47 protein-coding genes, 1 tRNA gene and 1 pseudogene (2 of these 49 cut by a window edge) are annotated in these 57671 nt (G+C 53.3%); 21 read left to right on the plus strand and 28 right to left on the minus strand.

Annotated elements, in window-relative coordinates; genetic code table 11:
* The 4 genes from SOM40_RS02190 to SOM40_RS02205 form a co-directional block, all read left to right on the plus strand.
* Positions 1–308, plus strand: the end of a protein-coding gene (locus SOM40_RS02190) for a lactonase family protein (protein WP_261644613.1). 829 nt of this gene lie to the left of the window's left edge; only the last 308 of its 1137 coding nucleotides appear in the window; the start codon falls outside the window, past its left edge; it ends in the stop codon at positions 306–308.
* 19 nt (positions 309–327) lie between these two features.
* On the plus strand, positions 328–2238 hold the full coding sequence (locus SOM40_RS02195) for a BglG family transcription antiterminator (RefSeq protein WP_166181427.1): 1911 nt from the start codon (positions 328–330) through the stop codon (positions 2236–2238).
* Between the two features lie 77 nt (positions 2239–2315).
* Positions 2316–2558, plus strand: coding sequence for a type II toxin-antitoxin system RelB/DinJ family antitoxin (locus SOM40_RS02200; protein ID WP_103178029.1), 243 nt, complete (start codon positions 2316–2318; stop codon positions 2556–2558).
* Complete coding sequence (locus SOM40_RS02205) at positions 2548–2832, plus strand: type II toxin-antitoxin system RelE family toxin (RefSeq protein WP_225759730.1); 285 nt, start codon at positions 2548–2550, stop codon at positions 2830–2832. The genes SOM40_RS02200 and SOM40_RS02205 overlap by 11 nt, the downstream gene beginning before the upstream one ends.
* A 3-nt stretch (positions 2833–2835) precedes the next feature.
* On the opposite strand, the gene nrdG is transcribed toward SOM40_RS02205, so the two are convergent.
* From nrdG to treR, 5 genes are all read right to left on the minus strand, one after another.
* Positions 2836–3300, minus strand: coding sequence for an anaerobic ribonucleoside-triphosphate reductase-activating protein (gene nrdG / locus SOM40_RS02210; RefSeq protein WP_320529851.1), 465 nt, complete (start codon positions 3298–3300; stop codon positions 2836–2838).
* Between the two features lie 127 nt (positions 3301–3427).
* The gene (nrdD, locus tag SOM40_RS02215; RefSeq protein ID WP_312996705.1) at positions 3428–5566 is read right to left on the minus strand and encodes an anaerobic ribonucleoside-triphosphate reductase; all 2139 of its coding nucleotides are present in this window, start codon (positions 5564–5566) and stop codon (positions 3428–3430) included.
* A 381-nt stretch (positions 5567–5947) separates the two neighbouring features.
* Positions 5948–7603, minus strand: a complete 1656-nt coding sequence (treC, locus tag SOM40_RS02220) for an alpha,alpha-phosphotrehalase (protein WP_320529852.1) — start codon at positions 7601–7603, stop codon at positions 5948–5950.
* Positions 7604–7651: 48 nt separating this feature from the next.
* Positions 7652–9070, minus strand: a complete 1419-nt coding sequence (gene treB, locus SOM40_RS02225) for a PTS trehalose transporter subunit IIBC (RefSeq protein ID WP_181247288.1) — start codon at positions 9068–9070, stop codon at positions 7652–7654.
* 125 nt (positions 9071–9195) lie between these two features.
* Entirely contained in the window at positions 9196–10143 is a 948-nt protein-coding gene (gene treR, locus SOM40_RS02230; protein WP_166181431.1) for a trehalose operon repressor TreR, read from the minus strand.
* Between the two features lie 391 nt (positions 10144–10534).
* Between treR and mgtA the strand changes: the two genes are divergently transcribed.
* Positions 10535–13237, plus strand: coding sequence for a magnesium-translocating P-type ATPase (gene mgtA / locus SOM40_RS02235; RefSeq protein WP_320529853.1), 2703 nt, complete (start codon positions 10535–10537; stop codon positions 13235–13237).
* A 229-nt stretch (positions 13238–13466) separates the two neighbouring features.
* Complete coding sequence (locus tag SOM40_RS02240; protein ID WP_320529854.1) at positions 13467–15851, plus strand: beta-N-acetylhexosaminidase; 2385 nt, start codon at positions 13467–13469, stop codon at positions 15849–15851.
* A 125-nt stretch (positions 15852–15976) separates the two neighbouring features.
* Here the strand turns inward: SOM40_RS02240 and gbpA are convergent, their stop codons facing one another.
* From gbpA to SOM40_RS02265, 5 genes are all read right to left on the minus strand, one after another.
* On the minus strand, positions 15977–17437 hold the full coding sequence (gene gbpA, locus SOM40_RS02245; protein WP_312077727.1) for an N-acetylglucosamine-binding protein GbpA: 1461 nt from the start codon (positions 17435–17437) through the stop codon (positions 15977–15979).
* 184 nt (positions 17438–17621) lie between these two features.
* Entirely contained in the window at positions 17622–18008 is a 387-nt protein-coding gene (gene ridA, locus SOM40_RS02250; RefSeq protein ID WP_106994110.1) for a 2-iminobutanoate/2-iminopropanoate deaminase, read from the minus strand.
* A 72-nt stretch (positions 18009–18080) separates the two neighbouring features.
* Complete coding sequence (gene pyrI, locus SOM40_RS02255; RefSeq protein WP_106994111.1) at positions 18081–18542, minus strand: aspartate carbamoyltransferase regulatory subunit; 462 nt, start codon at positions 18540–18542, stop codon at positions 18081–18083.
* Between the two features lie 12 nt (positions 18543–18554).
* Positions 18555–19487, minus strand: coding sequence for an aspartate carbamoyltransferase (pyrB, locus tag SOM40_RS02260; RefSeq protein WP_106994112.1), 933 nt, complete (start codon positions 19485–19487; stop codon positions 18555–18557).
* Between the two features lie 34 nt (positions 19488–19521).
* Complete coding sequence (locus SOM40_RS02265; RefSeq protein WP_181247286.1) at positions 19522–19626, minus strand: pyrBI operon leader peptide; 105 nt, start codon at positions 19624–19626, stop codon at positions 19522–19524.
* A gap of 203 nt (positions 19627–19829) precedes the next feature.
* On the opposite strand from SOM40_RS02265, the gene SOM40_RS02270 reads away from it, so the two are divergent.
* The 5 genes from SOM40_RS02270 (at position 19830) to SOM40_RS02290 (ending at position 26647) form a co-directional block, all read left to right on the plus strand.
* Entirely contained in the window at positions 19830–20282 is a 453-nt protein-coding gene (locus tag SOM40_RS02270; protein WP_106994114.1) for a YhcH/YjgK/YiaL family protein, read from the plus strand.
* 239 nt (positions 20283–20521) lie between these two features.
* Positions 20522–21430, plus strand: a complete 909-nt coding sequence (locus SOM40_RS02275) for a dihydrodipicolinate synthase family protein (protein WP_320529855.1) — start codon at positions 20522–20524, stop codon at positions 21428–21430.
* Between the two features lie 14 nt (positions 21431–21444).
* Positions 21445–23412, plus strand: a complete 1968-nt coding sequence (gene yagF, locus SOM40_RS02280) for a xylonate dehydratase YagF (RefSeq protein WP_320529856.1) — start codon at positions 21445–21447, stop codon at positions 23410–23412.
* Between the two features lie 226 nt (positions 23413–23638).
* Complete coding sequence (locus tag SOM40_RS02285) at positions 23639–25021, plus strand: MFS transporter (protein WP_313825134.1); 1383 nt, start codon at positions 23639–23641, stop codon at positions 25019–25021.
* Positions 25022–25033: 12 nt separating this feature from the next.
* A complete protein-coding gene (locus SOM40_RS02290) occupies positions 25034–26647 on the plus strand; it encodes a glycoside hydrolase family 43 protein (protein WP_320529857.1) in 1614 nt (537 codons plus the stop codon).
* A 4-nt stretch (positions 26648–26651) separates the two neighbouring features.
* Here SOM40_RS02290 and SOM40_RS02295 read toward each other — a convergent pair whose 3' ends face one another.
* A complete protein-coding gene (locus SOM40_RS02295) occupies positions 26652–27410 on the minus strand; it encodes an IclR family transcriptional regulator (RefSeq protein WP_320529858.1) in 759 nt (252 codons plus the stop codon).
* A 267-nt stretch (positions 27411–27677) separates the two neighbouring features.
* Here SOM40_RS02295 and SOM40_RS02300 point away from each other — a divergent pair, with 267 nt between their 5' ends.
* A complete protein-coding gene (locus SOM40_RS02300) occupies positions 27678–28040 on the plus strand; it encodes a hypothetical protein (RefSeq protein WP_320529859.1) in 363 nt (120 codons plus the stop codon).
* A 65-nt stretch (positions 28041–28105) separates the two neighbouring features.
* Here the strand turns inward: SOM40_RS02300 and argF are convergent, their stop codons facing one another.
* Both argF and argL read right to left on the minus strand, forming a co-directional pair.
* Positions 28106–29110: an ornithine carbamoyltransferase gene (argF, locus tag SOM40_RS02305; protein WP_320529860.1), complete on the minus strand. Its 1005-nt coding sequence runs from the start codon at positions 29108–29110 to the stop codon at positions 28106–28108.
* Positions 29080–29385, minus strand: coding sequence for a putative translational regulatory protein ArgL (argL, locus tag SOM40_RS02310; RefSeq protein ID WP_371811782.1), 306 nt, complete (start codon positions 29383–29385; stop codon positions 29080–29082). Before argL ends, argF begins: the two co-directional genes overlap by 31 nt.
* Here argL and rraB point away from each other — a divergent pair.
* The 4 genes from rraB (at position 29275) to SOM40_RS02330 (ending at position 31456) form a co-directional block, all read left to right on the plus strand.
* Positions 29275–29697 carry a ribonuclease E inhibitor RraB gene (gene rraB, locus SOM40_RS02315; RefSeq protein ID WP_166181443.1) on the plus strand — a complete coding sequence of 141 codons (423 nt, stop codon included), beginning with the start codon at positions 29275–29277 and terminating at the stop codon, positions 29695–29697. The two genes, argL and rraB, sit on opposite strands and share 111 nt — an antisense overlap.
* A 45-nt stretch (positions 29698–29742) precedes the next feature.
* A complete protein-coding gene (gene miaE, locus SOM40_RS02320) occupies positions 29743–30501 on the plus strand; it encodes a tRNA isopentenyl-2-thiomethyl-A-37 hydroxylase MiaE (RefSeq protein WP_320529861.1) in 759 nt (252 codons plus the stop codon).
* A 34-nt stretch (positions 30502–30535) separates the two neighbouring features.
* Positions 30536–31267 (plus strand): topoisomerase II, encoded by a 732-nt coding sequence (locus tag SOM40_RS02325; protein WP_320529862.1) that lies wholly within the window; start codon positions 30536–30538, stop codon positions 31265–31267.
* 104 nt (positions 31268–31371) lie between these two features.
* Positions 31372–31456: transfer RNA gene (locus SOM40_RS02330), tRNA-Leu, on the plus strand.
* 560 nt (positions 31457–32016) lie between these two features.
* Here the strand turns inward: SOM40_RS02330 and SOM40_RS02335 are convergent.
* The 14 genes and pseudogenes from SOM40_RS02335 to SOM40_RS02400 form a co-directional block, all read right to left on the minus strand.
* The gene (locus SOM40_RS02335; protein ID WP_320529863.1) at positions 32017–33486 is read right to left on the minus strand and encodes a protein kinase domain-containing protein; all 1470 of its coding nucleotides are present in this window, start codon (positions 33484–33486) and stop codon (positions 32017–32019) included.
* On the minus strand, positions 33483–34040 hold the full coding sequence (locus SOM40_RS02340; RefSeq protein WP_320529864.1) for a hypothetical protein: 558 nt from the start codon (positions 34038–34040) through the stop codon (positions 33483–33485). The genes SOM40_RS02335 and SOM40_RS02340 overlap by 4 nt, the downstream gene beginning before the upstream one ends.
* Positions 34033–35718: a helicase HerA domain-containing protein gene (locus SOM40_RS02345; protein WP_320529865.1), complete on the minus strand. Its 1686-nt coding sequence runs from the start codon at positions 35716–35718 to the stop codon at positions 34033–34035. The genes SOM40_RS02340 and SOM40_RS02345 overlap by 8 nt, the downstream gene beginning before the upstream one ends.
* A complete protein-coding gene (locus SOM40_RS02350; RefSeq protein WP_320529866.1) occupies positions 35708–36865 on the minus strand; it encodes a hypothetical protein in 1158 nt (385 codons plus the stop codon). Before SOM40_RS02350 ends, SOM40_RS02345 begins: the two co-directional genes overlap by 11 nt.
* A 2-nt stretch (positions 36866–36867) precedes the next feature.
* Positions 36868–37716, minus strand: coding sequence for a hypothetical protein (locus tag SOM40_RS02355; protein ID WP_320529867.1), 849 nt, complete (start codon positions 37714–37716; stop codon positions 36868–36870).
* A 10-nt stretch (positions 37717–37726) separates the two neighbouring features.
* Complete coding sequence (locus SOM40_RS02360) at positions 37727–42013, minus strand: hypothetical protein (RefSeq protein ID WP_320529868.1); 4287 nt, start codon at positions 42011–42013, stop codon at positions 37727–37729.
* A complete protein-coding gene (locus SOM40_RS02365; RefSeq protein WP_320529869.1) occupies positions 42010–43296 on the minus strand; it encodes a hypothetical protein in 1287 nt (428 codons plus the stop codon). The genes SOM40_RS02360 and SOM40_RS02365 overlap by 4 nt, the downstream gene beginning before the upstream one ends.
* A 17-nt stretch (positions 43297–43313) precedes the next feature.
* Positions 43314–44852, minus strand: a complete 1539-nt coding sequence (locus tag SOM40_RS02370) for a restriction endonuclease subunit S domain-containing protein (protein WP_320530008.1) — start codon at positions 44850–44852, stop codon at positions 43314–43316.
* Positions 44852–46993, minus strand: a complete 2142-nt coding sequence (locus SOM40_RS02375) for an HsdM family class I SAM-dependent methyltransferase (RefSeq protein WP_320529870.1) — start codon at positions 46991–46993, stop codon at positions 44852–44854. The genes SOM40_RS02370 and SOM40_RS02375 overlap by 1 nt, the downstream gene beginning before the upstream one ends.
* Positions 46994–47043: 50 nt before the next feature.
* Positions 47044–47430 carry a hypothetical protein gene (locus tag SOM40_RS02380; RefSeq protein WP_140472539.1) on the minus strand — a complete coding sequence of 129 codons (387 nt, stop codon included), beginning with the start codon at positions 47428–47430 and terminating at the stop codon, positions 47044–47046.
* Positions 47427–48770 (minus strand): McrC family protein, encoded by a 1344-nt coding sequence (locus tag SOM40_RS02385; protein ID WP_320529871.1) that lies wholly within the window; start codon positions 48768–48770, stop codon positions 47427–47429. Before SOM40_RS02385 ends, SOM40_RS02380 begins: the two co-directional genes overlap by 4 nt.
* Positions 48763–50838 carry an McrB family protein gene (locus SOM40_RS02390; RefSeq protein WP_320529872.1) on the minus strand — a complete coding sequence of 692 codons (2076 nt, stop codon included), beginning with the start codon at positions 50836–50838 and terminating at the stop codon, positions 48763–48765. Before SOM40_RS02390 ends, SOM40_RS02385 begins: the two co-directional genes overlap by 8 nt.
* Positions 50839–51259: 421 nt before the next feature.
* Positions 51260–51484, minus strand: a complete 225-nt coding sequence (locus SOM40_RS02395) for a helix-turn-helix transcriptional regulator (protein ID WP_414672273.1) — start codon at positions 51482–51484, stop codon at positions 51260–51262.
* A gap of 92 nt (positions 51485–51576) precedes the next feature.
* Positions 51577–51849, minus strand: a pseudogene (locus SOM40_RS02400) (YagK/YfjJ domain-containing protein); the annotation flags it as partial.
* 193 nt (positions 51850–52042) lie between these two features.
* Here SOM40_RS02400 and SOM40_RS02405 point away from each other — a divergent pair.
* Positions 52043–53071, plus strand: a complete 1029-nt coding sequence (locus SOM40_RS02405) for a hypothetical protein (protein ID WP_320529873.1) — start codon at positions 52043–52045, stop codon at positions 53069–53071.
* A 295-nt stretch (positions 53072–53366) separates the two neighbouring features.
* Positions 53367–55034, plus strand: coding sequence for a DnaJ-like cysteine-rich domain-containing protein (locus SOM40_RS02410; RefSeq protein ID WP_320529874.1), 1668 nt, complete (start codon positions 53367–53369; stop codon positions 55032–55034).
* A 111-nt stretch (positions 55035–55145) separates the two neighbouring features.
* On the opposite strand, the gene symE is transcribed toward SOM40_RS02410, so the two are convergent.
* Positions 55146–55478 (minus strand): endoribonuclease SymE, encoded by a 333-nt coding sequence (gene symE / locus SOM40_RS02415; protein ID WP_320529875.1) that lies wholly within the window; start codon positions 55476–55478, stop codon positions 55146–55148.
* Positions 55479–55697: 219 nt separating this feature from the next.
* Here symE and SOM40_RS02420 point away from each other — a divergent pair, with 219 nt between their 5' ends.
* From SOM40_RS02420 to SOM40_RS02430, 3 genes are all read left to right on the plus strand, one after another.
* Positions 55698–56030 (plus strand): DUF1493 family protein, encoded by a 333-nt coding sequence (locus SOM40_RS02420; RefSeq protein ID WP_106996104.1) that lies wholly within the window; start codon positions 55698–55700, stop codon positions 56028–56030.
* 150 nt (positions 56031–56180) lie between these two features.
* Positions 56181–56519: a helix-turn-helix domain-containing protein gene (locus SOM40_RS02425; RefSeq protein WP_320529876.1), complete on the plus strand. Its 339-nt coding sequence runs from the start codon at positions 56181–56183 to the stop codon at positions 56517–56519.
* Positions 56509–57671: the 5' portion of a type II toxin-antitoxin system HipA family toxin gene (locus SOM40_RS02430; protein WP_320530010.1), read on the plus strand. The gene runs 115 nt beyond the window's last position; 1163 of the gene's 1278 nt are visible here — the first part of the coding sequence; it begins with the start codon at positions 56509–56511; its stop codon lies off the right edge, out of view. Before SOM40_RS02425 ends, SOM40_RS02430 begins: the two co-directional genes overlap by 11 nt.

Below are 57671 nucleotides of genomic sequence, written 5' to 3' on the forward strand. Positions count from 1 at the left end.
CCAGTTTTGCCGCCGGGCTGGCACTCAGTGCCGATGGCAAACAGCTGTATGTCGCTAACCGTTTGCATAACAGCATCGGGCACTTTACCGTAACGGCGGATGGCACGCTGACCCATCAGGATGATGTCTGGACGCGGGGCGATTACCCGCGCACCCTGACGCTGGATAAACAGGGGCGCTGGCTGTACGTCATGAACCAGCGCAGCGACAACATCACCCGTTTCCGCGTGGCGCAGGACGGCAAGCTGAGCTTCGAACCAGACTATACCCCGGTCGGCAGTCCATCCCAGATGGTCATTTCACCCTAAGCTGTAAGAGGACAACCACGTGCGATTTCCCAACCAACGTTTAGCGCAACTTTTCGATCTGTTGCAAAACGAAACGCTGCCTCAGGATGAACTGGCGCAACGGTTGTCGGTCTCCACGCGTACCGTCCGGGCTGACATTACCGCACTCAATGCGCTGCTGGCGGGAAACGGGGCGCAGTTTATTCTCAGCCGCGGGAACGGCTATCAGCTGAAAATTGACGATCCGGCCCGCTATCAGCAGTTGCAGGATTCCCATCCGCGGATGCTGCGTATTCCGCGTACCGGCCCGGAGCGGGTGCACTACCTGGTGGTGCGCTTTCTCACCTCGGCCTTCTCCCTCAAGCTGGAAGATCTGGCCGACGAGTGGTTTGTCAGCCGGGCCACGCTGCAAAGCGATATGGCGGAGGTGCGCGAGTGGTTTCACCGCTACCGACTGACGCTGGAGACCCGCCCGCGCCACGGCATGAAGCTGTTTGGCAGTGAGATGGCGATCCGCGCCTGCCTGACCGATCTGCTGTGGCAGCTGGCGCAGCAGGACAACCTCAATCCGCTGGTGACGGAAGTGGCGCTCAACGCCGGCGTGCCGGAACAGCTTGCCGCCGTCCTGCATGAGACCTTCACCCGCCACCATATTCGCCTCACCGACGAGGGCGAACTGTTTTTGCGCCTCTACGGCGCGGTGACGGTGCGACGCATCAGCGAAGGTTATCCGCTCCCGGAATTTAACGCCGAAGAGGTGGCCGAGAACGTGCGCGATGCCGCCCGGGATATCGCCAGCGCCATCGCCCGGCTGGCGGATAAGACCCTTTCGCCCGCGGAAGAGACCTGGCTGGGGGTGCATATCGCCGCGCGCCAGGTGCAGGAGATCTCCCCCAGCGCCATCAACGCCGATGACGAAGAGGCGCTGGTCAACTACATCCTGCGCTATATCAACACCCACTTTAACTACAACCTGCTCGACGACACTCAGCTGCATGCGGATCTGCTGACCCACATAAAAACCATGATCACCCGCGTGCGCTACCAGATCATGATCCCCAATCCGCTGCTGGATAATATCAAGCAGCACTACCCGATGGCGTGGGACATGACCCTCGCCGCGGTTTCCAGTTGGGGGAAATACACCCCGTACGTGATCAGCGAAAACGAGATCGGTTTCCTGGTGCTGCACATCGGCGTCGGGCTGGAGCGCCACTACAACATTGGCTATCAGCGCCAGCCGCGGGTGCTGCTGGTCTGCGACGCGGGCAACGCGATGGTACGGATGATCGAGGCGGTATTGCAGCGCAAGTATCCGCAAATCGAGGTGACGCGCACCCTGACGCTGCGGGAGTACGAGCAGTGCGAGAGCATCAGCGAAGATTTCGTTATCTCCACTGCGCGAATCGCGGAAAAAGCCAAGCCGGTGGTACAGATCGCCCCGTTCCCGACCGACTACCAGTTAGAGCAGATCGGCAAGCTGGTGCTGGTGGACAGGACGCGCCCGTGGATGCTGGAGAAGTTCTTCGACGCCAGCCATTTCCGGGTTATCGATCGCCCCATCGACCAGCAGACGCTGTTCCGCGAGCTGTGCGGTCAGCTGCAGGAGGAGGGGTTTGTTGACGCGGAGTTTCTCGATTCGGTGGTGGAGCGTGAGGCCATCGTCAGCACCCTGCTCGGCGACGGCATCGCCCTGCCGCACTCCCTCGGATTGCTGGCGCAAAAAACCGTGGTCTACACCGTGCTGGCCCCGCAGGGCATCCAGTGGGGCGACGATACCGCGCACGTCATCTTCCTGCTCGCCATCAGTAAAAGCGAGTACGAAGAGGCGATGGCGATCTACGATATCTTCGTCACCTTCCTGCGTGAAAGGGCGATGACCCGACTGTGCGGATGCCACGATTTTGACGAGTTTAAAACCGTGGCGATGGAGTGTTTGAGTCGTTTTTGAGAGGCGTTATCCAGAATTCGATGTAATGCGATTGTAATGCTAAACTGCATTACAAATTCGATCTTATCGGAGGCATAATGGCCACGCTGAATGTCCGTCTGGATGACAAACTTAAAAACGAGGCTTATGCCGTGCTGGAAAAACTGAATATCACCCCCACAGAAGCTGTCCGGCTTCTGTTCCAATACGTCGCAGAAAATGGCCGCATGCCGGTCAAAACCGTGACGGTGAGCGACAGCGAAGATGAGCTGATCAGAACGGTCAGGGAACGGCTGGCAAATCCGCAAAAAGGGATCAAGGTTAGTCTGGATGACTTATGAGCTTGAATTCGATCCGCGTGCGCTAAAGGAGTGGCACAAACTGGGTGAGACTGTTAAAACCCAGTTTAAAAAGAGGCTAAAGGTCGTACTGTCCAACCCGCGGATAGAATCTGCCAGGCTCCATAACATGCCGGACTGCTACAAAATCAAGCTCAAAGCGTCCGGTTATCGGCTGGTGTATCAGGTCAGGGATGAAGTCATCACCGTTTTTGTGGTCGCAGTGGGAAAACGCGAAAAATCAGCCGTCTACCGTGACGCAAATCAACGGCTGTAAAACTCAACGCAAATGATGCACCACCTGATTACTGCTGCCGCGCCAGATAAGCATCGGATCTTTCAGATCCTGCATAAACTTGCCGTCGATCAGCACGTTGATCAGGTCTACAACCTGCATCTGGTCATCGTTTAATTCATCCAGCTTATAGCCGGTCCATACCCAGATATCTTTGCCCTTACACTCGGTGCGAATGCGCTGCACCAGCCGCAAAATATCCGGCACGTTCTGCGGGTGCAGGGGATCGCCGCCGGAGAGGGAGATCCCCTGGCGTTTGATGCGCGTGTCGTTGAGATCGTCGATGATCCGCTGTTCCATTTCAGCGGTGAACGGCATGCCGGAGTTCAGCCGCCAGGTGCTTTTGTTGTAGCAGCCGGGGCATTCGTGGATGCAGCCGGAGACAAACAGGGTGCAGCGGGTGCCAGGACCGTTGACGATGTCGACGGGGTAGTACTGGTGATATCGCATAGAAGATGTCCAGAAAGTCGTGCGCGCTGAGACCCTCACCCCGGCCCTCTCCCTGAAAGGGAGAGGGGGAAAAGACCGCACCGTGCAGTCCCCTCTCCCCTGTGGGGAGAGGGTTAGGGTGAGGGGATTAACCGATCTGCCCATTCCCCAGATGCTTCACGCGGCGCTTCACCTCTTCCTGCTTCCCGGCGTTGAACGGACGCGCATCCGGGCTGCCGAGATAACCGCACACCCGGCGGGTCACGGAGACGCGGGCGGCGTCGTGATTACCGCATTTCGGGCAGGTGAAGCCTTTGCTGGTGCATTCGAACTCGCCGGTAAAGCCGCACTCGTAGCACTCATCGATGGGCGTGTTGGTACCGTAATAAGGCACGTGCTGATAGCTGTAATCCCATACGTCTTCCAGCGCCTTCAGGTTGTGCTGAATGTTCGGGTACTCGCCGTAACAGATAAAGCCGCCGCTTGCCACCGGTGGGTAGGCCGCTTCAAAGTCGATCTTGTCGTACGGGTTCACCTTCTTCTCCACGTCGAGGTGGAAGCTGTTGGTGTAATACCCTTTGTCGGTCACCCCCTCCACCACGCCAAACTCGGCGGTATCCAGACGGCAGAAGCGGTCGCACAGGTTCTCGCTTGGAGTGCTGTAGAGGCTGAAACCGTAGCCGGTTTCGTCTTTCCACTGGTCCACCGCATCGCGCAGACGCTGGACAATAGCGATGCCTTTCGCCCGCAGGGTTTCGCTGTCGTAGATATGCTGATCGCCTGCCAGGGCGTTAATGGTTTCGTGGATGCCGATATAGCCCAGCGAAATAGAGGCGCGGCCGTTTTTGAAGATCTCCGACACATCGTCATCAGCCTTCAGGCGGACGCCGCAGGCCCCTTCCATATAAAGGATGGGCGCGACACGGGCTTTGACCCCTTCCAGGCGGGCGATACGGGTCATCAGCGCTTTACGCGCCAGCAGCAGGCGCTCGTCCAGCAGCGTCCAGAACGCGGCTTCGTCGCCTTTGGCTTCCAGGGCGATACGCGGCAGGTTCAGACTGATCACGCCCAGGTTGTTACGTCCGTCGTGGATCTGCTCGCCGTTTTCATCTTCGTACACGCCGAGGAAGCTGCGGCAGCCCATCGGGGTTTTGAACGACCCGGTGACTTTCACCACCTGGTCATAGTTCAGAATGTCCGGGTACATGCGCTTGCTCGCGCACTCCAGCGCCAGCTGTTTGATGTCGTAGTTCGGATCGCCGAACTTGTGGTTCAGGCCGTCGCGGATAGCGAACACCAGTTTCGGGAACACCGCGGTTTTGCGGTTTTTGCCGAGGCCAGAGATGCGGTTACGCAGAATGGACTGCTGGATAAGACGGGATTCCCAGCTGGTGCCCAGACCAAAGCCAAAGGTGACGAACGGCGTCTGGCCGTTGGCGGTGTGCAGGGTGTTCACCTCATACTCCAGCGACTGGAAGGCGTCGTAACACTCTTTCTCGGTGCGGGAGCGGGCATAGCCGTCGGCATCCGGGATCTGCCACTCTTCTGCCGTCTGACGGTGCTTGTTAAAGCTGGCAGTCACAAACGGGGCCAGCACTTCGTCGATGCGGTTGATGGTGGTGCCGCCGTAGATATGGCTGGCGACCTGGGCGATGATCTGCGCGGTCACCGCGGTGGCGGTGGAGATTGATTTTGGCGGCTCAATCTCGGCGTTGCCCATCTTAAAGCCGTGGGTCAGCATGCCCTTCAGGTCGATCAGCATGCAGTTGAACATCGGGAAGAACGGCGAGTAGTCGAGATCGTGGTAGTGAATATCCCCGCGCTCGTGGGCCTGCACCACGTCGCGCGGCAGCAGGTGCTGACGGGCATAGTGCTTGGCGACGATACCGGCCAGCAGGTCGCGCTGGGTAGGGATCACCTTGCTGTCTTTGTTGGCGTTTTCGTTGAGCAGCGCAGAGTTGGTCTGTTCCACCAGGCCACGGATCTCCTGGTTCAGGCGACCACGTTTTTCACGCTCGATATCCCGGTCGTGACGGTATTCAATGTAGGCGCGGGCCAGTTGCTTATAAGGGCCAGACATCAGCTGGTTTTCTACCGCGGTCTGGATCTCGTTGATATCCACCTTGCTGCGGTTTTGCATCTGATTACTGACAACGTCTGCGACGGTGGCGCAGTAATCTGCGTCATCGACTCCCGCTGCTTTAGCTGCACGCAGAATCGCTTCCTGGATGCGCTCTGATTTGAAAGGCACGTTGCAGCCATCTCGTTTCATCACATGCGGTGTCATGATCACTCCATTCATCTATTTATAACTACAGGTTATCCACAGAGGCAGGGAAAGGGGTCGGGGCCGTAACTGCCGACGCGCGCGCGATTTCTCCTGATATTGACCCTTTTTATCCACACTTTTGCGCAGCGTGGTTTGCATCGTCTTGTGGCAATAATAGACGATGAATACAACATCTTGGGTCGGCGAGCATTTTAAGTTCTATATGTAGTGCTTTGCATCAAACAAGTTTGCGATTTATTTGATTCAGGACAAGGTAAAAAACGAAGTGTACAGATGGCGGGCGATCCGGGGTTTGTAAATTCTGCAAGCGCAAATCTGGTTGATTTTCCACCAAAAAAGGGGTGCGCCGGGCAACCGTGCGGTCCCCGGCGGAGAACGTCAGGCCTGCAGCCACCATACCGCCTCAAACGGACGCAGGGTCATGGCGTCAGGCTGCGGCGACACTTCGGTGTAGTTGCTCATCACCACCTGCCAGTCGCCCTCAACCGCCTGCGGCTGCCACGACTGACACTCACGGCTCAGGCTGGCGACCACCATCAGCGTCTGGCCCTGCCACTGGCGGCGATAGCACCACAGGGACGGGTGATCCGGGAGCAAATCATGGTAATCCCCCCAGGTCAGCACCGGCAGGGTTTTACGCAGCTGGATCAGCGTCTGATAGGCGTAAAACACCGAATCCGGATCGGCCAGCGCCGCCTCGACGTTGATCGCTTCGGCGTTATTCCCGAGGGCGATCCACGGCTCGCCGGTGGTAAACCCGGCATTGGCGGAGGCGTCCCACTGCATCGGCGTCCGGCTGTTGTCACGGGATTTACTGGCGAGGATCGCCAATAGCTCGTCCGCATCCCGTCCCTGGGTGCGCAGCCCGGCGAACATGTTGTGGCTCTCCACGTCGCGGTAGTCGGTGATGCGGGTGAAGTGCGGGTTGGTCATGCCAATCTCTTCCCCCTGATAGATGTAAGGCGTGCCCTGCATGCCGTGCAGCACCATCCCCAGCATCTTCGCCGCCGGGACGCGGTACTCGCCTTCGTCGCCAAAGCGCGAGACGATGCGCGGCTGGTCGTGGTTACACCAGAACAGCGCGTTCCAGGCTTTATTGTGCATCCCCTGCTGCCAGTGGCTGAACAGCGCTTTCAGCGCCACGAAATCGGGTTTCGCCAGCGTCCACTTCTCGCCGTTGGGATAATCCACCTTCAGGTGGTGGAAGTTAAAGGTCATCGACAGTTCGCGCCCGTCGAGGGCGGCGTACTGCTGGCAGTGCTCCAGGCGGGTGGAGGACATCTCGCCCACCGTCATCAGGTTGCGCGGGGTAAAGACGTCCCGGCTCATCTCCTGCAGATAGTCGTGAATGCGCGGCCCGTCGGTATAGAAGCGACGGCCATCGCCAATGGTATCGTCCGGGAAATCCTGGTCTTTCGACACCAGGTTAATCACGTCGAGACGCAGGCCGTCCACGCCGCGATCGGCCCAGAATTCGCACACTTTTTTCAGTTCGGCACGTACCTCGGGGTTTTCCCAGTTGAGATCTGCCTGCTCGGGGGCAAATAGGTGGAGATAGTACTGCTCGCTTTCGGCATGCCAGCGCCAGGCGTTGCCGCCAAACTTGGATCGCCAGTTATTGGGCAGTTGCTCCGGGGTGCCGTCGCGCCAGATATAGAACTCCCGGTACGGGCTCTCTTTATTGAGCGACTCGCGGAACCACGCGTGCTGCGTTGAGGTGTGGTTAAACACCATATCCAGCACGATGCGGATCCCACGTTGATGGGCTTCGGCCACCAGCTGGTCGAAATCATCCAGGGTGCCGTAGGCCGGATCGATGCTGACGTAGTTCGCCACGTCGTAGCCGTTATCCACCTGCGGGGAGATATAAAACGGCGTCAGCCAGATGGCGTCGATGCCGAGGGTGCTGAGGTAGTCGAGACGTTGGGTCACGCCGCGCAAATCTCCGGTGCCGCGCCCGGTGGTGTCCTGGAAACTCTTAGGGTAGATCTGATAGATGACGCCGTTCTGCCACCAGTGAGGAAGGGTATTCATGATGCGTTCCTGCAAATGCGAAGGAGCGCAACGGCGCCCCGAAAGAGATTAAACAATCTGCAAAGTGCCCTGACGGAACTTGCGCTGATAGATAATGGTGGTCAGCGCCATCGGGACGATAATCGCAATGGCCATCGCCAGGGAGAAGACCTGCCAGTAGCTGGTCTGGATAGAGAGGATGCCCGGCAGACCACCGACGCCGATGCCGTTGGCCATCACGCCGTTCAGGCCGCACAGCAGGCCCGCCAGCCCGGAGCCGATCATCGCGCAGAGCATCGGGAAGCGGTATTTCAGGTTGATGCCGTACATCGCCGGTTCGGTGACCCCGAGATAGGCGGAGATCGCTGCCGGAACCGAGATTTCACGTTCGTTATGCTTACGGCTGACGATGATGATGCCCGTCACCGCCGAGGCCTGCGCAATGTTCGACAGGGCAATCAGCGGCCACACCGGGGTGCCGCCGAGGCTCTGGATCATCTGCATATCGATTGCCAGGGTGGTCTGATGCACGCCGGTGATCACCAGCGGGGCATACAGGAAGCCAAACAGCGCGGCGCCAATCGGAGCGAAGCTGCCGGTCATCAGGTGACGCACCGCGTACGCCACGCCGTCGCCAATCATGCGGCCAAACGGACCGATAAAGGCGTGGGCGAGGAACACCGCGATGATCAGGGAGCAGACCGGCACCACCACCAGATAGAGATAATCCGGCACCATGCGCTTGAGGCGGGTCTCAATCATCCCCAGCGCCAGACCGGCCAGCAGGGCCGGGATCACCTGCGCCTGATAGCCCACTTTGGCGATGGTAAACAGGCCGAAGTTCCACACCTCAGGCACCTGCTGCCCAAGTAAGTAAGCGTTCATTAACTGCGGAGAGACCAGGGTCACGCCCAGCACGATACCCAGAATCGGCGTACCGCCCATTTTGCGCACCGCCGACCAGCAGATCCCCACCGGCAGATAGAAGAAGATCGCCTCGCCAATCAGCCACAGGAAGTCATAGATGCTTTGCAGGGCCGGGTACAGCTGGGCGAGGGTTTTGCCGTCGCTCATCGGTATATCGCCGATCAGGTTACGGAAACCGAGGATTAAGCCCCCGCTGATCAGCGCCGGCAGCAGCGGGAAGAAGATCTCCGCAAAGTGTGAAATGAGCTGTTCATGCCACTTCATGTTCTGGCGCGCGGCCTTCTTGGCCTGCTCTTTATCCGCCGACGAGTGGCCGGTGGTGGCCAGCAGCGCCTTGTAGTAGTCGCCGACTTCGGTGCCGATCACCACCTGGAACTGCCCGGCGTTGGTGAAGCAGCCTTTCACCATCGACAGCTCTTCGATGGCTTTCGGGTTGGCCCTGGCCGGATCGTTTAACACAAAACGCAGGCGGGTAATGCAGTGGCTGACGGTGGCGATATTGTCACGTCCGCCAACCAGCACGATCAGCTGGTCGATATCCGTTTGTTTTACTTTGCTCATCATGAAACCTCATGACAGATGGTAGGGGTTATGGACTGGAGGCAAGCCTACTCTTTCAGCGTAACGCGGAAAATGGGAACGTTCCCGAAATCGGGCGAGGATCACAATAAAGCGTCTTTTGACGCTCAGGAGAGGGTGACGGGAATGACGATCTGGCGGGGTTCGCTGCGGCCGTTTATCTGCTCAATCAGCTGCATAGCGGCCTGACGGCCGGAGTCGGCGTAGCCCGGATCGACGGTGATGATCTCCGGGTGGAGGAACTTCATCAGCGGCGTGTTGCCCACGCTCGCCAGCTGCAGGCTGTCGAGGCGCTGCTCTTGTAAGTACTTACTTGCGCCCAGAGCCAGAGTATCCGTGGCACAGACCAGCGCAGTGGTCTGCGGGGTCAGCACGTCGGCCACCTTTTCATAGCCCTGCTTCATCCCCAGCCCGGGTAACGCAGCCACCGCAGGCAGCGCGTTTTGCTTGCAGAATTCGAGGTAGGCATTGTGGCGGCGCTGGCCGGTGGTGACGTCGCTGTGCGGCACGCCAAGATAGCTGATATGGCGATGACCGCCGTCGTACAGGCGCTGCATCAGAACGCGAATCGCCCCTTCATCGTCGTAGCACACCGAGGCAAAGCCGCGGGCATCGCGGGCCAGCATCACCAGCGACGATTGCCACGATCCGAGCATCTGCTCGCCGAGGCCGGTAAAGCCAAACAGTACCACCCCGTCGATGTTGCGGCGTTTCAGCATCCCGAGATGCTCTTCCACCATCTGCGGCGAGAACTTGCTCTCCATCATGATCGGATCGTAGCCCTGCTCGTAGAAGACCGGCAGCATGGTCTGCACGGCCAGGTTTTCCGACAGCGAATCCAGACGGGTAACGATGATTGCCACCACTTTGTCGCTCTGCCCGCGCATGGCGCGCGCCGAGCGAGAAGGGGAGAAGCCGTGCTGATTCATCACCGCCTCGACGCGTTCGCGGGTGCGCTCGCTGACACCACTTTCGTTGTTCAGCACCCGTGAGACGGTGGATTTACCCACGCCGCTCAGACGCGCGATGTCTTTGATGGTGAGGCGGTTCTGCATGCTTGTTTCCCTGTGACGCATCAATGAAATAATCATTAAGCCTAAAGCGAAGGGGTGGATCCGCAATGGGCAAAGTCTGGTTTACGTTTGGTTTAATACCTGGGCGGTATCATACCGCCCGAATTGTCACGAGCGGTACGGCTAAAACACTATACTGCGCGCCGACTTACGCTTTTTTTACTTACCGGAGGCGATATGGATCCCGATCCCACCCCTCTCCCCCCAGGGAGACCCCTTTCTTTCCGGTAAGCCTGATCTCACTGCCTTACCGGATGCGTAAGGCAGCGACGTTTTTCTGCGTCCCTGCATAACTGATACCGCCTTTCAGGTATGGCTTTGTCACGCCTGAAGGCAAGACTGCCTCCGTTTTTACGGGGGCGGGAGACGCATTATGTTCAAAAACTTCACCCAACAGCTGTTTACCCGGCTGAGCCGCCACCTGCCGCGCCGTCTGGTGCAGCGCGACCCGATGGCAACAGGCAAAACCGATACCGTCATCCCCGGTGCGCTTGCCGCCCACTGTCTGCGGGTGGCCGCGATGGACGAGCCCGCGCTGTGGCGGAGCTTTACCAGCCACCCGGAAGGGCTGACGGCCGCAGAGGTCGACGCCGCCCGCGCCATGCACGGCGAGAATCAGATCCCGGCGCAAAAACCGGCCCGCTGGTGGGTGCATCTCTGGATCTGCTATCGCAACCCTTTCAACCTGCTGCTGACGGTGCTGGGCCTTATCTCCTATGCCACCGAAGACCTGTTTGCCGCCGGGGTGATCGGCCTGATGGTGGGCATCTCCACGCTGCTGAACTTTATCCAGGAGGCCCGTTCCACCCGGGCGGCGGATGCCCTGAAGGCGATGGTCAGCAACACCGCCACCGTCTTACGCACCCTTAACGATAAAGGCGAAAGCGGCTGGCGGGAGGTGCCGATTGACCAGCTGGTGCCGGGGGATCTGGTGAAGCTGGCGGCCGGGGACATGATCCCGGCGGATTTACGCATTCTCCAGGCCCGGGACCTGTTTGTGGCCCAGGCCTCGCTGACCGGTGAATCCCTGCCGGTAGAGAAAGTCGCCCACAGCCGCGATCCGCAGCAGAACAACCCGCTCGAGTGCGACACCCTGTGCTTTATGGGCACCACGGTGGTCAGCGGTACGGCGCAGGCGATGGTGATCGCCACCGGGGGCAACACCTGGTTTGGGCAGCTGGCCGGACGCGTCAGCGAGCAGGAGAGCGAGCCCAACGCCTTCCAGCAGGGGATTGGTCGGGTCAGCATGCTGCTGATCCGCTTTATGCTGGTGATGACGCCCATCGTGCTGCTGATTAACGGCTACACCAAAGGCGACTGGTGGGAAGCGGCGCTGTTCGCGCTCTCGGTGGCGGTGGGGCTCACCCCGGAGATGCTGCCGATGATTGTCACCTCGACCCTGGCACGTGGAGCGGTAAAACTCTCGAAGCAAAAGGTGATCGTCAAGCACCTCGACGCTATCCAGAACTTTGGCGCGATGGATATCCTCTGCACCGACAAAACCGGCACCCTGACCCAGGACAAGATCGCGCTGGAGCACCATACCGACGTCTCCGGCAAGGTCTGCGAGCGGGTACTCAATACCGCCTGGCTGAACAGCCACTACCAGACCGGGCTGAAGAACCTGCTCGACGTCGCGGTGCTGGAAGGGGTGGATGAAGCCGCCGCCCGCACCCTCTCAACCCGCTGGCAGAAGGTGGATGAGATCCCCTTTGATTTTGAGCGCCGCCGCATGTCGGTGGTGGTGAGCGAAGCGCAGGGCGTGCATCAGCTGATCTGCAAAGGGGCGCTGGAGGAGATCCTCAGCGTCTGCACGCAGGTGTGGCATAACGGTGAAATTGTCCCGCTGGACGACAGCATGCTGCGGCGCATCCGGCGCGTCACCGACAACCTCAACCGCCAGGGGCTGCGGGTGGTGGCGGTAGCCAGCAAGTTCCTGCCGGCCCGCGTTGGGGATTACCAGCGCATCGACGAATCGGATCTGATCCTCGAGGGCTATATCGCCTTCCTCGATCCGCCGAAAGAGACCACCGCCCCGGCGCTCAAAGCGCTGAAAGCCAGCGGCATTGTGGTGAAAATCCTTACCGGCGACAGCGAGCTGGTGGCGGCGAAAGTGTGCCGTGAAGTGGGGCTGGACCCGGGCGAGGTGGTAACGGGCAGCGAGATCGAAACGCTCTCCGACGACGACCTGGCGTCTCTGGCTAAGCGCACCACGCTGTTTGCGCGCCTGACCCCGATGCATAAAGAGCGTATCGTCACCCTGCTGAAGCGCGAGGGGCATGTGGTGGGCTTTATGGGGGATGGCATCAACGATGCGCCGGCGCTGCGTGCGGCGGACATCGGCATCTCCGTCGACGGCGCGGTGGATATCGCCCGGGAAGCGGCGGATATCATTCTGCTGGAGAAGAGCCTGATGGTGCTGGAGGAGGGGGTGATCGAAGGCCGCCGCACCTTCGCCAATATGCTCAAGTACATCAAAATGACCGCCAGTTCCAACTTCGGTAACGTCTTCAGCGTGCTGGTGGCGAGCGCGTTTCTGCCGTTCCTGCCGATGCTGCCGCTGCATCTGCTGATCCAGAACCTGATGTATGACGTCTCCCAGGTGGCGATCCCGTTTGATAACGTCGACGAGGAGCAGATCCAGAAGCCGCAGCGCTGGGAACCGGCAGAACTCGGCCGTTTCATGCTCTTTTTCGGCCCGATCAGCTCGATCTTCGACATTCTGACCTTCTGCCTGATGTGGTTTGTGTTCCACGCCAACACCCCGGATCAGCAGACCCTGTTCCAGTCCGGCTGGTTCGTGGTCGGGCTGCTGTCGCAGACCCTGATTGTGCATATGATCCGCACCCGGCGCATTCCGTTCCTGCAGAGCCGCGCCGCCTGGCCGCTGATCGTAATGACGGGGCTGGTGATGGTGCTCGGCATCGCGCTGCCGTTCTCGCCGCTGGCGGGGTATCTGCAATTGCAGGCGCTGCCGCTGAGCTACTTCCCGTGGCTGGTGGCGATCCTTGCCGGGTACATGGTTTTGACCCAGATGGTGAAAGGGTTCTATAGCCGTCGCTACGGGTGGCAGTGAAACCTTACCCCTCACCCCGGCCCTCTCCCCAAAGGGGCGAGGGAGAAAAGACGGCTCCGTGCAATCCCCTCTCCCCTATGGGGAGAGGGTTAGGGTGAGGGGAGAGGGAGCCGTTTCCTCCCAAATTCAACAACCTGTGATCTTCATCACCCGCCGCGCTTGACGCTAATTTGCGCACATGTTAACAGAATGTTTTGCCTTTTTTCGGCCCGTCAAATAAGGAACATTCATGTTACGGTACAGCCTCCTGACCGCCGGGCTTATGCTCGGTTTTTCTGCGTTTGCCGCCCCGGCAGGCGATCTCCCCCTGATGCCCTGGCCTGCGAAGGTCGAACGTCCTGCCACTCAGGGCGCGCTGGTCATCAACGATAACTTCTCCGTCAGCGTCACCGGGGACGATCTCGGCGACGCGGTAACCCGTCTGCGTCAGCGGGTGGCGCTGCAAACCGGCTGGACGCTCCGGCCGCAGACCGACAAATCAGAGAAGCCGACGGTGACCATCGCCATTGCCCGTAAGGTGGCCCCCCAGCCCAAACCGGACAGCGATGAGAGCTACACACTCACCGTCGACGCCAGCGGGGTGGCTATCACCGCTAACACCCGCTTCGGTGCTCTGCGGGCGATGGAGACCCTGCTCCAGCTGATCCAGAATGGCCCGGAGAACACCTCCCTGCCGTGGGTCGCCATTGAGGATGCCCCGCGCTTCCCGTGGCGCGGCCTGCTGCTCGACTCGGCCCGTCACTTTATTCCGCTCGACGACATCAAGCGTCAGATCGACGGCATGGCGGCGGCGAAGCTCAACGTCCTGCACTGGCACTTAACCGACGATCAGGGCTGGCGCTTTGCCTCGAAGCGCTACCCGAAACTGACCGAGCTGGCCAGCGACGGCCTGTTCTACACCCAGGATCAGATGCGCGACGTGGTGCGCTACGCCACCGCGCGTGGCGTTCGCGTGGTGCCAGAAATTGACATGCCCGGCCACGCCTCGGCCATTGCCGTGGCCTATCCAGAATTGATGAGCGCCCCCGGCCCCTATGAGATGGAGCGCCACTGGGGCGTGCTCAAGCCGGTAATGGATCCCACCAAAGAGGCCACTTATACCTTTGCCAGCGCGATGATCGCCGAACTGGCGGCGATCTTCCCGGATCCCTACCTGCACATAGGAGGCGATGAGGTAGATGACAGCCAGTGGAAAGCCAATCCGGCGATCCAGCAGTTTATGCGCGACAACAAGCTGGCCGACAGCCACGCGTTGCAGGCGTATTTCAACCGCAAGCTGGAGACGATCCTCGAGAAAAACCAGCGTCAGATGGTGGGCTGGGATGAGATCTTCCACCCGGAGCTGCCGAAGAGCATTTTGATCCAGTCCTGGCAGGGGCAGGACGCGCTGGGCGAGGTGGCGAAGCAGGGCTACAAAGGGATCCTCTCCACCGGGTTCTATCTCGATCAGCCCCAGTACACCGCCTATCACTACCGGAATGAGATCGTCCCTCAGGGGCTGAACAACGTGGACGCGATCACTGACCGCGACAGCGCCCAGAGCTGGTCCTTCACCCTGCCACGCCTGAAGGGCAAGCCGCTGGAGGGGAGCTTTACGCTGGTGAAAGGCGACGCGGGCTGGCGCGGGTTTATCGATTTCGCTGGCAAATCGCGGCGGGCGGTGCAGGAGATCGACTGGCGCAGCGACAACCAGGTGAGCTTTACCGTCGATACCTGGATGGGGGAGACCCGTCCGGTGGTGACGGTGAAAGACGACAAGATTGAGGGCTATTTCCTGCTTGGCAACAGCCGCTACCCGGTGACCGGCCAGCGGCTGGATGCGGTGCCGGCAGGGATCGCCCCGGTGGTGCCGGATGCCAGCCAGCAGGCCAATCTGCTGGGCGGGGAAGCGGCCCTGTGGGCAGAAAACGTCGCCGCCCCGGTGCTGGATATCAAGCTCTGGCCGCGGGCGTTTGCGGTGGCGGAGCGGCTGTGGTCGGCGCAGGAGGTGAACGATGTGGATAACATGTACACTCGCCTGCAGGCAATGGACAGCTGGTCGACGGTCTCGGTGGGGCTACAGCAGCACGCCCGCCAGCAGGTGCAGTTTACCCGTCTGGGGAACACCACCGACACCATGGCGTTGAACATCCTCGCTCAGGCGCTGGAGCCTGCCCAGTATTACACCCGCAATCATCTCAAGTTCCAGGCCGGGAATTACGATCTGTTTGAGCCGCTGAACCGCCTGGCGGATGCCCTGGCGCCGGAAAGCAACACCGTGCGGCAGATGAACCGCTGGGCCGAGCGGCTGGTGAGCGATGCGGAAGAGAGTGAAAGCGCCGAGTCGCTGCGTCATCTGTTTACCCGCTGGCAGAGCAATACTCCGGACGCGCTGGCGCTGGCCGAAAGCAGCTATCAGTTAAAAACGATGAAGCCGGTGATTCAGACGGTAGATAAACTGGCGGCAATTGGGCTGCGCTTAACGGATCTGGTGGCGCGTCAGGGAACCCTGGATGATACCGAGATCGCGTCGATTCAAAGTGAGCTGGATAAGGCGGCGCAGATTCAGGATGAAGTGGTGATTGCAGCGGTCTACCCGCTGGAGAAACTGCTGCGCGCGACGCGCAATCAGTAAAAAATGCCCGGTGGCGCTACGCTTACCGGGCCTGTAACGTCCGCACCAACCCGTAGGCCGGGTAAGGCGAAGCCGCCACCCGGCAAACAGACCGCACAAGCCTGTTTGCCGGGCATCAGGACACCTTACTTCTTCAGGGTCCACGCCATCTGCCAGTGGGAACCTACACCTGGTTCGTACTGGTTAGCGGCAGGTTTGTACTGGACGCAGTAGCCGCTGTATGGCGCTTGCTTACACTGGTAAGTTTTGCCATTTTTCGGCTGCAGCACCACGGTACCCGCTTTGTAAGAAGAGAGGTTCTGTGGGAAGGTAAACTCGTAGTTACCCGCTGCACCGTTGTCGGTGTTTGACGCTTCGCCTTCCAGCATCATGTCAATCACGTCCTGCGCGAACATTACGCCATCTTTGTTGGTCGCGTAGTATTTCAGCATGTGGTGACCTGGGGTCACGTCAGTCAGGTTCATGGTAACGTCCTGGTTGGCGTTATTCATGTCCTGCTTCACATAGCCTTTTTCAGCACCGGCGTGGTTCATCACACGCGCTTCCAGGTTTACATCACCCTGGGTGTTGACGTGGAAGGTCACGGTTGCCGCGCCATCTTTGATTTTGCTGAACTGCACGTTGGACACAGCGATATCTTCGCTGGCCTGAGTCTGCTGCTCTTCATAAGAGATGGCGACAGATTTCAGGGAGCTGCCGTCTTTCACGTAGACGTTGTTCGCGCCGTGAACCGGGTTAACCACACCGCTTTCATCTTTCATACCGACACGCACATCGCTGTGTGCCGCGTTGATCGCCTGTGCCAGGTCGTAGGACCACTGGCTTGCCTGACCCTGGGACGCAGAGGAGACAGTCAGTTCGGTACGCAGGGAGCTAACTTCGCCATTCGCATCGAAGAAGCGAGCGATAACTTTGTCGCCTGCGTTGATGTTGTTACCAGAGATCTGGCCATCCAGCGTTTTGGTCCACTCGGAAACTACCGCTGGGGTTTCGTCTGGGGTGACGTTGCCGCCGTTACCGAAATCAACGTCGATTGCCTGGTAGAAGCTGTTAGTGGTATCGGCAATTTCCCATACCGCGTAAATAACCTGGTAGCCAGTACGCTGTGGAACATTACAATTCATTTCCTGACGCTGAGCAGGTGCCTGGCCATTACCGCTAACAGTACAGAATGGGGTGGATTCAAATTGATCGCGGGTCAGCGGTTTATTTGGATTCCAGTCTTGCTTGGTAATATACCAGCGCCAGTTAACCGTTTTATGTGGCGCAGTGTGGTACCAGGTAAATTTATTTGCACCCGCCGTGATCGGGGTTTTGGTCCAGGCATTCAGGCTCTGTTTGTCCAGCTGAGAATACTGGGAAATACCGGCGCTGGCCAGCTGTCCGTCCGGTGGCAGTGCGCCTTCAGGGAAGCCGGAGGTACGTTCTACGCTCTGTGGTTCATATTGCACAGTGCCGCAATCAATATTTTTACCGAGCTTACACATATAAGCGCGGCTGGCTGGAGATTCTACATAACCATGAGCTAAAGCCGATGAAGCAACCGTGAGTGTGGCAAGTGCCAATGCAATTTTAGACAGTTTCATTTTTTATTCCATTAAAGGGGATTAATGCTTTTTGGGCACGGCTAGTGTCGTCCGGAATAAAAAATTAGTCATTTTAAGCTGCGATGAAAAAGAATAATGAAAATGCTTGAAGGTTATTTCGCTCTGTGTATTCAGGAAATAAAAAAGGCAGCTCAGGCTGCCTTTTGCATATTAAAATCAACTATTAGCGACGCACGGCAATCGCTTCAATTTCGATTTTCACGTCTTTTGGCAGACGCGCCACTTCCACGCAGGAGCGCGCCGGGAAGCCCGCATTGTGCTCGGTGAAGAAGGCTTCATAGGTGGCGTTAACGGTGGCGAAGTCGTTGAGATCTTTCACGAATACCGTCGTTTTAACGATATCGCCCACTTTCAGGCCAGCGGATTCCACGATCGCTTTGACGTTTTCCAGCGACTGACGCGCCTGCGCAGAGACGTCTTCCGGCACGTCACCGGTTTTTGGGTTCACCGGGATCTGGCCGGAGGTGATGATCATGCTGCCAAGATCAACGCCCTGAACGTATGGGCCGATAGCTGCAGGTGCATTTTCCGTCGCGAGTACTTTGGTCATGATTTCTCCTGAATAACAGCGTTATGAATATGCCTGCCATTATAGAGAGGCAGGCATGCATTACCACTGCGATTAGTTGGCCAGCACCACATTATGGGAAAACTCTTTTTCGCAGTATTTGCATTTGAGTGCGATGTCATTGGCGCGTTTTTTCACTGCAAAACTGGAGTTTACCGGTTCAGCATGGCTGATACAGTTACTGTTCGGGCACACCAGCACGCCATTAATGCGGTCCGGCAGGCTCGGACGGGATTTGCCCACCACTTCGTAGTCGTCGATGCGGTTCACGGTAGCATCCGGCGCGTACAGGGAGAGCTGGTTAACCTGCTCGTCGGTCAGGAAGGTGTTCTCAATTTTGATCAGATCCTTGCGGCCCATCTCGCCGGAAGGCAGGTTCAGGCCGATGGTGATGCGCTGGTCGGTTTCGGTCAGTTTGAACAGGGTCAGCAGCTTGAAGCCCACCTGCGCAGGGATATGGTCAATTACGGTGCCACGTTTGATGGCTTCGACCTGGAGTTTGTTATCGTGTGTCATGGTCATTTCCCCTTACAGAGCTAAGTCGCGATTCAGAACCAGTGCCAGTAACGCCTGGCGAGCGAAGATGCCGTTCCCGGCCTGCTGGAAGTACCAGGCGTGCGGCGTTTTATCCACGTCGGTGGTGATCTCATCGATACGCGGCAGCGGGTGCAGCACCTTCATGTTGCTGCGCGCGCCTTCGAGGTCGCTGGCACGCAGAACGAACTGCGCCTTGACGTTGGCGTACTCCGACGGATCCAGACGCTCCTTCTGCACGCGGGTCATATAGAGAATATCCACCTCGGCCATCATCTCTTCGATGCTGGCGTGCAGGCTCCACTGGATGCCTTTCTCATCGAGCATATCGAGGATGTATTGCGGCATCGCCAGCGCGTCCGGGGCGACAAAGTAGAAGCGGTTGCCGTTGAACTTCGCCAGCGCCTGGGTCAGGGAGTGGACGGTGCGGCCATATTTCAGGTCACCGACCATGGCGATGTTCAGGTTCTCCAGACGGCCCTGGGTCTCCTGAATGGTGAACAGATCCAGCAGGGTCTGGGTCGGGTGCTGGTTCGCTCCGTCCCCGGCGTTCAGCACCGGAATGCCGCCCGAGAACTCGGTTGCCAGACGCGCGGCGCCCTCCTGCGGGTGACGCATCACGATGGCGTCAACGTAGGTGCTGATCACCGAGATGGTGTCCGCCAGGGTCTCACCTTTTTTGCCCAGCGAGGTGTTGCTGCTGTCTGAGAAGCCCACCACGCTGGCGCCCAGACGGTGGATGGAGGTCTCGAACGACAGACGGGTACGGGTGGAGGCTTCAAAGAAGCAGCTGGCGATCACCTTGTGCTTCAGCAGCTCCGGCTGCGGGTTAGCTTTCAGTTTTGCCGCGGTTGCCAGAACCAGCTCCAGCTCTTCACGGCTGAGGTCGTTGATGGAAATGATGTGTTTTTGATAAAGCGGATTCATTTTTATCTCCTGACGCCGGGCAAAAAAAAGCCCCTCAAATGAGGGGCTTCTGGAATAGGGATTGCAACGGGAAGAAAAACGGCAGGCCAGCGTCTGTTTTAAGACGCGCTACGGCACTCTGTCGACCATGTTTGACCATGCTTCCTCCTGGCAAATTGTGGGGCATTATACGCAGCCTGAATGATGGATCAAGCGAATAATGCACACTTTAAGCAACGTAAAGGTTTCCGCGTGCATGGTTATGCGCAAGAGCAAATCCCGGACAAAAAGGGGTGGTATGGCAGCTGAATTTCTCGTATAAAAGTTTAAAATGAAACGATGTTTTATATTGAGGATTTCACCATGATCGTAGGCAACATTCACAACCTCCAGTCCTGGCTGCCGCAGGAGCTGCGTCAGGCAATTGAACACGTTAAAGCGCATGTCTCAGACGCGACCCCTACCGGTAAGCATGACATCGACGGCAACAATCTGTTCTTCCTGGTTTCTGAGGACATGACCCAGCCGTTCGAAGAGCGTCGCGCGGAGTATCACGCCCGTTATCTGGATATCCAGATCGTGCTGAAAGGCCAGGAAGGGATGACCTTCAGCACCCTGCCAAACGGCACGCCGGACACCGACTGGCTGGCGGATAAAGATATCGCGTTTCTGCCGAGCGGCGAGCAGGAGAAAACCGTGGTGCTGAACGAAGGCGACTTCGTAGTGTTTTACCCGGGCGAAGTCCACAAACCGCTGTGCGCAGTAGGCACCCCTGCGCAGGTGCGCAAGGTGGTAGTGAAGATGCTGGTGGGGTAATTTCCCCTCACCTGGGCCCTCTCCCCTGGGGAGAGGGAGTCAAAGTCCCCTCTCCCTGTGGGAGAGGGTTAGGGTGAGGGCATCAAGCCGCACTCTTGTATAATGTGATCCAGCTTAAATTTCCCGCACTCCCTGTTCTCCTCTCATTTACCTGCGCTTTTTCTGCGTCATAGTATGATCGTTAAATAAACGAACGCTGTTCTATAATGTAGAACAAAATGAATCAGCAAGGAGATCGCATGCCGCAGACTCAACAGTTCTCGGGAATTATTCCCCCCGTCTCCACTATCTTCACCGCCGACGGTGCCCTGGATAAAGCCGGTACCGCCGCGTTAATCGACAGCATGATCGACGCCGGCGTCAATGGCCTGTTCTTTCTCGGCAGCGGGGGCGAGTTTTCCCAGCTCAACACCGACGAGCGTAAAGCCATTGCCGAATTCGCGATTGCCCATGTGGATCGCCGCGTACCGGTACTGATCGGCACCGGCGGCACCAACGCCCGGGAAACCATCGAGCTCAGCCAGCACGCGCAGCAGGCCGGTGCGGACGGCATCGTGGTGATCAACCCCTACTACTGGAAAGTCTCGGAAGCGAACCTGATCCGCTACTTCGAGCAGGTGGCTGACAGCGTCAACCTGCCGGTGATCCTCTATAACTTCCCGGCGCTGACCGGGCAGGATCTGACCCCGGCGCTGGTCAAAACCCTGGTGGACTCCCGCCGCAATATCGTCGGGATTAAAGACACCATTGATTCCGTGGCCCATCTGCGCAGCATGATCCTCACCGTTAAGGCGGCGCACCCGGACTTTGTGGTGCTGTGCGGCTATGATGATCACCTGTTCAATACCCTGCTGCTGGGCGGCGACGGGGCGATCTCAGCCAGCGGCAACTTTGCCCCGCAGATCTCCGTGAATCTGCTGCAGGCCTTCCGTGATGGCGACCTGGCGCAGGCGGCGCACTATCATCAGACCATGCTGCAAATCCCGCAGATGTATCAGTTGGATGCCCCGTTTGTGAACGTGATTAAAGAGGCGATTGCGCTCTGCGTGCGTCCGGTCTCCACCCACGTGCTGCCGCCTGCCGGGCCGCTGGATGAACCGCGCAAGGCGCAGCTGAAAGCGCTGCTGCAACAGCTCAAGCTCTGCTGAACCGGAAGGTCACGATGTCGATAGAAACGATTTTTACCCCGCAGGATGACGCCTTCTATTCGGTGATCACCCACGCCGCCGGGCCACAGGGGGCGCTGCCCCTGACCCCGCAGATGCTGATGGAATCCCCGAGCGGCAACCTGTTTGGTATGACGCAGAACGCCGGGATGGGCTGGGATGCCAATAAGCTCACCGGCAAAGAGGTGCTGATTATCGGCACCCAGGGCGGGATCCGCGCGGGCGATGGCCGCCCGGTGGCGCTGGGCTACCACACCGGACACTGGGAGATTGGTCTCCAGATGCAGGCCGCGGCAAAAGAGATCACCCGCAACGGCGGGATCCCCTTTGCGGCGTTTGTCAGCGACCCGTGCGACGGGCGCTCCCAGGGCACGCACGGCATGTTCGACTCCCTGCCGTACCGCAACGACGCGGCCATCGTCTTTCGTCGGCTGATCCGCTCCCTGCCCACGCGCCGGGCGGTGATTGGCGTCGCCACCTGCGACAAAGGCCTGCCCGCCACCATGATTGCGCTGGCAGCGATGCACAACCTGCCGACCATTCTGGTGCCCGGTGGCGCCACGCTGCCGCCTACTTTCGGCGAGGATGCCGGGAAGGTCCAGACCATCGGGGCGCGTTACGCCAACCATGAACTTTCCTTGCAGGAGGCCGCCGAGCTGGGCTGCCGGGCCTGCGCCTCCCCGGGCGGTGGCTGCCAGTTCCTCGGCACCGCAGGCACCTCGCAGGTGGTGGCCGAAGCCTTAGGCCTGGCGCTGCCGCATTCCGCGCTGGCTCCGTCGGGGCAGGACGTATGGCTGGAGATTTCCCGCCAGTCCGCACGGGCGGTCTTTGAACTGGATAACCGCGGCATTGCCACCCGCGATATCCTCACCGACAAAGCCATTGAGAACGCGATGGTGATCCACGCCGCGTTCGGCGGCTCCACCAATCTGCTGCTGCACATCCCGGCCATCGCCCATGCGGCGGGCTGCACAATCCCGGACGTCGAGCACTGGACGCGCATCAACCGTAAGGTGCCGCGGCTGGTGAGCGTATTGCCGAACGGGCCGGATTATCACCCGACGGTGCGGGCGTTCCTTGCGGGCGGCGTGCCGGAGGTGATGCTCCATCTGCGCGACCTCGGTCTGCTGCATCTGGATGCCATGACCGTTACCGGCCAGACCGTCGGGGAGAATCTCGACTGGTGGCAGGCTTCTGAGCGGCGGGAGCGCTTCCGCCAGTGCCTGCGGGAGCAGGACGGCGTGGAGCCAGACGACGTGATCCTGCCCCCGGAACGCGCCAAAGCTCGCGGGCTCACCTCCACGGTGGCCTTCCCGGTGGGCAACATCGCCCCGGAAGGATCGGTGATCAAGGCCACTGCGATCGACCCGTCGGTGGTGGGTGAAGATGGCGTTTACCGCCATACCGGCCGGGCACGGGTATTTGTCTCGGAAGCCCGGGCGATCAAGGCGATCAAAAGCGGCGAGATCGAGCAGGGCGATATTATGGTGGTGATCGGCGGTGGGCCGTCCGGCACCGGGATGGAAGAGACCTACCAGCTGACCTCGGCGCTCAAGCATGTCTCCTGGGGTAAAACGGTATCGCTGATCACCGATGCCCGCTTCTCGGGTGTCTCCACCGGGGCCTGTTTTGGCCATGTCGCCCCCGAAGCGCTGGCGGGCGGGCCGATTGGCAAGCTGCGCGATAACGACATCATCGAGATCGCAGTGGATCGCCTCTCCCTGACCGGCAGCGTCAACTTTATCGGCACACCACTGGCACCGCTCACCCCGGAAGAGGGGGCGATGGAGCTGGCGCGTCGTCAGCCACACCCGGAACTGCATGCCCATGATTTTTTACCCGACGATACGCGGCTGTGGGCGGCATTACAGTCGGTGAGCGGCGGGACCTGGAAAGGCTGTATTTACGATACCGATAAAATTATCGAGGTAATTAACGCCGGTAAAAAAGCGCTCGGGCTGTAATTCTATTTTTAATAGTTTCAGCCTGCGGGAAATATCCCGCGGGCTGTTTTCATTTGTTTTTATTTATCAAGTAAAACAATAAGTTGATATATATCGAGTGGCATCACAAAAGCAAAATAACATAATTCAGAAACAAGATATGACCATTGCTGGTTAATTGAACAGCTTATTACACTCCATTAACACGATGTTGTCATTCAGCACACGAAATAAGGGTGTATATCTGATGATGCAATTAACCATGAAAGATAAAATTGGCTACGGGCTGGGTGATACCGCCTGCGGCTTTGTCTGGCAGGCGACCATGTTCCTGCTGGCCTATTTCTATACCGATGTATTTGGCCTCTCCGCGGGCATCATGGGGACGCTGTTTTTAGTCTCCCGCGTGCTGGATGCGGTAACCGACCCGCTGATGGGGCTGCTGGTGGACCGCACCCGCACCCGTCACGGCCAGTTCCGCCCGTTCCTGCTGTGGGGGGCGATCCCGTTTGGCATCGTCTGCATGCTGACCTTCTACACCCCGGATTTCTCCGCCAACGGCAAAATTATCTACGCCTGCGTCACCTATATCCTGCTGACCCTGGTCTACACCTTCGTGAACGTGCCCTATTGCGCCATGCCGGGGGTGATCACCGCCGATCCGAAAGAGCGTCATGCCCTGCAGTCGTGGCGCTTCTTCCTCGCTGCGGCGGGATCGCTGGCGATCAGCGGCATTGCTCTGCCGCTGGTGGGGATCATCGGGAAAGGCAACGAACAGCTCGGCTACTTTGGCGCGATGTGCGTGCTGGGGCTGAGCGGCGTGGTGCTGCTGTACGTCTGCTTCTTCACCACCAAAGAGCGCTACACCTTTGAGGTGCAGCCGGGATCGTCGGTCGCGAAAGATCTCAAGCTGCTGCTCGGCAACAGCCAGTGGCGGATCATGTGCGCCTTCAAGATGATGGCCACCTGTTCCAACGTGGTGCGCGGCGGGGCGACGCTCTACTTCGTGAAATATGTGATGGACCATCCGGAGATGGCGACCCAGTTCCTGCTGTACGGCAGCATCGCCACCATGTTTGGCTCGCTCTGCTCCTCCCGTCTGCTGGGGCGTTTCGACCGGGTGAAGGCCTTCAAGTGGATCATCGTTATCTACTCCCTGATCAGCCTGCTGATTTTCTTCACCCCGGCCGAACATATGGCCCTGATTTTCGCCCTCAACATTCTGTTCCTGTTCGTCTTTAACACCACCACGCCGCTGCAGTGGCTGATGGCCTCCGACGTGGTGGATTACGAAGAGAGCCGCAGCGGCCGTCGTCTGGACGGGCTGGTGTTCTCGACCTACCTGTTCAGCCTGAAGATTGGCCTGGCGATTGGTGGCGCGGTGGTGGGCTGGATCCTGGCGTACGTCAACTACTCCGCCGGTAACAGCGTCCAGCCGGTTGAGGTGTTAACCACCATCAAAATTCTGTTCTGCGTGGTGCCGGTGGTGCTCTACGTGGGCATGTTTACCATGCTGTCGTTTTATAAGCTCTCGGATGCGCGAGTGGAGGCCATCAGCCAGCAGTTACTCAAGCATCGCGCGGCGCAGGGCGAGGCGATCCCCGACGCGGCGACGGCACCATCTCATTAAGGAGGAGGCACTATGTACACCATTACCAACCCGATTCTGACCGGCTTTAACCCGGACCCGTCGATGTGCCGTCAGGGCGAGGATTACTACATTGCCACCTCGACCTTTGAGTGGTTCCCGGGGGTGCGGATTTACCACTCCCGCGATCTGAAAAACTGGCGGCTGGTGAGCACCCCGCTGGATCGCGTGTCGATGCTGGACATGAAGGGCAACCCCGATTCCGGCGGCATCTGGGCGCCGTGCCTGAGCTACGCCGACGGGCAGTTCTGGCTGCTTTATACCGATGTGAAAATTGTCGATTCGCCGTGGAAAAACGGGCGTAACTTCCTGGTGACCGCCCCCTCCATCGAAGGCCCGTGGAGCGAGCCGATCCCGATGGGCAACGGCGGGTTCGATCCCTCCCTGTTCCACGACGACGATGGCCGCAAATACTACATCTACCGCCCGTGGGGGCCGCGGCATCACAGCAATCCGCACAACACCATCGTGATGCAGGAGTTTGATCCGCAGACCCGCACCCTGTCGCCGGAGCGTAAAACCCTCTTCACCGGCACGCCGCTGTGCTACACCGAAGGGGCGCATATTTACCGTAAAGAGGGCTGGTACTATCTGATGGTCGCCGAAGGGGGCACCAGCTACGAGCACGCGGTGGTGGTGCTGCGGGCAAAAACGCTGGACGGCCCCTACGAGCTGCACCCGGAGGTGACGATGATGACCAGCTGGCATCTGCCGGAGAACCCGCTGCAAAAAAGCGGGCACGGCTCGCTGCTCCAGACCCACACCGGGGAGTGGTACATGGCCTGGCTCACCAGCCGTCCGCAGCGTCTGCCGGGCATTCCGCTGCTGGCCTCCGGCGGGCGCGGATACTGCTCGCTGGGGCGTGAGACAGGCATCGCACGCATCGAATGGCGCGACGGCTGGCCGTACGTGGAAGGGGGTAAACACGCCCAACTGACGGTGCCAGGCCCGCAGATGATCGAGAGTCCGGGCATGGCGCAGCCCGACTGGCGGGACGATTTCGACGGCCAGCGCCTCGATCCGGAGTTACAGACCCTGCGCATTCCGTTCGACGATAGCCTCGGCTCCCTGCGCGTTCGTCCGGGCTTTTTACGCCTGTACGGCAACGACTCCCTCAACTCGACCTTCACCCAGTCCACCGTGGCGCGCCGCTGGCAGCACTTCACCTTTCGCGCCGAAACGCGGATGGAGTTCGCCCCGCGTCACTTCCAGCAGAGCGCGGGCCTGACCTGCTACTACAACAGCAAAAACTGGAGCTACTGCTTTGTCGATTACGAGGAGGGGCAGGGCAGAACCATCAAGGTGATCCAGCTTGACCACAACGTGCCGTCGTGGCCACTGCACGAGCAGCCCATTCCGGTGCCGGATGAGGCGCAGAGCATCTGGCTGCGCGTTGACGTGGATAAGCTGGTCTACCGCTACAGCTACTCATTCGACGGCGAAACGTGGCACACCGTGCCCGTCACGTATGAGGCGTGGAAACTGTCGGATGATTATATCGGCGGGCGCGGTTTCTTCACCGGCGCCTTTGTCGGGCTGCACTGCGAGGACATCAGCGGTGACGGCTGCCACGCTGATTTTGATTACTTCACCTACGAGCCGGTATAACGGCTCAGGCCGGGTAGCCCAGGGCGCGTGAGAGCTGGCGCCCGGCCTCCTGCAACTGCTCGCGGAAGTGGGTCAGTTCGGCATCATCAACACGAGAGGTCAGGGTCGACAGGCTCAGGGCGGCGATCACCCTAGATTCATGGTTGCGCACCGGGACCGACACGCAGCGCACCCCCTGCTCGTTCTCTTCGCTGTCGAGGGCATAACCCTGCTCGCGGGTTTGCGCCAGCGCGGCCAGCAGCGCCTCGCGTGAGGCGAGGGTCGCGGGAGTGAAGGTGGTGTACTGATAACCCTCCAGCAGGATGTTCAGCTCGGCGTCGCTCAGCCAGGCGATCAGCACCTTGCCGATGGCGGTGGCATGCACCGGCAGGCGACGGCCTATGCGCGAGTAGGCGATGGCCGCCAGCTTGCCTTCAATCTTCTCGATATAGACCCCTTCGCGCCCGTCCAGAATGCCCAGATGGGTGGTCTGGCCGGTGCGCTCCGACAGCTCCGTCAGCCAGTGCTTCGCCTTCTGGCGAATATCCATGGTGCTCACCACAAAATGACCGCGTTCGACCAGCTTCATGCCAGGGCGGTATTTGCCGTTCTCCGGATTCTGATCGATATAACCGTGCAGCTGCAGGGTTTTGAGAAGCGAGTGGATCGTGCTCTTGCTCAGGCCCATCTGTTTACTGATGTCAGTGATTTTGAGTTCCGTCGCCTGCTCGTTAAACAGATCGAGGATCTGCAAGGCACGTTCAACAGATTGAATAATAGGCATAAGATCGGCACATCCGCGCTGGAATTAAGGCCAAAACCTACCCTGTTTGCGCTGAAAAATCAATCGACCCGGGAGGCGCGGCCCCGGCCGATCGCAATAACGGCCCTGACGAGCATGACTGTAAAATTTGACTTAAGTCATATCTAATGCTTATGGATTGCAATCAAAAAGATAGGCTGTGCCTATTACTCATAGGGTAATTGTTCTTTTACACTCATTAACCGTATGGCTTTCCGCATTTTGCATGGCTCGTTTAAAAGGTATTTTATGACTGCTTCGAAAACATGGATCTCTTTGGGTACAATTGCCAGTCCGGCGACTGGAACGTTATTTTCAAAAATTCTTACTCAGCATAATCATAAATATATTCTGTGGTATAACGGCGAGCAGCTTTTTAAACCCGGCGACAAAATAGAGGTGTGTTACAACCATTTAGTCGTCAATGACGAGCTATGCGATATCAATATTTTGCAGATCGACAAATACAGTCCCACTCTGTGGCGCGTGATGCACAACATGTCCAGCTGCCCCGGCCATCGCGAGCCGGACAGCACGACGTGCACTGCTACGGCAAAATGTATTTTTAAAAAATGCCCCTACGGCAAGACGCGGGTCGCGGCAAATAATTAATATCCCGAACGGATAATATAAATATCAGGAGGGCGACAACCCTCCCGTCATTTTAAACGCAGAAGTTATTCACCCAGCGTGGCGACCATCACCGCTTTAATGGTGTGCATCCGGTTCTCGGCCTGGTCAAATACAATACTCGCCGCTGACTCAAATACCTCGTCCGTCACTTCCATCCCGCCGTGCAGATCGAACTCCTTCGCCATCTGCTGACCCAGGGTGGTCTGGTCATCGTGGAACGCCGGCAGACAGTGCAGGAACTTCACGTCCGGGTTACCGGTCAGCGCCAGCATCTGGCTGTTCACCTGATAGCCGCGCAGCAGCGCAATCCGCTCCGCCCACTTCTCTTTGGCTTCGCCCATCGACACCCACACGTCGGTATAGATAAAGTCCGCGCCCTTCACGCCCGCGGCGACATCTTCGGTGAGGGTGATTTTGCCGCCGTTCTTCTCTGCCAGGGCGCTGCACTCCGCCACCAGGCTCTCTTCCGGCCAGCAGGCTTTCGGGGCCACCAGACGCAGATCCAGCCCGGTGAGCGCCGCCGCTTCCAGCATCGAGTTACCCATGTTGTTGCGCGCGTCGCCGGTATAGACCAGCACCATCTCGTTAAACGCCTTGCCCGGGAGATGCTCCTGCATGGTGAGCAGGTCGGCTAACAGTTGGGTCGGATGGAACTCGTTGGTCAGCCCGTTCCACACCGGCACGCCGGCAAATTCCGCCAGCGTTTCGACAACTTCCTGGCCATGACCGCGATACTGAATGCCGTCGTACATCCGGCCCAGCACGCGGGCGGTATCCTTAATTGATTCTTTATGCCCAATCTGGCTACCGCTCGGCCCGAGATAAGTTACGCGTGCGCCCTGGTCAAATGCGGCAACTTCGAAAGAGCATCGTGTGCGGGTTGAGTCTTTTTCGAAGATGAGCGCGATGTTTTTGCCAGTAAGCTTCTGTACTTCCTTCCCTTTTTTCTTGTCGGACTTCAGCTGCGCTGAGAGGGCAAGCAGGGAGTTGAGCTGTGCAGGGGTAAAATCGAGCAATTTCAGGAAGTGTTTTTTATACAGTTCAGACATTTTATCCTCACATGGCAAAGGCCACTTTTTGAATTAAAATTCAATTTATATGTATCAATATGCAGTTGCAACCCTGTTTCACAAATCTTTCTTACAAAGGTGGAGGCAAACACATCCGTGTGTGAAAATAGAAGTATCTGCCGCACTTTAAAGAGGAACGAGCCATGGCAAACCCAGAACTGCTGGAAGAACAGCGCGAAGAGACGCGACTGATTATTGAAGAACTGCTGGAAGACGGCAGCGATCCGGATGCGCTGTACACCATCGAGCACCATTTCTCTGCGGATGATTTCGAAGCGCTGGAAAAGCTGGCGGTTGAAGCGTTCCGTCTGGGTTACGAAGTGACAGAGCCAGAAGAGCTGGAAGTGGAAGAGGGCGACACCGTCATCTGCTGCGACATCCTGAGCGAAGGCGCGCTGAAGGCAGAGCTGATCGACGCCCAGGTTGAACAGCTGATGGACCTGGCTGAACGTTTTGAAGTGGAATACGACGGCTGGGGCACCTACTTCGAAGATCCGAACGGCGAAGAGGGTGACGAAGAAGACGACGAAGATTTCGACGAAGACGATAACGGCGTGCGTCACTAAGTATGATTTGCGGCAGCTTCGGCTGCCGCTACTTTAAGGCAGAAAATGGATTACCCGCAGATACTCGCCCCTGTTCTCAACTTCCTCCAGTGTCCGACCCCGCAAGCGTGGATTGATAAAGCCCGCGACCCGGCGAACCTGCCGCTGCTGCTCACCGACCATATGGTGTGCGAACTTAAAGCCGCCCAGACCGCGCTGCTATTAGTGCGAAAATACGTTGCCGACGAGAGCGGTGCCGATGCCCTGCTGGAGTGGCTCAAGCCCTATGAAGCCTTTACCTTCCGCGAAGGCCCGGAACCGGATTTTGTCGCCCTGCATAAGCAGATTGGCAAAAGCGTGATGCCGAAGACCGACGACCCCTGGGGCCAGGCGCTCATCGACAGCATGGTGCTGCTGATTAAAGAGGAGCTGCACCATTTCTGGCAGGTGCGGGAGGCGATGCTGATGCGTAACATTCCCTACGTCAAAATTACTGCCAGCCGCTACGCCAAAGGGATGCTGTCCGCCGTGCGCACCCACGAGCCGCTGACGCTGATCGACAAGCTGATCTGCGGCGCCTACATCGAAGCGCGCTCCTGCGAACGCTTCGCCGCGCTGGCCCCGTTCCTCGACGAAGATTTGCAGGAGTTTTATTTATCCTTACTGCGCTCCGAGGCGCGGCACTATCAGGACTATCTGACGCTTGCCCAACAGGTCAGCGACGACGATATCTCTCCCCGCATACAGCTTTTTGGCGAAATTGAAGCCACACTGATCTCATCACCGGACAATGCGTTTCGCTTCCATAGCGGCGTGCCGGTGTAAACCGGCATAGCTAAAGGATCAAGGATGCGTAACGATGAGAAGAGCGTGGACTCGTATAGCAGTGGTAGCGGTTATCTCCGCAGCAGTGGCCTTCTGGGTTTATTACGACAAGCAGCGCCTGCAGAACACCCCCGAACATCGGCTTGATACCGTCCTGAACGCCATGCCCTCATGGCAGGTGCTGAAGGAGCAGGCCCCCCGGTTTGTGACACGCATCCGTGAGCAGATCCTCACCATGCAGAAAGCGGGGGAGTCTGAGCAGGAGATCATCGACGTGGTCCAGCCGCAGATCCTCGCGCTGCAGATGTCGCGCCTGCAATATGCCCCCGACGCGAATGCGGTGGGCTGGATGACGATCAACATGGAGCAGACCGCCGCCATTCAGAAGGTGAGTGACGATGCCTGTTTCCGCTTTTTATTCCCTGCCGTGAAGGGCGGCGTCAACCCGATGCGGGTGCTGGATAAAGATATGATGCAGCGCCGCCTGCAGGCCGATGCCGACATGATGCGCGCGGGCTGGGGTAAAGATCGCCACACCGTGACCCCGGAAGAACACGCCGCCGCCGTGGAGGATGTGCGCCCGATTATGCAGGACCTCGCCAGCCAGTACGGGGTGGCGATCCAGCTGCTGGTAATGCCGGAGAACGCCGTGGGCAAAGAGAAGCTCACCTGCGAGTTGGTGCAGGCGATGTGGGCCAAGGTGCTTGCGCTGCCGGAGCAGAAGGCGGCGAGGGTGATTCGGCTGGCGGTTACGGAACTGGATTGAGAGGGGCGCTGGTTTTTTGGGCACTTAGCGCGGTTTAGCGCGTCGCCGCTTGCATGGCGGCGCGCGACAGGTATAATCCACAACGTTTCCGCATCCCCTTCAGTGCCGAAGTGGCGAAATCGGTAGACGCAGTTGATTCAAAATCAACCGTAGAAATACGTGCCGGTTCGAGTCCGGCCTTCGGCACCAAAAGATGCAAAAATTAAGTCGCTTAAGGGCGGCTTTTTTTGTGTCTGGAATTCAGTATTCACCCATCATTCCCGCTATTTTAACTCTCTCAAAGTCAACCGACTTCAACTTGCATCTACCAATAGATGTTGATACAGATAATGGCATTTTCGGTTCGATAATGCTTAGAACACCATGCCACCATATTTCGCCCTCATGACACTCATCTTTGACAGTTCGTCCTGCTTCTATGGACTTTAGAATGGCGATTATTTGGTGTTAAGTGAATCGGATTTTACGCATAGCGATTTCTCCTCAGAGGACATAATCAGTATGTCGTAAGAACTCTAGAAGTTAATGGTCCGTTTAAGCAGGATACTTACGATAACGCTAGATAAATATTGAATGTTCAGTTCATATGAATTAAAAGCTTATAACTGAGAAGCCTCCGCTCTAATGGGGGAGGCTTTTTTTTACTCAATGGAAAAAGTAATCATTATGTAAATTTTTATTTTTCCTGTATGTGAACGGAAGTGTTAAATATCCAAGGTATCTTGTTCGCCTAATGGTCATCTTTTCAATCAAATAACCCCAAGCTTTACATACAATTCTTTTTTCTCTTTCATGCTGTTATCCAATGGTGCAACTCGTAATGCTGCTTTCAAATAAGCTGCAGCACCAGAGTAATCACGCATTTGCTCGCAAACTAAAATGAGTTGGCTTAACACATGGAACTTCATTGGAGTTGTTTGGTTTACTCTCTCCAATAGTGCTCTTGCTTCAGGATATTTTGCTTCAAGGCCAAGGATAGATGATTCTAAATACATGGTAGTCGCATTTTCTGCTTCAACTTGCTTTCTTTGCAACAGCCAGGATTTTGCTTGACTTATATTGCGCAACTGTAGGTTTGTCTTAACTATCAGCTCGAACAAAGCCGCAGGTTGAGTCAATTTACCCTCGAGCAAGATCGCTTTATTATCTTCTACAACTTTTTCAAAGTCGAATAAGCGATTGGCGCGGTACAAGGCAATAAGTTGCTGATGTAAAGCTTGTAGATCTTTACTGCGGCCATACTCCTGCGACGCTAACTGGGCAGCCTTTTGGTAAGATTGATTGGACATTGCTTCAAGTACCGCACTTGACCAGTCCTGATCAAGTTTAGTCTGAAAAACTGGAGCAATAGCACTAACTTTTAGTTGCTTAGTGGTAGCTGCATCAAATGCATGAATTAAGTCGGAAATAGTTGAAAAGCGATCCTCCGCTCGTTTTTGTAAGCAGGTAAGAACCACTTGCTCCAAGTCCGTATGAATAGAGCTATTAATCTCTGTCGGAAGCTTGAAAGGTGCGTGACGCTGAACTTGTGCTGGCGTATCATGGGGCAGTTTCCCTGTCAGCAGCTGGTATAGCAAAACACCTAAGCTATAGATGTCGCCCAACAGCAACTCTTTTAGACTACCCCTACGGCTATCGACGTTGGAGAACTCTGGGGCCGAATACAACACAGTCCCGCCATTTTCTCGGGTACGAACGTAAATTTCTTCTGGTAAAGCTGAGCTGCCAAAGTCCGTCAACTTCACCAGGTCCCGTTCGCCAACCAAAATGTTATGTGGCTTAATATCTCCATGGGATATTGGCACTGGTAGCTCGGCCAAATAATGTACAGCACAGAGCACTTGACGATATATTCTGAATAAACGTTCATAGGTCTGGCCAAAATTACGCTGCCTGTCATCGAGCTTTTGCGCCAGGGTTTGGCTTGGGAAATATTCCATTTCAATATAGAACCATTCATTATCTATACGGCCCATATCAAAAATTTGCACAATATTTTCGTGCGGCTCGACGTCTAAAAGCTCTTTACCTTCGGCAAGCTGGCGGTCTTCCCGAGTAATATCCTTAGGGATTTTTACTGCGACAATTTTTCCATCTTGCAGGCGCTCCGCCCGCCATACCCAACCATGGCTGCCATCACCAAGGCATTCAAGTAACAGGTATTTGTCACCAAGGCGTTTATTCGTCCCTGGCAAAAAATGTGCTGATTTTATATTCACATCAACACCTCATAGTGAATTCTGTCCAAAACAATCATGCTCAGATTTTTGATAAATAAAAAGCGACTAAACACCACCTCAACATCAGGAGCGGCGCTTACTTGGGTACCAGTGGACGAAGTGAAACCCATGCGGCAAATGTCTTTCAGTTTTCGGGTATCAGGCGCACCTACTAAGCCTTGGCTCCAGGCACTGAGGACCAGGGTTTTGGGGCAATGATTCCAGCGCTGCGCTGCTTCCAGTAAGTTTTTTAATTTTTCTTCTAGCTTTTGCTGCCCCTTCGCTGAACCATCAAAGCGTTCAAACTCGATTAAACACATAGGTGATGCAGATGATTTATGAAACCAGCCCGAGTCTGAGCGAATATCAGCACCAAATGTACCTGGAGCCGGACATTCCACTACCGCCATAAATGACTGTTCATGCCCGAATGTATTCCAAACGCTACAGCCTAAGCTGTGGACCAATACATCCTGGTCCAATAGCTTACTGCTTGCTAAAAGTGGAAACGTCTCATTTACCCAAGCTACTTCAGGCATAGGCACCTTAGCCATTGAAAGAGCCCCAAACACGCAATACCTCCGGTGATTCACCACCGTGAATTAATGCCTTACTACCAACTTTAACAAGCAGTGGTGCAGGGATTGAACGACCACACACCAGAGCTTCACCGGTTGATAAACTCGGAAGTTCCTCCAGGTCAGCTTTGCTCACCATATCTGATGCTTTAGCTATAAATCGTTGATCGTCTGGGTTCTTTAAGCGCATCGTAATTAGCGTATTGCACTGAGAGGTTACATCTGAATCTAATTTCGATGGACGCTGGCTCACAATGCCAAATCCAACACCAAATTTACGACCTTCACCGGCGATCTTTTTAATAATGCGGTGACTGACTGCATTGCCACCGGCCGGAGCAAAATTATGGCCTTCTTCGTAAATGATAAAGCATGGGCGCAGCGGGTCCGTTTTGCTCGAGGCCGCCTTTAATATTTCACTAGATAACAGTGCACAAATGACTTGCTTAGCGGTATCACTCAAACCTTGTAAGTCAACAACGACTAAACGCCCTTGTTGATTGCTCGGGCGTCCCACCATTTTGTAAATATCAGTTGGCTCAGCCATCGTAGCACTGTAAAAACTTTTGGCTTCATTAAGCACGCGTGAAAGCTTCATCGAGGCGACGGCGGCACTACGGCCTGATAACGCCTTCGCCTCAGCTTCAGAAAGGTCGTCCCACTCTTTTAACTCTTCAATGCCATCACCTAATAAAAAGCGTAGGCGGTTAATATCTCGTGGCTCGCTCTTATCTGCAGAGCGCCAATAACGAATTGCAACATCGAGTACCCGTTGTTGCGGTTCCGTTAAACCAGGTAATATTTCAGCAATATCGTCCATTTCAAAATGGTCAAATTGAAGCGCTAATGGCGTATTCTTACTGGCGTATTTATGTTTAAAAGATTCGTGCTGCGGCGAGTAAACTTGAATACCAGCACTGACGGCTTGCAGCTTTTCAAAGGTCTGTTTAATCAGTGGCAGTGCTTCTTGATCACGCTTATCGTCAGTGGCATCTAAGAAGCTTGAGAATTGCAGATTGCCACCAGCGAGGGCTTTACCGTATTCACCATGTGGGTCAAATACCACCACAGTGCCGTTATTAACCGCGACTAAACGTTCTATAATGCGGCCAACAGTATAAGACTTACCTGACCCCGTCATCGCCAGAACAGCCAGGTGCTCAGTGACCAATTTGTTGACGTCAATAAAAACCGGAACCGTATTCTCGCCTTTGTCGTAACCTACTAAGTTGCCCAAGTGCAAACTGGAGTGTTCATTAAATTCGTAAAAATCACTTAAAAACTGAAAATCGACGGTTTCAACAGCGGTACCCGGGTTAAGTGGGCGACGTGGAATTTTGATCTGACGAGTCACAGGATCGCGGTAACCAACCAATTCGACCTGAGCAAACATATTCTCACCGGTTACATTCGCACCGGGCAAAAGCTCTAGCTCAGTCACACCATCGCCAAAGCCGGCGTTATAGAGCATATTGGTACGACTGATCTTGGTCACTCGCCCCAGTACGGCGACTTGCCCCTCATCTTTGCGTTCCTGGTGCATAATGCGTACAAACTCACCACGGCGTACTGAAAACGAGTCTTGCACAACCATAGTTAACTGGCTGGCATCACCGGTGTTACCGACTAATTTACCTAAAACTTTATAAGCCATTATTCAATCCCTCATCCAGGCCTGCCAACCATCCTGCCTCAATATCATTATTCTTCAGTGCCTGGTGTAAACCCTGGCGATAAAACGTAGCAAATTTCGGTAAAATACCAAGCTGTTGATAGCCAAGTAATTGCGGTAGCGGCATTGCATTACCTTTGTTTTGCATATCCAGCGCCATCAGGCGAGATGCAACTAAATCGAGATCAGCACTTTTCCACTCTGGTTCGTCACCCGCTAACTGCACCATTTTTATCTGCCCGCCTCGGGCACTACGGAAGTGAAAACCAATTAACCCTTGTTTAGCTTCAATGTTAGGTTCAATGCGGTTTTCTTGTTCAGACAAACGAAATGCGATGGTGCGCGAATAGTTGCCTAAAATGCCATTGATAAATCGCAAATCTCCCACGCCCACCAAACTTTCATCCAGGCCTGCCAGATTTTGCATCAGCTCCTTAGAAAACCCATCAGATGCTAAAATTTGTTTGCGGCCTTGTTCGGTACGTAAATCTTGCTTGGCGATACTGACAATTGCGCCAAAGCGCTCAGCCAAAATGCTCGCAAGCACTACACCATTCTGATTCCATGGGAAAAGTTTAGAGCGATGGTTTTGCCAAAAACCTTCTATCACTTGCTTGGTTTTTTCGTACTCTTGTTTATGACGAACATTGCGCTCCAGGGGAGCCATATCCCGTGCTAAAAACAACGGCGTATCCAGCAAAATTAAATCGCTAGGCTCATAACTTAAAATTTTTTTCTCAACTAACTGATATGCCTGACGAATTTCAATTAAATCAAGCCGTTTACGCTGTGCTTCAAAATCAATATCATCTAATTCTGATACCGAGTCGCTACCCACCGTGCTGACTTTATTGTCATCTATTAGCAAATCTGTGCGCACTGCTGCACTGGCATAAATAAAACCACCCAATACCTTGTCTAAGCACGATTTAGTCGCAATACCAGCTACGCGTAAATTAACGATAGTGGGCTTGGGGACCGCTTTCACCAAGCCAGCATCACGAAACAGCGGTGCCACTTGCTCAATATCACGGACCTGTTTAAGCAAACGTCCTGCACTTCCAGGTAAGCGGAGCTGGCTATCGATGGCGAGAGATTGTGCTAAATTCATCGTTTTGTTCTCATTCATGCTTATAGCGCTCCTGTGTGTAGCTGCTCGCTAAGTAATGGGGCATAAGCCCAATATTGCGAGGCTTGTAGGCATGTTTTACCGGTGGCGGTTATGCCCGCTTCGTCGATAAAATCGTGCTGCCTCAACATCTCACCCCGCTTGACAATATCAAGGCTGTTGACATCAAACATCAGCTTAACCGCATTATGCTCAGACAGCGCTTGTAAGCTCATGGAACTTCCGGCGTAGAACAGTAGCAATACAACCAGATCGTGCTTATCGGGTATGTAATCAGTTGATGGTGCTTTGGGTTCGGTGATTTGCTTTGCAATGCCTGCGTGGTCCATAAACCAATTCAACCAGCTCACTAAGAGCTCACTATGATCGAGTAAATTTAGCGACCACAAAGGTAAAGTGGTAAAGGCCAATAGCCCACTGTTGCTGTGTTTTCGTATATAGCGGGTATGCACCACATCGCCGGCCTGGTGTTGGTGGCGATCTGCACTACCAGTAAAGCCAGCAATAGCCTGGTCTGTTTCACTGGTTAGCAAAGCGGTTAGCCCCGGTTCCTGCATCCTCAAAGTCGCTGGTACTAATTGCCAGTCTAGTGGGCAGGGTAATTGAGCTAATAAGGTAAATTGCTCAGCTTTCGGGTTTATTACCAAAGCGGCACAGCCTGCCTGCATAGCCCAGAGATACAGCCGCTGTAAAGTATCAGTGTCAGTCAACTCTTCTGCTTGCACTATTAACAAACCGCTGGTTGGAGGTGAGCTAATCCAATCCGTTGTTAACGGTGCCGCACCCGCAACAGTATGCAAAAATCGGCCTTTACGAGTACTGGCCAGTGCCGCAGATAAATAAAGACTCATCGCATCGCCTCTATAAACCAGTGGCAAAGGTAAGGCGCATTTTTACAATCCCTTTGTCTACAAGTCCTTTCTGTTGCTCAGGTGTTAACGCGGGCTCTTGGTTTTGGCTCAAAGCCTGATAAATCGGTTGCCAATCCGCCAGTGTTAAGCCTGTATCCTTTAATATTTGCTCACCTTGACTCTGCCATTTGGCCTGGGTGCTATCACACACCAATTGAAGTTCACTGACACCCAAATTGCTCACATCCCCAAGAGTCAACGCTGCTGGTTCCGCTTGCTTTTGAGAAGCTAATAGTGGTTTTAATAACGGCAGCCAGCTGTTTACCTGCTCGATGGAGCTGCGTCTTACTTGGTTTAGACGCTCTTCAATTTTAAGTAGCTGGCCTTGAATCGGTGTAATTTGACCGCGTGCCGGTTTTAAAAGCTCTTCTGGTAAATCCCGTAACGATGAAAACTGCCCATTGCGTAAACTGTTTTGCATACCTTGGCGCTTACTCTCTGCATCGCTGGGGAGATCGGCAATAGCGTCTTCAATGAGCTGTAACTTCATTAGCAGTTTTGGTAGCTCTGCAATGTCATCAGCGTACTTATACTCAGCCGTGGCGCTACTAAGCCATTGTTGCAACTGTTGGGCGCGTTGGTTTTGCTCTGCGAGGTTATTAACCAGCTTCCCAAATCGTTCTTTGCAGTTGCGGTAGCTAGACAAAATATTTCCCTGAATCTCCGCTATCGGCAGCTGTTGATCACTGTGCAGGTTTAAACCCACTTCTTGCGCTAAGGCTGAAAGCTTGTCTTGTGCTTTACCTAAATCGAGTTTACGCAGGTAATGCAGTAAGGTATCGCTGTCTGCTTGCTGCTCTTTTTGGCCAGTGGCACTGCTAGTATCTTCTTTTAACGCGCCGTCTAAAATATGACCAATGGTGCGCAGCGTGTTGGTGTACAGACGTTTCGGGAAATTCGTCAGTGGGGCACACTCTGTTTCAACATCTATGATTAAATCAGCGAGTCGGTTGTTGATACGCTCAGCGCTGCGCTCAACAAAATCGGCAAATAAACAGGCCTGTTCAATCCGTTGATAAAGCGAGGTCGTTTTGTCTTCTAAGCTAAGAATATGGGCATCTTTTAGCATGGGCTTGGAACTATTAAGCGGTTTAACCTTTGCTACTAGCTCCAGCACGTCAGCACGTTTGTGGATAAGCCCAGCCAGTACTTGCGTGTCATTGGCTTCGGCAATGTCAGCCAGTTGTTCTTCTAGCTGTTTGAGCACGTTAAATAGTGATTGTGCTTTTTCCAACTGCTCTTTAGCTTCCACGGTGACAAAACCCAGCTTATTTGTACCCAGTGGCGCGAACATTTCATTAATGCGTGCATAACCATACACGCGGCTCATGACTTCCACATTGGCTGCGTAGCTGCCCATATCGTTACCGCTGAACCAGTTTTGTGCTTCGCTAATGGCATTTTCTAAGCGGGAGCGCGGGTAATGCTCCCAAATTGCCTGTTTTTCTGTTGGATTGGTTAAAGTGAGCAAGTTCAGCTCTCCACACCACCACATCCAGTCATTAAACACGCCTTTGGCGGTAATGCTCGTTTCAGCCACATAGGCGAAATAAAACTGCTGCTTAAAGCCTTCGAATTGCCACTTGTGCTTTTTATTAGGATGAGCAATACGGGCTAAAAATAATGGGATCTGCGCCTGGCTTCGCTGCACATTATTAAGTTCAGTAAATAGCCCGGCATGTTCATCGGCCGTGTAGCCTTTGGCAATATAGCTGCCCGGCACTTTAAGTTTATCCAACAAGCTGCTCAGCTCATTCACTGGCACGCCGTGTTGCTGCTGTAAATCGAGAATACCGTTTAACTCAGGGTGAGCAATAGCGAGCTGGTACCAGCCTTTAAACAACAGGTCGCGGTCATTCGGCGATAATTTACCATCTACCTTTAACGGCCAGGCAATTAAACCGCGCTGCTGCAAACGCTGACGCCACTTGTGAATGGCATCCGTGGCAAAGGTAGCCAGGGCATGCAGCTTGTTTTTGAATTTCGCGGTAAAGCTGTCGGAAGTTAAATTCACTCCGTGCAGTTGGTATGCTTCCAGGCTTAATCCAATACGCTCTAGCTGGTCTGCTTCGCTTGGGTTGACATAATGCAGCAGTATCGCATCACGCAATTCGTTTCTTTCATCCAGCCGGCTGTATTGCTCCATGAGATGTGCGGAAGCGGTTAACGCTAATACCGGTGTACGGCCATTTTGCTGGCTGTGGTTTGCCGCAAAGGTGTGAAGACTTTTTAACTCAATTAGGTTACTGACCCAGGCAAACAAGGCTTTACCTTCTGGGTGAAGCTTAAATCCATCCAGGGTAAATAAACCACCCTGGCGGCCACGGGGCTCGGTTAAAATGGCCAGAGGTGCATCGTCGCTGCCCGTTTTATTACTCAGCAAGATTTCATCATAGCGCCAGTTGTTATCCAGTAATCTCACAAAGCCCGTTACACGGGCTAATGCCTTGATGAGCGGCTTCTGGCTACTTTGTTTGCTAAGTTCACTCATAGCCTGTTCATGACCATCGCCCATGGCGGGATCTTTAAAAATCAGCGAGTTTTGCTGGGCACTGCGATAGCGCAAATCCAGGCGCAGTAACATCGCCACACTGGGGCCAATATGGGTTGCTTCGCTGGCGTCCAGCTCGGTAGTTTCACCCACTAACTTGTGCCATAAGGCATCGGCAGCAAATTCAATCGCTGGGTGGTCATACACCAAGCTGAGTAAGTATTTAAACTCACCTTTTGACAGTGGCAGTAATACCGCGCCTTTATCGCCGCTTGCGGCTTGTTCTTTAATCGAAAAAGTACGCAGGTTATCCAGCAAAGTATCTAAGCTTAGCGCTTGATCTACTGCAGGGTAGTACCATTCATCTTTATCGCGGCGGAATTTGGCTTGCTCCAGGGCTTGTCGGCACTGTAGGCGGTCAATGCTCAGTTTGCGGTAATGAGCTGCTATGGGTTCCAGATCTTCGTTTTTCAGCGCCAGCAATTCACTGGCATGGCTCACTTCAGTTAAGCGCACGGGTAATTGGCCGTAGAGCAAACTACGACATTCGGTCAATAGTGCCTGGTCGCGGGTTTGAATGCCTTCTATCGCGCCTTTATCCAGCACATGCCTGGCCACGCGGCCAGAACCTGCCAGCACAGCTTCAAATAAATCGCCCACATCCTTGATACTGCGGCCTGCTTGTTGGTATTGACTCAGCACCGCATCCACATTAGCCATGACCACGTTAAACCAACCGAAGTTGGCACCACTCATGGCGTAAGCAGCTTCCACTAAACCAGCCGGGTAATTAAAACCCAGCTTGCCGTCTTTTAAGAGGCTTGCCACATAGTCTGATACATCGGCAAAGGCATTGTGCTCAAGTTCCACTAACTCAAAGCGGCGTGCGACCGATTGAATTTCGCGCAATTGCTGGCCAAGCAGTGGTGAACATAGTGCCACATAGCGCAGCCATGGAAGTTTACGGCGCGGGTCTTCTTCTTTGATCGCTTTACCAATCAGGCGAATGGCCTGGCCATCGAGGCGCTTGTCTTGTTCATCTTCCAGGCCGAAGGTGGCGGCTTCTGCCACGGTTTCCAGCTCGTCCAGCACCACCAACATATACTGCACGCCAAAGCTCTTTAATACCTGGTAGGCAGCTTGCACCAAACTTACTACCAGAGTTTGGTCGGTATAGAGAGCTTCTTCACTGTAGTTGGCGTTCAGCTGTAAGGCATCTGCTAACAGTTCGGCTTTAAAGCCAAATGGCATTAAGCGCTCAAAGGCTTGTTTAGCTATTTCACTTTGAATCGAGCCATCAAAGGCTTGGGTGGCCAGTGGTAATAGCGCCTGATATAAACCAAAAGCAAACCAGTTATCCGAGTTTTGATAATCTGATGCCACTTGCGAGTAGCGAATATAGAGCGCCAGGTATTTATCTTGTGCTTCGTGATTAAACAGCTGCTTATCGTGCAGTTGGCCTTGTTCATCGCGAACAAACCAGCCCCTGGAACAGTCATTAATTTGCGCGACCAATTCATGGCCCAAACGTGATTTACCCCGGCCCCATTCGGCCTCGACGGCAAACACATGGGCAAAGCGATCATCGTCGTGATCTACCGTATGCAAAAAGGTTTGAAAGCGTTTGAAAAATCGGCTCTGGCCCACTAACGGGTCGCGAGGTGGGTAATCTGATACGCCCGTCGCCGCCCAGCGATGTTGTTTTGCCAGGCTATCAACCATCTGTTCGTTTAAATCAAAACTCATAACGACGATCCTTGAAGGTTTGTTCTATTGGCGGCGCGTTTTTTATTGGCATAGCAGTTTTGCGCCAGTTGCTTAATGGCCCGTTGTAAAGTTTGGCTTTTGTAGCTAAAAATCGGTGCTAACGGCAGACTGTAACAGGCATCGCTAAAGCTGGTGTGAATTCTGTAGTGACCGGATTCGCCACGGCCGACTTCGGTAAACCGCCAGATTTTTTTTGCCAATAATTCGGCAATTAATGGGCTTAGGGTTTGGTTTAGGCGATTGAAGCTTTCTGTATTCGCATCGAGCGCCGGGTAGAGGGTGATATTGAGCTCACCGAGCAGAAGCACAAGAAACTCAGCCAAACTGCCCAGGCTCACCTCATCACCTTCAATACCTTGTACCGCCACATTTATTTGACCGGGGGCAAAGGCATTTTGCCCGACAGGTAAAGTGAGCAACAAGCCGCCACGCTGCTCCGCAGCCCAAGCATCTTGCACAAAGATAATGAGACTGAGTAAAAATAACCAGGGTTGTTGGGCAAATAGCTCGGTAAGCGGCACGCTATCATGACCTGAGCGGGAGACCAATAACCAATCGGCATTGGGTTTAAGGTCATGTTCATCAAGCAAGGTATTAGGAAGTGCTAACAAACGCCCGCTACACCAATTGTTTGCAAGTTGTTTTGCGGTTAAATCCACTGCTTGTATAGGTGCCTGTGGTTCATTTTGTTCGCTTAGCTTCAGCAAAGTATGACAGGCGCGCAAAATACGACATAAAGCGGGAATGGCTGCGTTGTCGTTTAGGCTATGGCCGAGTAAATCGCGTTCGGTTTGCGCCAATGGGCCGGCAATGATTTGCGGCGTGGTTGCAGTGCTTTCCAGTTGGGCTAAGACCCATTCACTGGCATTGCCCAGTTGCTGAATGAGTTTAACCAATACCATTGTGTCATTCATCGCGCCTGCTTCCTGGCAGCGAGCAGCAGCTAGATTTATCCAATGTTGGCGAATATCTGAGTTTAAGCCTAACAACGCTAATTGCCATTCACCTGACTGGCTTAAACCGTTAAAGGCATTAAGCAATGGTGCGGTGAGGCTATAGGCGCTAAGAATATCAGCTTCGGCGTCGTTCTTTTTCGGCTGCATTATTGGTTGTAACAGTGACCTAAGGGCAGGCACAGCCGCCAATAACAACGCTGCTTTGTTGGCCATCAAACCACCTTGTTGCCAAAGCAGCTGGAAGAGGTTAAGTGCCGCTTCGCTATTTAACGTGTCGTTATTTTGCCCGGTTGTACTGCTGTCCATGCCCCTTATCTCCATCTTTACTCTTCAGCCTCAGCTTGTGCCGCATCTTCCAGCAAACTGTATAACTCGTCCACATCGCTAAATAGCGGTGTGGCGCCTTCTATGGCATAACCCTCAGCGCTCAGTTTGCTTAAAATCGCCTGGTCTAAGCTGTTGTCGCCATCTTCCAGGGCTTGTTGGGCCTTGATTAATTGTTGCTCGGTCAGTTGGCCTTCGATCAGGGATTCGACAAGGTTTTTTGCAGCTTCGGTAAGACGTTTAGCATAGACATAAGCAAATTGCGCATTGAGAAGTTTTTGGCCCCAGCCATCAACAAATGTCTTTTCAAAATCAGGAGTGATGATATTAAGTGGTACATTGTCATCAATGGCGGGATATGCACTACCTGAGTTCCAGCGCATAAGTTGGGTGGTAGCATCATCGGTTCTTAGCCATGCATGATAAAAGGCAGCCAGTGTTAAAGATGAAAACCTTAGAACACTGAAGCCAGATGTCGCAACCATTTCTGACTGGGTTACATTATCAACTATAAAACCAACATTTTTCCGATTTGGCCTTACCGTAGAAACTAGCACATCACCTTGCTGAACTTTAGTTTTAGCTCGTGATGGTGCATCTGTCGTTGGCGTTGGTACTGACGAAACTTGGCCCGTTATAATGTCTAACCCACCAATTTCATAGTACTCAAATGTATCAGCTTTATTTTTATTCCATGCACCTTTAACCTGCTTTGTAATTAAACCTAGGCGTTTACAGCCTTTAGCTCTCATTTTATCTTCTAGCGCGATGTAGTCTGGGTGATAGAAAACGCTGTCTAAACGTTCAGTGAAAAGCTCTTTTGCTCTATATTTTTTGGTTTCATTACGTTGAATATCATTAATATATGCAGGGAATGTCTCTGATGCTTTTTGCTGTATCGACTTCGCCCAAGTGCGCAGTTGCTCGGCTTGGCGAACTTTATCCCCGATGTATCTTTGGGCTAGAGGTAAAACTTTAGGAACAGCTAGCGAGCGGACACTTGGAAAGTCAATTGCGGGGCGAGTTGCGCCATATGCTTCCTTCCAGATTGCAACTTGTCCGGTTTTGCTATTCAAGTATGCCACCAAGAAGTGTGCGTCAACTTTTTTTGGATCAGGCTTGAATCTGACTGAGTGCTGACTAATGTTGGCCGGCAGATGTTTAGCTGACACAACAGCCGATTTACCAAATTTTGCACCAGTAATCGTAAGTAAAACGTCACCATCTACTAAACGGCTACGCTTTAATTTTTCATCATCTTCATCGTTAATAAAAACAGCTTCTTCGGCTTGCAAGAACATTTCTTCAACTTCAGAAGTGCGATAAAACTTAACACGGCCTTTTTCTAAATAATTTGCGCCTAAGGGCGTTGCGCCGCTAGCCACCCCGCGCTTTGAATCAATTACCGCTTCCAGAGTCAAAGCACCTAGGTTGTCTTTTATCTTATTAATTTGCCTTTCAAATCGAGGTTGATAATGCCAAGGATCAATCCGTCTTTCAGACAATTGTTCGGGTGTTCTTTTAAAAATAGTTGTCATCATTCACCCCGCTTATAAGCTGACACTATGTGATCCAGATCGTTGGCGACACCGGCGTTATAGTCTTCTATATTGTTTTTCACCACATAACCCAACGTTTCTGCCACCGCCATAAATACTTCGATTTGGGGCTCAGGTAGAAATTTCTCTGGCTGGTTGGGATTAGCATGGCGTTTTTGTAAATACAAAATCGAGGTTTTGGCGCCTGTGCCGGAGAGCTTAAAGCAATCGCTTGGCAGAGAAATCACTGCTTTGACTATGGCTTTACCACCAACAAACTCGCCGGTTTGCTCGTCTTTTTTGCCCATAATGTACTCACGCACATAGCGGTCGCCCGAGTTACATAAAATGCCATCGGGTAGCACAATCATTAGGCGGCCACCGGGTTTAAGCAGTTGCAGGCATCGGTCAATAAACAACACAGCTGGGTCGATGGTGGCACCTACTGGTTGCCAGTTGCCTTTGCTATCGGGTTTGCTGCCAAGGGCCAGTCCTTCGGTCGTAGGTTGCAAACTGTAAATCGGCTTTTTATCAGTGCCACCAGTGCGGCGCAAATCGGTGCGGTAACCTGCCCATTTAGGCTTGCCGTTATCATCCAGTTCTAAATCACCAATATCCTGCCACTTCATTTTTATGTGGTCGTAATAGGCGTTGTAGCTATCTGCCACTTTTACGGTAGGACGGAAGCCACCGAGCACTTGCTCCATATGGCGCTCATAATCTTTTTTAGATTCCTGCTCGTTTTTACCAAAGTTAGGCGAACCAAACGGTGGGTTGGTACAAATAAGGTCAAAACTATTCGGCTTCAATGCCTGTGTTACTAGAGAGTCTTGTGTCTGGAAGATCTGAGCTTTGGGAGCGCCTTGTAGAGCCATATTAACTCTTGCTAACATAACCATTCTGGGAGTCGAATCAGCACCGGTAAACGCTTGAGATTTTAACGTTGCTTTCAGCTTCTCCTTTTCTAAATCCGGCATACCAATTTCATTATCAATAAGCTTTTGCAATTGGCTTAATACCACAGAGCCAAAGCCAAAGGATCCACAAGTAGGATCACAGAAACGGAAGTCACCATTAGATAAACGGGCTAATTCTGTACTATCGGAAGCAATATCATGTAAGGCGATTTCTACCATTGCCTGTTTGACCGGATTAGGAGTCAGGTAAACCCCATTTCCACCTTTAGAGTCGAAATTAGCTCGCAAAAAAACATCGAATACGCGGCCTAATAAGTCTCCTGAAACATGACCTAAATTACCTTGATGATGAACAATATTGCCGCGATTATCGGTTACAGGCCCGAGATCTTGAATCGCTTTTAACAGTGAAATGAAGTTTTCAGGCCGATTTAAATTAATATGAACGCGTTCGGAAAAAATCGGGTTTTTAGTGCCATCATCAGTGATAACGATATAATCTTCGTGGCTTTTTAGAGCTTCAAATGCATCACGGATTAGTTCAACCGCTTTTGCACCATGCTGTTCTACATATTGCCATGTGAATACTTCGCTTAGCACGTACTCATCCCCACTCTTTGACTTGAACGTCAAGTTTGCATCGTGGTGAACTCGAAAACTTTCGAGAAAAAGCAGTTTTGCTACTTCTTCAATAATAGCATTTTTGTCATCAACATTATCCCTGGTGAACCTGAATACCGATTCGTGCCAGAAATTTAGTTTTTTCATCAAGTCGGTATAAGTCTTCATTGACCATCTGAAGGTTTGGTCCCTTTCGAGTGTTTTGTACTCTTTCAGTTCACTTAATGTGGGGAGTTTATCTACAGCTAGAGTTCCTTGCGAGCTAAACAAGCGAACATATTGTATTTTACTGCCATCGTAAAGTACTGCGAATATTGGCCACAGTTCTACATCTGTATCTCCGAGCAACTCAATAATAAGTTGCTCTAGTTTTGTAAAATCTGAAGCATATTCCCAACGATCTGAATTTAAGGTAATTAACATTACAGTAGGTGTTAAATTTCCTTCAACCAAGCCTTGAATGAGACCTGCTTTGGCGAATTCATGCTCGGGTAATTCGACCAATGGCTGAGTAAACTCGGTGTGCTGGTTGACCAGTTTATTGAACAGTACTTCTAGCTGCTGTTGCGGATCTTGCTTTTTTACCTTTGTTTCTTTTGCCATGATGTTTTCTTAATTCCTTTAATACAGCCAATGGTTACTACAAGTGTCGGCTAATTTATCAATACCAGCAAGGGGCCTTTAATCTCTATCTGCGCGTGCTTCTGCGCCAGTTTGCGTATCTGCTGTTCACTGGTCGTAATGCCTGCCGGGAGTTTTTTCAGTACTTGTGCCAAGGGCATTCGCCCACCGGCTTGTTGTAACAATGATACTAAATGTGCAGCAACATCAGGTGTAACCTGGTACGTTGCCGTTGTGGACCCTTTTAGATGATTACTTTGAGGCAATGAGGCAAGCCATAGCGAAACTTGAGACTGGCTAAAGCCAAGTGTTTGCCAGAGAGTTTGGTTCTCATTAAATACAACGGCAGCGCTTCTGGGAGCTGCTGTTTGCTGAGTAATTAGTTGTTCCAGGCTTTGTCGCTGGTATTCATGGGTCATCTCATGCCTCCACTATAGGATACTGAAGCAGCCATCCGATCTGGGTTGGGTCTCATTGTACAGGACACGTCACTCGGCCACATCATCCTCTCTCCACGCTTTGCTGTTATCTGGTATGGCACAACCCATAATTTTAAGGTGTTCGAGAAAGCAAAGTGCTGCTGTATCGGTTGGTTAAAGTCATCGTGCGCAGGGTAGATCAGGTACATTTCACCAGTCCCATCAAGATATTTTTGGCCGTAGGCAAACATTTGATAGAAGTCAGCTTGTGCCAGTCCATATAGTGATTTTGTTTGCTGGCTACTATTCACCAGCTTCCATTTCGTATCCATCACCATTTTGGTTTTAGCCAGATGATGTGACTGAATCAACAAATCAGGACGAAGCTTAAAGCAATCGTTAAGCCCATGCTTTACCAAAGAATGAGTGGCAGCCTGCGGTTTAACTTTGAGGTGAGGGGGTAATTCGCCGGGCAGCGTTTGCGCAACAAAAGATTCAAACACCGCTTCCATAGGGAACAAGAGGGATATCGCTTTGGTATTTCCCTGCAAGGCACTCGGGCTCATTCCTGCAAGGATCAACTGCGCCCACGCTATTGGTTCGTTGTAATGGGCCATACCACGTTCCAGGCGTAAGCTGTTTATATCGCTTTCAATATCCCGACTAAGTGGAATACCGTCAAAAGCAAAGCGCAGCTCGTAAAGCCAGCGTTGATTCTCTGATGACATCTTTAGACTAGGTAGCTTATCCAGCGCGGAGTGTAAGAGCCGATTGGCTGAACAATCCGGCATGTAGTCATCATAATTGACACAAAATTTATGACGATTCACCACGTTATGCCGCAACTGCGCGGAAAGCATCAGTTTGCCCTTCATAAAAGGCAGATTCCTTTGCTCGCTCACATAGTCAGAGCGTAAACCTTGTTTAAGCAATTGGCTGACGCTATGTAAAAACTGACTGATAAAAATCTCGAGCAACGGCATGCGCTGTGCCTGAAGAGTGGCCTGCTGGGTTTGAATATGCCGAAAACCAGGCAGATGGCTTAGCATTGTCAGCAGTGTTTCTCGCGCACTCGCTGTAGTGAGGTTTTTACCCACCTTAGGCAGTATCTCAAGCTGGAAACCGTGAGGTGTGGAAAGCATACCAGCGTAGTTTTGCACCTGAAGCAATTTGAAACCTGAGCGAGAGGTGAGCTTGAGAAATTGGCTTCCTTGAATATTCGTTAGGCTGAGCGCTTCTAAATAATCAAAGACCTGTTGAGGAACAAGCTTTGCGCCAACTGACGCCGCTTTTCCACTCCCTAGCAGGTCATATTCAAAAACAGAGACCACTTCATCCATGGTTTACAGCCTGCTCATCAAGGGTGGTCTGCTGTGGCTGATAGATAGCACGGTAAGCCTGTGGCATATTCCAGATCTCTTGATCAAATGCTTCTAGCTCGTAAGCTGTCGATTGCTGATCATGGCGTCGTAAAGCATGGTTGTTACCAAAAAGAGTATCCAGATCGTCGGTTTTCTCAATTACGAATTGCAGGCTGTCGTCTTGCTTTTGGTTGTCCGCCAGCACCAACCTGATCTTGTTCCAGTCATCGAAAAAGTATTCCTGTAAAAGCGGAATGATCTTTTTCTGGAATGCGATCTTCAGTTGTTTAAATGCAGCTTCTTCATCACCAGCATCGAGTGCATTTTTTACCGGCATAAAGAACGCATGCCCCAGTGCATGTTCACGATCGTAAAGCGCTTCGATGCGGCTATTGAGTTTCTCTAACAACGACTCGAGTTCTATGCCCTTTAACTTGATTCCACTAAGTAAAGAGAGATCAGGCATCATCTCGATAAAGTCAAAGCGACGGCGCAAAGCCGTGTCCATCAGAGCTAAAGAACGGTCTGCGGTATTCATGGCTCCGATGATGTCGACATTGGCGGGTACGCTGAAGTGATCGCCGCTATAAGACAGCTGCAGGCTCATTGCATTGGACATACCGGCACGCTTGTCTACTTCAATGAGTGAGATCAATTCGCCAAAAATCTTGGAGATATTGCCGCGATTGATTTCGTCGATGAAAATGGCGTAGCGATGGGCTGGATCGGCATTGGCACGCTGGCACAGCCGCATAAAGATACCCGGCTCAATAGGGTAAGAGATATTGCCACTTTCATCGGAGCGAGCGCGGATACCCTCAATAAATTCTTCATAGCCGTAAGATTGGTGGAAGGTAACCACTGCAAAACGCTGGATGGCTTCGGCAGATTTTGGACCGCGTTTAAGTTCGGCGTAGAGCTCTACCAAGTCCTCCACTTGCTCGAGCTGTGAATCGACGAGCAACCACTCGCTGTTATCTGTTTTGTTAAATACGGCAGGCTCACGCCGATTCTTATAATCAACAGTTAACGACTCCGGAACGGTATAGGATTGCAAAGCCGCCCAGGCAGTATTCGATAGATTGCCATTACGACCGTTTAATAATGCCTTACGTTGAAACCACATATGTTCAATAATTTGGCGAACTTTGGCTCGTTTCCCAAGATCGAGCAGCACCAGCGTTATAACCTGCATCCAGTTCAACGATTCAAGGCGAGAATCCAGCCAGGCATCACGATCAGCAGGAACTGCATGAGAAGTGTACTCTTTCATTTTTTGCTGCAACGTGAAGGTCTTGCCAGTGCCTGGGGGGCCAAAGAAGATCACGTTAGTTGGTGAATGTGGAATGGTCTTGTTCTCGATGGGCTCAATGCTGGTTATGGATGTCGTGCTAGCTACTTTCTCCTGCTTTTGTTCATTGTCGCGTTCACGGAGCAATTCATAGAGATGCCAGATGGCCATATTCACGTAATAAGGATCTTTGTTAGGAGATTGGGCGTGTATGGCTTGTTTCAATTCATAGTTTTTCTGTAACCAATTTCCGGTCAGTACCAAACCGAGATGGAAGTGTTGATTTAGGAATTCTGCTGCTTTATTGAAAGCATTCTCATCCACAGTACTGGTGTAGTTTTCTGGCGAGAACGCGGCAAAGACACGATTTCTTAAACTCCAATACATGCGCTTAAGCTCTCCGGTCTCTTTGGCCTGCTGCAGCGCACTGCCTACATATTGGTAGGTAGCTTCATTCGGTTGCTGACGAACACGTTCAGTGAGTTCTCTAAGCAATGGGATGCTTTGCTGATATTCTGCTAATGATGGAACGCCCTGACGAATACTGGCAATACCGTTATCACGTTCATACCAGAGCCTCTTAACTAAATCATCCGTTTCAGGCTCAGCAAAAGTTGAGGTTTGTTGTAGCAAGGTCGTAAATTCACGGTATCGCTGATCCCACTTGGAAGCTGAGTAATTTTTATCTTTCGCCAGTGAATCAATCAATTCACTGATCGTCAGCTTGCCTGCTTTGACACTATCTACAAGATCCATCGTGATATTTCCTCTGCTATTACATTACTTACCAGGCAGCTAGTCTGGTGTTTTATAATCTATATTACCAAGCATGCTATTGTAGCCAAGCGCCATAAGTAAGATTATCAATGTACAGTACATATTTTTCATAAAAACGATTTTATGCTCTCGAATGGATTTTAGGCACATTAACCTTCAGCCGCGCTTCTTGTATTTCTTTATCATGCAGAAGTGATTTTGCTATCAGCGGAGCATGGGTACTATGAGAATTAGTGCAGGGCATGCCATTTTAAGGAGTGATGGTTTGGAGTTGAAAGATAAAAGGGAGAAACTGAGTCGCCACGGGCTTCACAGAAACCTCTGAGTCATTTATGTAATGTTCGTTGCCAAAGAGGGCTGAATAGTGAAGTGTGCATGCTGTGAGAGTGAGTAGGTTGCATCAACTGCCTCGTGAGTGAGCAATGCGTTCCTCTTGCCAGTCTTCGACTTCACTCCGTAGCCAGCGGGAACTGCGACCGAGTTTAATGGGCTTTGGGAATTGGCCATCTTTTATAAGCTTGTAAAACCATTTGTCCGTAAGCCCTGTAAGCTTCGTGATGAAGCGCATATCCACCAGTTGTTCACCAAGCAAAGAAATTTGTTCTGTCATGATGCTGTCTTCCATTGTGGGATTATCCTGAGCCAGTGATGATTGCTTCGTTACCACCAGCCCTTCCACATCAATGGATTGATACGTAAAAAAGTGCAGAACGTGATTTACACCGTGCGAGGACGCCCCAGTCCGCTGGGCGGCGGTACCTCACTGGCTCCGTAATGATAATGGCCCTGCTTTTGCTCTTCTTTGGGAATGTAGCTGATGATGTAGCGCAGGTTATCGATGGCTTCGGTATCACCGTAGTTCACCGGCCTATCAATACTGACTTCATAAGTGGGCTTGTATTCTCAGCGGTTGTAATAGCCTTCTCGTTGCGTTATTTCCCGCCATATTGTTCCAACTCTCTCAGCTATTGGGTAGGTAGCCTGGTTAACTACCGAAACCTGTAACAGGATCACACAATAAATGAATGGTGATGTAAACGGTGAATCTATGTATTTGGTGAATTTGTGACGTTTTGCAGTTGAAGGGCGGACTCCAACACCTTTAATCAGGTGACCAAATTTACTCTGCCATTCCCATCACCTATATTTTAATCCTCTGCAAGCCGCTCACAGGGAAGGAAAAATGACGCAATACTGGTGGAAAGATTTATTGGATCGGAACAATCGCTGGCAGGGGCTGGAGCTGACGGTCCGGGCTGAGCAGCATCCCGGTTATGCCATGGAGATGCTCAGCGGCCACCATGGGCGCATGGCATTGCAGTTTCAGGGCGAGACGCTGTTCTGGGCCACAGTGTTGAAAGATCATTCCGGCGTCTGGCTGGTCTTTAACGCCGATCATCCCGGTCAGCAGGCGCTACTACCGTCAGTGACCTCGGCAGAGGTGGAGTCGGTTAAAGCGCAGGGCGCGCAGGCATGGACAGGCGAATGGTGTCGCTACTTTGCCCGGCGGCTGATGGATTCGCCAGCGCCATTGCTGACTGCCGGCCGTTGGCTGTTAAGGCCTATGGCACCGGTAAGTCGCTCCGCGCAACCCTCTGTACCCATCGCAGGCTGGCGTTTTGACTCCCCCGCCAGCGCCGGAAATATGGGCTGCGACTGGGTGCTCTATGGCGAGGACTTCCCTGATTTAGCGGACCCGCAAAAGGTCAGGCACGTGGACTGGTGGTGGGGCGGTAATTTGCTGTTGGGACGTTACCCGATAAACACTGATGCGGGGCGGCTGAAATGGTGGCGTAAAAAATGCCGTGAAGGCACACTGCCGCCGGTGTTGGTCCGGCACATTGCCGGGCTGGCGTCTTTTGTGATCCTTGACGGTCATTATCGTCTGCAGGCGGCCATTGCAGAGGGGATCCCACCGCAGTTTTTGGTGCTCAGTGAACTGCATGAGAGAGAGTTTCCCTCCGATCCGCAGCATCAGGAGCGTATTGTCCATGCGCTGGAGCTACAGCAACGTAAAAACCCCGCATGCAGCGTTGAGGGGATAAATCAGACGCTGATTAATCTCTATGATACCCGCTATCTCTATGCTTCAACCCATAGTCGCGCCCTGCTTGGCGACGGAGAAAACTGGGCGCGGGAAATTGAGGCTTATTTGCATAAACATCAGCTTGGAGAATATCTAAGAAGGATCCTTGAGCGGGTGGAGGTTTAAATCGAAGATGCTCTGAGGCTAAGAGCGCTGGCTCCGGCTTCAGTCCATCAGCAACCTTTAAAAAATTGAGGTTATGAGTTTTTTTAGGCCTTTCAGGCGTGGGATGACATTTAATAAAAATGAATTAATTATTGGCTTTACGCGAGGCGTTAATTCAGTTCGATTTCCACTCATTTTGTTTTATATATGCAAGATGCGTCATGCTTAATGCCCCCAACTCCGTTTATTAGTAGTTGCCTGACGTAGGCAAAGCCATATCATTCTGCCGAAACAAATCTCAATTTAGGGAATGAAGATGAAAGACGCGTGGCTGGATACGTGCTCTACCACCATCCAAAACTTCGTGGAACGCTCTACGAGGCTACAGCCAGATAATCTTGAACTGGACCTGGTCGAAAAAATCGATTTTGACTACCAGATTAACTTAAGTCTCGATTTTCGTATTAAGGCTACAGAATATACTCAGGTGGGGAGAGTCAGCCCCGGGAGCGGCACGCGGATTTTTACGGGTAATTTCCAGTACAACGAGGCTCTCCAGGCGGAAACCAGCGCGGTCTTGTCCCGGGCAGAAACACTGCGTGAAGCTCACGCGCTGGTCCTTTCCCAGCCTTACGGGGCTCTTGAAAAAGAGCAAGAGATCTATTCCCATCCAACTCGCCTCTGTTTAATTGAAAACTGCACTAGCTGCAATGGACGCGGACAGGTCAACTGCTCCTGGTGCTATGGTTCTGGTCGCGTGAGCTGCACCACCTGTGGAGGAAGTGGGCAGGTACTGGAACAGCGAAGCCATTTCGATCACTACACCAATCAGTATCGCACGGAGAGCCACTACCGGATGTGCTACACCTGCACAGGCGGTAAGGTGAACTGCGGCCACTGTAGCGGCTCGGGAAACCAGCGCTGTTCCCCCTGCGACGGAACAGGCGAAACAACCCGCATTACCCGGCTTGCCAGCGTTGCCGTGCCTCGTTACCAGTTGATCTACCATCGTGAAGATGTGCCGACGTTCATTAAAGATGGCCTCTACAAAGCGGGCATCCCGGAACTGGCAAGTTATGGCGCCGTTGAGCTGGCGGATTCCAGTATTGATGAGGGGTTGCGTAACGTTAATTTTATCTACAACGCCAGCGTACCCTTTGCCCGATTTACGAGCCAGTTACGTCAGGCTCAGCTTGCTGAACAACCTGTTAACTGGGTCGTTTACGGTCGTCATCCGCAAATACTGGATGCGGGACATGTCGTTGAGTTGATGCTGAAAAACGATCTCAATGAGCTCGTCTATCGAAGCACAAAAGGGAAGTTACTGAACCCGCTTGTTGCGGCGGTTAGCCGTAAAACGGTGGCCACCTTTATGGAATCGGAAGCTCACCAGGATATGCTGGATGCGAATCGTGCGGGTAAATCCGGGGAGATGCTCCGCGAAGCGATGAATCGAGGCGTTACCATAACCTATATTGATGAAGCCCTGACCAGCCTGAAAGCCATTACCCAGTCGGTCCAGAACTGGTCGGTGGTGAAGTGGGCAATCTTCAGCGCGGTCGTAATCTATCTGTTGATGCCTCTGTACACGGCCTATGGCGACATCTGGTTCAACGACATGACAGGACGGGTCTATCTTACCCCGCTCCTGCGCTGGGATAACCAGCATAATTTACTCACTTCCCTGGAAATACTGGCGCGTTACTGTGGCTTATTTATCGCCATCGTTGCCATTGCGATCGCTTTCCTGGGTTATTTATGGCGCAGGGGATGGGTCCGCTGGCGGATGGGTCAGCATCTGGCTAAGTGGGCGGTTAACAGGAAGATTTTACGTAGCGGCTGGTTCATGAGTTTTATTTTGACAAGCCTGCTCACAACGTCCCTGTTACTGTTTTTCCCGATCTGGGTAACAAATGAGGGCGAACTGTTTGGGCAGTATTCCATAATTGAATTCATTCGCTGGGGTGTTCAGTTTATAAAATAATATGACCCGGGCTTCCGGTATGTTTTCAGGGAGCCTCGCTTTTTACCCATCAGCCCGTTTTCTACAAACATGAAAGGCGCCCACCAGCGCCTTTCTCATTTCATCGTTGCCTTAAGCCTTTCGAAGCTTCCCGGAGATCACCCCAACAAAGTCCATCACCTGCTGTTGTTTCTGGTCCGACAGTTGACTCACCTCACGCATCAGCTTTTCAATCTCAGGCTCTCCCTGCCGGGATGTCAGGATCATGCAGCCCTTCATCACCTTTACATCCACCTTCGTTCCGGTGCTGAATCCGGCTTCATTGAGCCACAGGCCTTTCATGATAAACGCAGGGATGCGGGTGTAATCTCCATACCGCGTCGCATAACTTACGGTAAATACCCGGTCGTCAGCTTCAAATACTTCTGGTTGCAGTGATTCTGCAATACAATCGATACCAGTCATGGTTACTATTCCCTATAAATAGTGATTGTGATGAGCGATACGGGCATGTTGGCGCATGCCCGTATTGCGTTAAATAACACCTGTAAATTTACCCAGTAAATAAAAATAAGTCCAGAGTAATATAAAAAGTAATAAGCGTTATTCGGCTGCTTTCGAATATCCATTAAATATATTAATTTTCTGTGATTTATAATTTTACGCATAAGGAAATGATAAGTTATGACCGGGAATATCGAACAACGTATCTATGCGCTTGCCAGACGTTATAACGGCGTGTACCTCATCAATAACGAGAAAAACCAACAATTACTCAATGCCACTACAGACCTCGATACGGATATGTTGCTGGATGTCGACGAAGCAGAAGCACTCATGGAGGAGTTTTTTAGAGAATTTAATGTTAATAGAGGAAGCTTTAATATAAAGATCTATTATCCCGACGAGCCTTTTTCCTGGAATCCGTTTAAGAAATCTGCCCCTGTTCCTGTTCCCGACTTTACGATTAGCATGTTGATCGAATCAGCTAAAGCCGGGAAATGGTTGTACCGCTAATCACAACCCAAATGGACGTTATTGTGCATTTCGACAAAAGCGGCTTATGGGACATACCCATGATGAACATACAGGCAAACAAGTTTTATTGTTCCATAAACGGATTATAATTACCTCAAATGACCTGTTAATGAAACAAAGAGGCCTGTGATGGCAAAACCCTCTACCCGAACTTATTCCCGCCATAGCCGCGATGCTGCACGATTGCTGGGGTTAATGCTTCGTACGGCACGTATTGAACGCCAACTCACCGTTGAGGAGCTGGCCGAACGTGCCGGGGTATCGCGGGGACTGGTTTATCGTGCTGAAGAAGGGGATATGGGCTGTGCAATCGGCGCAGTATTTGAACTGGCAACCATTTTAGGCGTTCCACTTTTTACCCCTGACCCGGCATCGATGGCATTACATACCGCTAATGCAGAGAAAACCTTATCGCTGATGCCACGTTCAGTACATCATTCAAGGAAGGTGATAGATGATGACTTCTGATAACCATCATGACCGGGCATATGTATGGGTCTGGTTGCCTGACGCAACGCAGCCGGTTGTTGCAGGCGTGCTAAATCGGGATGGTAACCGGTTTATATTCAACTACGGGCGCAGCTATCTGGAGCGGGAAGATGCGATCCCTCTCTATGAACCGGAACTCCCGCTGGTCCGGGGCGCGATTTTCCCGGCACCGGGTCTGCAACAGGCGAGTGCATTACGTGATGCTGCCCCGGATGCCTGGGGGCGTCGGGTGATCCTGAACAGGTTGATGGGCGCTCAGGGAAGGGATGTCGATCCGGACAGGCTGGATGAGCTGACTTATTTGCTTGAATCTGGCTCAGACAGAATTGGAGGGCTCGACTTCCAGCTATCAGCTACGGAGTACGTGCCGCGAGCGTCTCAAAGCGCCTCTCTTGAAGAGTTGATGCAGGCGGCATCAATGGTTGAAAGTGGCAGGCCCTTAACCCCTGAGCTGGAACAAGCGTTATTTCATGGGAGTTCCCTGGGGGGAGCGCGGCCAAAGGCGATGATAGAAGCCGGGGAGCGTAAATTTATCGCCAAGTTCTCCTCCTCTACTGACACGTATAACGTCGTTAAAGCTGAATATGTCGCTATGCGCCTGGCTGCTTGTGCCGGGTTAAACGTTGCGCCTGTTCTTCTGCGCCACACGGCGGGTAAAGACGTCATACTGATTGAACGCTTCGATCGGATACGAAGCCATACAGAATGGCAGCGTCGCATGATGGTCTCTGCGCTGACCATTTTTGGTCTTGATGAGATGATGGCAAGATACGCGAGCTATGAGGATTTGACGGATATTATTCGTCAGCGCTTCGATGCACCTAAAGAGACGTTACGGGAATTATTTGGTCGTCTGGTTTTTAATATTATTTGCGGCAACACGGACGATCACGCCCGAAATCATGCAGCATTTTGGGACGGTAAAAAGCTGAGCCTGACGCCTGCTTATGATATTTGCCCTCAGGGACGTGCAGGTAATGAAGCCACGCAGGCCATGCTAATTATTGGCGACAATCGAATGAGCAATCTGGCGGTTTGTCTGTCGGCGTCGGCCAAATTTCTGCTGAGTGAGCAGGAAGCTATTGAACTCATCTCCCACTGTATCAGGTCGGTTCACGAGAACTGGGAAAC

It is taken from the genome of Leclercia sp. CFBP8987, from assembly GCF_034044995.2.
Lineage (GTDB): Bacteria > Pseudomonadota > Gammaproteobacteria > Enterobacterales > Enterobacteriaceae > Enterobacter > Enterobacter tamurae.

Bases quoted from the DNA above. Each gene is read 5' to 3' on its own strand.
- SOM40_RS02285 (WP_313825134.1), top strand. From the start codon at position 23,639: ATGATGCAATTAACCATGAAAGATAAAATTGGCTACGGGCTGGGTGAT.
- SOM40_RS02200 (WP_103178029.1), top strand. From the start codon at position 2,316: ATGGCCACGCTGAATGTCCGTCTGGATGACAAACTTAAAAACGAGGCT.
- SOM40_RS02380 (WP_140472539.1), bottom strand. From the start codon at position 47,430: ATGACCCATGAATACCAGCGACAAAGCCTGGAACAACTAATTACTCAG.
- treC (WP_320529852.1), bottom strand. From the start codon at position 7,603: ATGAATACCCTTCCTCACTGGTGGCAGAACGGCGTCATCTATCAGATC.
- nrdD (WP_312996705.1), bottom strand. From the start codon at position 5,566: ATGACACCGCATGTGATGAAACGAGATGGCTGCAACGTGCCTTTCAAA.
- symE (WP_320529875.1), bottom strand. From the start codon at position 55,478: ATGACTGGTATCGATTGTATTGCAGAATCACTGCAACCAGAAGTATTT.
- SOM40_RS02295 (WP_320529858.1), bottom strand. From the start codon at position 27,410: ATGCCTATTATTCAATCTGTTGAACGTGCCTTGCAGATCCTCGATCTG.
- SOM40_RS02355 (WP_320529867.1), bottom strand. From the start codon at position 37,716: ATGAGTCTTTATTTATCTGCGGCACTGGCCAGTACTCGTAAAGGCCGA.
- rraB (WP_166181443.1), top strand. From the start codon at position 29,275: ATGGCAAACCCAGAACTGCTGGAAGAACAGCGCGAAGAGACGCGACTG.
- SOM40_RS02420 (WP_106996104.1), top strand. From the start codon at position 55,698: ATGACCGGGAATATCGAACAACGTATCTATGCGCTTGCCAGACGTTAT.
- mgtA (WP_320529853.1), top strand. From the start codon at position 10,535: ATGTTCAAAAACTTCACCCAACAGCTGTTTACCCGGCTGAGCCGCCAC.
- SOM40_RS02410 (WP_320529874.1), top strand. From the start codon at position 53,367: ATGAAAGACGCGTGGCTGGATACGTGCTCTACCACCATCCAAAACTTC.
- gbpA (WP_312077727.1), bottom strand. From the start codon at position 17,437: ATGAAACTGTCTAAAATTGCATTGGCACTTGCCACACTCACGGTTGCT.
- pyrB (WP_106994112.1), bottom strand. From the start codon at position 19,487: ATGAATCCGCTTTATCAAAAACACATCATTTCCATCAACGACCTCAGC.
- SOM40_RS02425 (WP_320529876.1), top strand. From the start codon at position 56,181: ATGGCAAAACCCTCTACCCGAACTTATTCCCGCCATAGCCGCGATGCT.
- SOM40_RS02375 (WP_320529870.1), bottom strand. From the start codon at position 46,993: ATGGCAAAAGAAACAAAGGTAAAAAAGCAAGATCCGCAACAGCAGCTA.
- SOM40_RS02265 (WP_181247286.1), bottom strand. From the start codon at position 19,626: ATGGTCAAACATGGTCGACAGAGTGCCGTAGCGCGTCTTAAAACAGAC.
- SOM40_RS02300 (WP_320529859.1), top strand. From the start codon at position 27,678: ATGACTGCTTCGAAAACATGGATCTCTTTGGGTACAATTGCCAGTCCG.
- SOM40_RS02275 (WP_320529855.1), top strand. From the start codon at position 20,522: ATGCCGCAGACTCAACAGTTCTCGGGAATTATTCCCCCCGTCTCCACT.
- SOM40_RS02365 (WP_320529869.1), bottom strand. From the start codon at position 43,296: ATGGACAGCAGTACAACCGGGCAAAATAACGACACGTTAAATAGCGAA.
- SOM40_RS02345 (WP_320529865.1), bottom strand. From the start codon at position 35,718: ATGGCTTATAAAGTTTTAGGTAAATTAGTCGGTAACACCGGTGATGCC.
- argF (WP_320529860.1), bottom strand. From the start codon at position 29,110: ATGTCTGAACTGTATAAAAAACACTTCCTGAAATTGCTCGATTTTACC.
- SOM40_RS02205 (WP_225759730.1), top strand. From the start codon at position 2,548: ATGACTTATGAGCTTGAATTCGATCCGCGTGCGCTAAAGGAGTGGCAC.
- SOM40_RS02290 (WP_320529857.1), top strand. From the start codon at position 25,034: ATGTACACCATTACCAACCCGATTCTGACCGGCTTTAACCCGGACCCG.
- SOM40_RS02350 (WP_320529866.1), bottom strand. From the start codon at position 36,865: ATGAATGAGAACAAAACGATGAATTTAGCACAATCTCTCGCCATCGAT.
- pyrI (WP_106994111.1), bottom strand. From the start codon at position 18,542: ATGACACACGATAACAAACTCCAGGTCGAAGCCATCAAACGTGGCACC.
- SOM40_RS02240 (WP_320529854.1), top strand. From the start codon at position 13,467: ATGTTACGGTACAGCCTCCTGACCGCCGGGCTTATGCTCGGTTTTTCT.
- SOM40_RS02385 (WP_320529871.1), bottom strand. From the start codon at position 48,770: ATGGATGAAGTGGTCTCTGTTTTTGAATATGACCTGCTAGGGAGTGGA.
- miaE (WP_320529861.1), top strand. From the start codon at position 29,743: ATGGATTACCCGCAGATACTCGCCCCTGTTCTCAACTTCCTCCAGTGT.
- yagF (WP_320529856.1), top strand. From the start codon at position 21,445: ATGTCGATAGAAACGATTTTTACCCCGCAGGATGACGCCTTCTATTCG.
- treB (WP_181247288.1), bottom strand. From the start codon at position 9,070: ATGAGCAAAGTAAAACAAACGGATATCGACCAGCTGATCGTGCTGGTT.
- SOM40_RS02390 (WP_320529872.1), bottom strand. From the start codon at position 50,838: ATGGATCTTGTAGATAGTGTCAAAGCAGGCAAGCTGACGATCAGTGAA.
- SOM40_RS02395 (WP_414672273.1), bottom strand. From the start codon at position 51,484: ATGGAAGACAGCATCATGACAGAACAAATTTCTTTGCTTGGTGAACAA.
- argL (WP_371811782.1), bottom strand. From the start codon at position 29,385: ATGGTGCTCGATGGTGTACAGCGCATCCGGATCGCTGCCGTCTTCCAG.
- SOM40_RS02325 (WP_320529862.1), top strand. From the start codon at position 30,536: ATGAGAAGAGCGTGGACTCGTATAGCAGTGGTAGCGGTTATCTCCGCA.
- SOM40_RS02270 (WP_106994114.1), top strand. From the start codon at position 19,830: ATGATCGTAGGCAACATTCACAACCTCCAGTCCTGGCTGCCGCAGGAG.
- SOM40_RS02360 (WP_320529868.1), bottom strand. From the start codon at position 42,013: ATGAGTTTTGATTTAAACGAACAGATGGTTGATAGCCTGGCAAAACAA.
- SOM40_RS02370 (WP_320530008.1), bottom strand. From the start codon at position 44,852: ATGACAACTATTTTTAAAAGAACACCCGAACAATTGTCTGAAAGACGG.
- ridA (WP_106994110.1), bottom strand. From the start codon at position 18,008: ATGACCAAAGTACTCGCGACGGAAAATGCACCTGCAGCTATCGGCCCA.
- nrdG (WP_320529851.1), bottom strand. From the start codon at position 3,300: ATGCGATATCACCAGTACTACCCCGTCGACATCGTCAACGGTCCTGGC.
- SOM40_RS02405 (WP_320529873.1), top strand. From the start codon at position 52,043: ATGACGCAATACTGGTGGAAAGATTTATTGGATCGGAACAATCGCTGG.
- treR (WP_166181431.1), bottom strand. From the start codon at position 10,143: ATGCAGAACCGCCTCACCATCAAAGACATCGCGCGTCTGAGCGGCGTG.
- SOM40_RS02340 (WP_320529864.1), bottom strand. From the start codon at position 34,040: ATGGCTAAGGTGCCTATGCCTGAAGTAGCTTGGGTAAATGAGACGTTT.